Annotated in this window: 47 protein-coding genes, 5 tRNA genes and 2 pseudogenes (1 of these 54 cut by a window edge); 30 read left to right on the top strand and 24 right to left on the bottom strand. The window is 67.8% G+C overall.

The genetic code is table 11. The annotated features are described in order from the left end of the window. Positions 1-786 carry the 3' portion of an SMP-30/gluconolactonase/LRE family protein gene (locus AC07X5_RS25990; RefSeq protein WP_494772480.1) on the top strand. Its footprint begins 96 nt before the window's first position, so only the last 786 of its 882 coding nucleotides appear in the window; its start codon lies off the left edge, out of view; it ends in the stop codon at positions 784-786. Here AC07X5_RS25990 and AC07X5_RS25985 read toward each other — a convergent pair. After that, a complete protein-coding gene (locus AC07X5_RS25985; protein WP_494772479.1) occupies positions 783-1,589 on the bottom strand; it encodes an AraC family transcriptional regulator in 807 nt (268 codons plus the stop codon). The two genes, AC07X5_RS25990 and AC07X5_RS25985, sit on opposite strands and share 4 nt — an antisense overlap. A 120-nt stretch (positions 1,590-1,709) precedes the next feature. On the opposite strand from AC07X5_RS25985, the gene AC07X5_RS25980 reads away from it, so the two are divergent. Further along, entirely contained in the window at positions 1,710-2,579 is an 870-nt protein-coding gene (locus tag AC07X5_RS25980) for an NAD(P)-dependent oxidoreductase (protein ID WP_409959739.1), read from the top strand. Positions 2,580-2,585: 6 nt separating this feature from the next. Here AC07X5_RS25980 and fumC read toward each other — a convergent pair whose 3' ends face one another. Then, positions 2,586-3,971, bottom strand: a complete 1,386-nt coding sequence (fumC, locus tag AC07X5_RS25975) for a class II fumarate hydratase (protein WP_494772478.1) — start codon at positions 3,969-3,971, stop codon at positions 2,586-2,588. Positions 3,972-4,418: 447 nt separating this feature from the next. On the opposite strand from fumC, the gene AC07X5_RS25970 reads away from it, so the two are divergent. Both AC07X5_RS25970 and AC07X5_RS25965 read left to right on the top strand, forming a co-directional pair. Next, positions 4,419-6,572 (top strand): putative bifunctional diguanylate cyclase/phosphodiesterase, encoded by a 2,154-nt coding sequence (locus AC07X5_RS25970; protein WP_494772507.1) that lies wholly within the window; start codon positions 4,419-4,421, stop codon positions 6,570-6,572. Positions 6,573-6,772: 200 nt separating this feature from the next. Continuing rightward, on the top strand, positions 6,773-7,129 hold the full coding sequence (locus AC07X5_RS25965; RefSeq protein ID WP_494772477.1) for a hypothetical protein: 357 nt from the start codon (positions 6,773-6,775) through the stop codon (positions 7,127-7,129). On the opposite strand, the gene AC07X5_RS25960 is transcribed toward AC07X5_RS25965, so the two are convergent. After that, on the bottom strand, positions 7,126-7,338 hold the full coding sequence (locus AC07X5_RS25960) for a hypothetical protein (RefSeq protein ID WP_494772476.1): 213 nt from the start codon (positions 7,336-7,338) through the stop codon (positions 7,126-7,128). The genes AC07X5_RS25965 and AC07X5_RS25960 overlap by 4 nt on opposite strands. A 139-nt stretch (positions 7,339-7,477) precedes the next feature. On the opposite strand from AC07X5_RS25960, the gene AC07X5_RS25955 reads away from it, so the two are divergent. The 3 genes from AC07X5_RS25955 to AC07X5_RS25945 all read left to right on the top strand — a co-directional run bounded on the left by AC07X5_RS25955 (position 7,478) and on the right by AC07X5_RS25945 (position 10,778). After that, positions 7,478-9,031 carry a fumarate hydratase gene (locus tag AC07X5_RS25955; protein WP_494772475.1) on the top strand — a complete coding sequence of 518 codons (1,554 nt, stop codon included), beginning with the start codon at positions 7,478-7,480 and terminating at the stop codon, positions 9,029-9,031. Positions 9,032-9,232: 201 nt separating this feature from the next. After that, positions 9,233-10,114 carry a glutamate racemase gene (murI, locus tag AC07X5_RS25950; RefSeq protein WP_494772474.1) on the top strand — a complete coding sequence of 294 codons (882 nt, stop codon included), beginning with the start codon at positions 9,233-9,235 and terminating at the stop codon, positions 10,112-10,114. A 1-nt stretch (position 10,115) separates the two neighbouring features. Further along, complete coding sequence (locus AC07X5_RS25945) at positions 10,116-10,778, top strand: energy transducer TonB family protein (protein ID WP_494772473.1); 663 nt, start codon at positions 10,116-10,118, stop codon at positions 10,776-10,778. A 9-nt stretch (positions 10,779-10,787) separates the two neighbouring features. Here AC07X5_RS25945 and AC07X5_RS25940 read toward each other — a convergent pair. The 3 genes and pseudogenes from AC07X5_RS25940 to AC07X5_RS25930 all read right to left on the bottom strand — a co-directional run. Further along, positions 10,788-11,018, bottom strand: a pseudogene (locus tag AC07X5_RS25940) (M48 metallopeptidase family protein); the annotation flags it as partial. Further along, positions 10,958-11,593: a hypothetical protein gene (locus AC07X5_RS25935; RefSeq protein WP_494772472.1), complete on the bottom strand. Its 636-nt coding sequence runs from the start codon at positions 11,591-11,593 to the stop codon at positions 10,958-10,960. The pseudogene AC07X5_RS25940 and the gene AC07X5_RS25935, both read right to left, overlap by 61 nt. 49 nt (positions 11,594-11,642) lie before the next feature. Further along, the gene (locus AC07X5_RS25930; RefSeq protein WP_494772471.1) at positions 11,643-12,281 is read right to left on the bottom strand and encodes a DUF6806 family protein; all 639 of its coding nucleotides are present in this window, start codon (positions 12,279-12,281) and stop codon (positions 11,643-11,645) included. Positions 12,282-12,704: 423 nt separating this feature from the next. Between AC07X5_RS25930 and AC07X5_RS25925 the strand changes: the two genes are divergently transcribed. Then, positions 12,705-14,045, top strand: coding sequence for a methyl-accepting chemotaxis protein (locus tag AC07X5_RS25925; protein ID WP_494772470.1), 1,341 nt, complete (start codon positions 12,705-12,707; stop codon positions 14,043-14,045). A gap of 189 nt (positions 14,046-14,234) precedes the next feature. Here the strand turns inward: AC07X5_RS25925 and AC07X5_RS25920 are convergent, their stop codons facing one another. Further along, positions 14,235-15,749 carry a tripartite tricarboxylate transporter permease gene (locus AC07X5_RS25920; RefSeq protein ID WP_494772469.1) on the bottom strand — a complete coding sequence of 505 codons (1,515 nt, stop codon included), beginning with the start codon at positions 15,747-15,749 and terminating at the stop codon, positions 14,235-14,237. Between the two features lie 12 nt (positions 15,750-15,761). Beyond that, positions 15,762-15,967 (bottom strand): annotated as a pseudogene (locus AC07X5_RS25915) (tripartite tricarboxylate transporter TctB family protein); the annotation flags it as partial. Positions 15,968-16,017: 50 nt separating this feature from the next. On the opposite strand from AC07X5_RS25915, the gene AC07X5_RS25910 reads away from it, so the two are divergent. After that, the gene (locus AC07X5_RS25910) at positions 16,018-16,575 is read left to right on the top strand and encodes a sensor histidine kinase (RefSeq protein WP_494772468.1); all 558 of its coding nucleotides are present in this window, start codon (positions 16,018-16,020) and stop codon (positions 16,573-16,575) included. Between the two features lie 149 nt (positions 16,576-16,724). Here the strand turns inward: AC07X5_RS25910 and AC07X5_RS25905 are convergent. The 5 genes from AC07X5_RS25905 to AC07X5_RS25885 all read right to left on the bottom strand — a co-directional run bounded on the left by AC07X5_RS25905 (position 16,725) and on the right by AC07X5_RS25885 (position 18,793). After that, a tRNA-Leu gene (locus AC07X5_RS25905) sits at positions 16,725-16,817 on the bottom strand. 87 nt (positions 16,818-16,904) lie between these two features. After that, positions 16,905-16,980 (bottom strand) — tRNA-Gly (locus AC07X5_RS25900). Positions 16,981-17,333: 353 nt separating this feature from the next. Continuing rightward, positions 17,334-17,852, bottom strand: coding sequence for a DUF1697 domain-containing protein (locus AC07X5_RS25895; protein WP_494772467.1), 519 nt, complete (start codon positions 17,850-17,852; stop codon positions 17,334-17,336). A 125-nt stretch (positions 17,853-17,977) separates the two neighbouring features. After that, positions 17,978-18,051, bottom strand: a tRNA-Cys gene (locus tag AC07X5_RS25890). A gap of 49 nt (positions 18,052-18,100) precedes the next feature. Then, positions 18,101-18,793 carry an aspartate/glutamate racemase family protein gene (locus tag AC07X5_RS25885; protein WP_494772466.1) on the bottom strand — a complete coding sequence of 231 codons (693 nt, stop codon included), beginning with the start codon at positions 18,791-18,793 and terminating at the stop codon, positions 18,101-18,103. Between the two features lie 24 nt (positions 18,794-18,817). Here AC07X5_RS25885 and AC07X5_RS25880 point away from each other — a divergent pair, with 24 nt between their 5' ends. From AC07X5_RS25880 to AC07X5_RS25870, 3 genes are all read left to right on the top strand, one after another. Continuing rightward, positions 18,818-19,648 carry a helix-turn-helix domain-containing protein gene (locus tag AC07X5_RS25880; protein WP_494772465.1) on the top strand — a complete coding sequence of 277 codons (831 nt, stop codon included), beginning with the start codon at positions 18,818-18,820 and terminating at the stop codon, positions 19,646-19,648. A 123-nt stretch (positions 19,649-19,771) separates the two neighbouring features. Then, a complete protein-coding gene (locus tag AC07X5_RS25875) occupies positions 19,772-20,776 on the top strand; it encodes a Bug family tripartite tricarboxylate transporter substrate binding protein (RefSeq protein WP_494772464.1) in 1,005 nt (334 codons plus the stop codon). Between the two features lie 3 nt (positions 20,777-20,779). Further along, positions 20,780-21,520 carry an aldolase gene (locus tag AC07X5_RS25870; RefSeq protein WP_494772463.1) on the top strand — a complete coding sequence of 247 codons (741 nt, stop codon included), beginning with the start codon at positions 20,780-20,782 and terminating at the stop codon, positions 21,518-21,520. Here AC07X5_RS25870 and AC07X5_RS25865 read toward each other — a convergent pair. Beyond that, the gene (locus AC07X5_RS25865) at positions 21,484-22,383 is read right to left on the bottom strand and encodes a LysR family transcriptional regulator (RefSeq protein WP_494772462.1); all 900 of its coding nucleotides are present in this window, start codon (positions 22,381-22,383) and stop codon (positions 21,484-21,486) included. The two genes, AC07X5_RS25870 and AC07X5_RS25865, sit on opposite strands and share 37 nt — an antisense overlap. Positions 22,384-22,468: 85 nt before the next feature. Here AC07X5_RS25865 and AC07X5_RS25860 point away from each other — a divergent pair, with 85 nt between their 5' ends. The 4 genes from AC07X5_RS25860 (at position 22,469) to AC07X5_RS25845 (ending at position 24,901) form a co-directional block, all read left to right on the top strand. Next, positions 22,469-23,086 (top strand): hypothetical protein, encoded by a 618-nt coding sequence (locus AC07X5_RS25860; RefSeq protein WP_494772461.1) that lies wholly within the window; start codon positions 22,469-22,471, stop codon positions 23,084-23,086. Between the two features lie 20 nt (positions 23,087-23,106). Further along, positions 23,107-23,523, top strand: a complete 417-nt coding sequence (locus AC07X5_RS25855) for a hypothetical protein (protein WP_494772460.1) — start codon at positions 23,107-23,109, stop codon at positions 23,521-23,523. A 215-nt stretch (positions 23,524-23,738) separates the two neighbouring features. Then, complete coding sequence (locus AC07X5_RS25850) at positions 23,739-24,194, top strand: hypothetical protein (protein WP_494772459.1); 456 nt, start codon at positions 23,739-23,741, stop codon at positions 24,192-24,194. Positions 24,195-24,241: 47 nt separating this feature from the next. Beyond that, positions 24,242-24,901, top strand: coding sequence for a hypothetical protein (locus AC07X5_RS25845; RefSeq protein ID WP_494772458.1), 660 nt, complete (start codon positions 24,242-24,244; stop codon positions 24,899-24,901). A 207-nt stretch (positions 24,902-25,108) separates the two neighbouring features. Here AC07X5_RS25845 and AC07X5_RS25840 read toward each other — a convergent pair. From AC07X5_RS25840 to AC07X5_RS25805, 8 genes are all read right to left on the bottom strand, one after another. After that, positions 25,109-25,184 (bottom strand) — tRNA-Gly (locus AC07X5_RS25840). Between the two features lie 147 nt (positions 25,185-25,331). Continuing rightward, positions 25,332-27,758 (bottom strand): endopeptidase La, encoded by a 2,427-nt coding sequence (gene lon / locus AC07X5_RS25835; protein ID WP_494772457.1) that lies wholly within the window; start codon positions 27,756-27,758, stop codon positions 25,332-25,334. Positions 27,759-27,902: 144 nt separating this feature from the next. Further along, entirely contained in the window at positions 27,903-29,168 is a 1,266-nt protein-coding gene (gene clpX / locus AC07X5_RS25830) for an ATP-dependent Clp protease ATP-binding subunit ClpX (protein WP_494772456.1), read from the bottom strand. A 203-nt stretch (positions 29,169-29,371) separates the two neighbouring features. Continuing rightward, complete coding sequence (clpP, locus tag AC07X5_RS25825; RefSeq protein ID WP_007855689.1) at positions 29,372-29,980, bottom strand: ATP-dependent Clp endopeptidase proteolytic subunit ClpP; 609 nt, start codon at positions 29,978-29,980, stop codon at positions 29,372-29,374. Between the two features lie 121 nt (positions 29,981-30,101). Next, complete coding sequence (gene tig / locus AC07X5_RS25820) at positions 30,102-31,412, bottom strand: trigger factor (RefSeq protein WP_409956738.1); 1,311 nt, start codon at positions 31,410-31,412, stop codon at positions 30,102-30,104. Positions 31,413-31,487: 75 nt separating this feature from the next. Beyond that, positions 31,488-31,574, bottom strand: a tRNA-Leu gene (locus AC07X5_RS25815). 179 nt (positions 31,575-31,753) lie between these two features. Then, entirely contained in the window at positions 31,754-34,936 is a 3,183-nt protein-coding gene (locus AC07X5_RS25810) for an efflux RND transporter permease subunit (RefSeq protein WP_409956736.1), read from the bottom strand. Between the two features lie 9 nt (positions 34,937-34,945). Then, positions 34,946-36,151 (bottom strand): efflux RND transporter periplasmic adaptor subunit, encoded by a 1,206-nt coding sequence (locus AC07X5_RS25805; RefSeq protein WP_494772455.1) that lies wholly within the window; start codon positions 36,149-36,151, stop codon positions 34,946-34,948. A gap of 161 nt (positions 36,152-36,312) precedes the next feature. On the opposite strand from AC07X5_RS25805, the gene hpnC reads away from it, so the two are divergent. Beyond that, positions 36,313-37,224 (top strand): squalene synthase HpnC, encoded by a 912-nt coding sequence (gene hpnC, locus AC07X5_RS25800; RefSeq protein WP_494772454.1) that lies wholly within the window; start codon positions 36,313-36,315, stop codon positions 37,222-37,224. Between the two features lie 41 nt (positions 37,225-37,265). Further along, positions 37,266-37,976, top strand: coding sequence for a hypothetical protein (locus tag AC07X5_RS25795; protein ID WP_494772453.1), 711 nt, complete (start codon positions 37,266-37,268; stop codon positions 37,974-37,976). Here the strand turns inward: AC07X5_RS25795 and AC07X5_RS25790 are convergent. Continuing rightward, positions 37,962-38,912 (bottom strand): LysR substrate-binding domain-containing protein, encoded by a 951-nt coding sequence (locus AC07X5_RS25790; protein WP_494772452.1) that lies wholly within the window; start codon positions 38,910-38,912, stop codon positions 37,962-37,964. The genes AC07X5_RS25795 and AC07X5_RS25790 overlap by 15 nt on opposite strands. 231 nt (positions 38,913-39,143) lie before the next feature. Here AC07X5_RS25790 and AC07X5_RS25785 point away from each other — a divergent pair, with 231 nt between their 5' ends. The 5 genes from AC07X5_RS25785 to AC07X5_RS25765 all read left to right on the top strand — a co-directional run bounded on the left by AC07X5_RS25785 (position 39,144) and on the right by AC07X5_RS25765 (position 43,871). Next, positions 39,144-40,340, top strand: coding sequence for an MFS transporter (locus tag AC07X5_RS25785; protein ID WP_494772451.1), 1,197 nt, complete (start codon positions 39,144-39,146; stop codon positions 40,338-40,340). Between the two features lie 39 nt (positions 40,341-40,379). Beyond that, positions 40,380-40,853, top strand: coding sequence for a RidA family protein (locus tag AC07X5_RS25780; RefSeq protein ID WP_494772450.1), 474 nt, complete (start codon positions 40,380-40,382; stop codon positions 40,851-40,853). A 307-nt stretch (positions 40,854-41,160) separates the two neighbouring features. After that, on the top strand, positions 41,161-42,561 hold the full coding sequence (locus AC07X5_RS25775; RefSeq protein WP_494772449.1) for an L-serine ammonia-lyase: 1,401 nt from the start codon (positions 41,161-41,163) through the stop codon (positions 42,559-42,561). A gap of 73 nt (positions 42,562-42,634) precedes the next feature. Further along, a complete protein-coding gene (locus AC07X5_RS25770) occupies positions 42,635-43,216 on the top strand; it encodes a hypothetical protein (protein ID WP_494772448.1) in 582 nt (193 codons plus the stop codon). Between the two features lie 223 nt (positions 43,217-43,439). Continuing rightward, positions 43,440-43,871: a hypothetical protein gene (locus AC07X5_RS25765; protein WP_494772447.1), complete on the top strand. Its 432-nt coding sequence runs from the start codon at positions 43,440-43,442 to the stop codon at positions 43,869-43,871. 36 nt (positions 43,872-43,907) lie between these two features. Here the strand turns inward: AC07X5_RS25765 and AC07X5_RS25760 are convergent, their stop codons facing one another. Then, positions 43,908-47,555: an AAA domain-containing protein gene (locus AC07X5_RS25760; RefSeq protein ID WP_494772446.1), complete on the bottom strand. Its 3,648-nt coding sequence runs from the start codon at positions 47,553-47,555 to the stop codon at positions 43,908-43,910. A 708-nt stretch (positions 47,556-48,263) separates the two neighbouring features. Here AC07X5_RS25760 and AC07X5_RS25755 point away from each other — a divergent pair. The 7 genes from AC07X5_RS25755 to AC07X5_RS25725 all read left to right on the top strand — a co-directional run bounded on the left by AC07X5_RS25755 (position 48,264) and on the right by AC07X5_RS25725 (position 55,657). Further along, positions 48,264-49,160: an amino acid ABC transporter substrate-binding protein gene (locus AC07X5_RS25755; protein ID WP_494772445.1), complete on the top strand. Its 897-nt coding sequence runs from the start codon at positions 48,264-48,266 to the stop codon at positions 49,158-49,160. 185 nt (positions 49,161-49,345) lie between these two features. Beyond that, the gene (locus AC07X5_RS25750) at positions 49,346-50,656 is read left to right on the top strand and encodes an HD-GYP domain-containing protein (protein ID WP_494772444.1); all 1,311 of its coding nucleotides are present in this window, start codon (positions 49,346-49,348) and stop codon (positions 50,654-50,656) included. A gap of 139 nt (positions 50,657-50,795) precedes the next feature. Further along, positions 50,796-51,635: a presqualene diphosphate synthase HpnD gene (hpnD, locus tag AC07X5_RS25745; protein ID WP_494772443.1), complete on the top strand. Its 840-nt coding sequence runs from the start codon at positions 50,796-50,798 to the stop codon at positions 51,633-51,635. A gap of 23 nt (positions 51,636-51,658) precedes the next feature. Then, positions 51,659-52,480 carry a hypothetical protein gene (locus AC07X5_RS25740; protein ID WP_494772442.1) on the top strand — a complete coding sequence of 274 codons (822 nt, stop codon included), beginning with the start codon at positions 51,659-51,661 and terminating at the stop codon, positions 52,478-52,480. Next, the gene (gene hpnE / locus AC07X5_RS25735) at positions 52,477-53,784 is read left to right on the top strand and encodes a hydroxysqualene dehydroxylase HpnE (protein WP_494772441.1); all 1,308 of its coding nucleotides are present in this window, start codon (positions 52,477-52,479) and stop codon (positions 53,782-53,784) included. Before AC07X5_RS25740 ends, hpnE begins: the two co-directional genes overlap by 4 nt. 146 nt (positions 53,785-53,930) lie before the next feature. Beyond that, entirely contained in the window at positions 53,931-54,953 is a 1,023-nt protein-coding gene (locus AC07X5_RS25730; protein WP_494772440.1) for a Bug family tripartite tricarboxylate transporter substrate binding protein, read from the top strand. A gap of 38 nt (positions 54,954-54,991) precedes the next feature. Beyond that, entirely contained in the window at positions 54,992-55,657 is a 666-nt protein-coding gene (locus AC07X5_RS25725; RefSeq protein ID WP_494772439.1) for a response regulator, read from the top strand. The last annotated feature ends 123 nt before the right edge of the window (positions 55,658-55,780 follow it).

Genomic DNA, 55,780 nt, shown 5'->3' with positions numbered 1-55,780 from the left:
GCCCCCGAATGGCACGCTGGCGAGCAGGCGCTGTACTGGATCGACGTGCGCGCCCAGTTGCTGCTGCGGCTGGATCCGGCCCTGCAACAGCTCACGCGCTGGCACCTGCCGCAGGTGGTGGGCGCCATGGCCCTGTGGGGCGGGCATCGCGTGCGCCTGGCCCTGCAAAACAGCGTCGTCGAACTGGATCTGCGCATGGGCGCGCTGCGCACCGTGTGCTCTTTGGCCGCGCACGAGCCGCACGGCAACCGGCTCAACGATGGCAAGCGTTCCCCCAGCGGCGCCTGGTTTGTCATCGGATCGATGGACGACCGGGCGGACAAGCAGGCCACCGGCGGCCTGTACTGCGTGAGCGACAGCGGTCTGGTGCGCCAGCTCCATGCAGGCCTGATGGTGGCCAACGGCATCGCCTGGAGCCCCGACGGCGGCACGCTGTACTTCTCGGACAGCTTTCGCGGCACGGTCTGGCAGGCCGCCTGGAACGAGGCCGAAGGCACGATGGGCGAGCCCCGCCCCTTCGCGGACCTGGGCGAGGCCGAGGGCAGGCCCGACGGTGCGCAGGTCGATGCAGCTGGGTGCTACTGGTCGGCAGGCGTGTCGGCAGGCGTGCTCAATATCCTGTCGCCCCTGGGTGAGCGACAGCGCCGCATCGCCCTGCCCTGCCGCGCGCCCACCATGTGCGCCTTTGGCGTGGCCAGCGACCTCTGGGTGACCAGCCTGGTGAGGCCGGGATGGGAACCCACGGCACACGACGGGGCGCTGCTGCGCCTGCAGGCTCCCTGCTAGGTTGAACGCAGCGCGCTCGGCGCCACCCCCAGCACGCGCCGCATGGACCGCGCCATGTGGCTCTGGTGCGCAAAGCCGGCCGCCAGGGCCACTTCGCTGGCTGGCAGCCGCCCCTGGCGCAGCAGGGCGCTGGCGCGCTCCACCCGGCGCTGCACCACGTACTCGTGCACCGGCACGCCCAGCGAGCGCTTGAACAAGGTCTTGAAGTGCGACACGCTGCTGTGCGCCACGCCGGCCAGCACGGTCAACGACAGGTCCTCGTCCAGCCGGTTCTCGATGTAGTCCACCACCCGGCGCAGTTGCGCCGCCGACAGGCTGCGCGGTGCCTTGCGCGCCAGCGTGTAGCGGCCCAGCAGGTGCACGGCCAGCGCAGTGCCCAGGCTTTCGGCATAGAGCCGGCCGTTGGGGAAGCCGGCCTGGCGCTCCGCATCCAGCGCCCAGGCGATGTGGGCCAGGTGCGCATCCTGGAACTGGTGGCGCGGGGCCAGGGCGGCGCGGCCGGCCGGCAAGCCGGCCTCCTGCGCCGTGCGTTCGAGCAATGCCGGGGCAAAGCGCAACACCACCGAGCGGCCCGGCCCGTCCTCGTGCCAGCGGTCCGCCTGCCCGGCGGCAACGATGTCCACATCGCCGCGCGTGTAGACAAAACGCTGCGAGCCGCACAGGCCCCGCACCGGATCGCCCGAATGCACGCGGATGCGCAGGTCCGCCAGGGGCTTGAGTTCGACCACACCGCCTGGCGTCTCCACCAGGTCCACCTGCAGGCCGGCGCGGCCGGGTACCACGGCCAAAGCTGATTCGTCCATCCGTGCTCTCCAAACAGCCGTTCGTGCGCGACCGGCCAAGCGATTCTGCAGATTATTGGCATGCCGCCGCGAAGGCACTTGTCGCCCGCGGTTTGGCGCTACTCCATGAAAGGGATTTGCATGAAAACGACCGTGATCGGGATGGGAACCATGGGCAGAAAACTGGCCGCACTGCTGCTGCAGGCAGACCACCGGGTCAGCGTATGGAACCGCTCGCCGGCCCACGCCGCCGAGGTGGTGGCCCTGGGGGCCACCCCGCACCAGGACGTGGCCCAGGCCATCGCCGCCAGCGAGGTGATCGTGGTCTGCGTGAAGGACTACGAGGCCGCCAACGCCATCCTGCTGTCGCCGGGCGTAGGCGGGGCGTTGACGGGCCGCACGGTGGTGCACCTGACCACCGGCAGCCCCCAGGAGGCGCTGGACATGGACGCCTGGGTGCGCAGCCACGGCGGCCTGTACCTGGACGGCGCCATCCAGGCCGCACCGGAGCAGATGGGCCTGCCGACGACGCCGGTGTTCGTCTCGGGTGCCCAGCAGGCCTTCGACAACGCGCTGGCCGTGCTGCAGGTCTTCGGCGGCGGCGTCACGTTCCTGGGCGAGCGCCCCTCGCTCGCCTCGGCGATGGATTTCGCCACGCTGTCGTATGTCTACGGCGCGACCATCGGGTTCTTCCACGGTGCGCGCATCGCCGAGACGGAGGGCCTGGACGTGGAGCACTACGGCGTGCTCGTGAACCAGATCGCACCCTCGTTCGGTGCCTTCCTGCAGCACGAGGGCCAGGTGATCCACAGCGGCGACTTCGCCATCACGCAAAGCCCGCTGCGCATCTCCATCGATGCCACGCGCCGCATCGCACAGCATGCGCGCGACGCCGGCATCCACGCCGCCGTGCCGGAGCTGGCAGAAACGCTGTTCCGCCAGGCCGGGGAAGCGGGTTACGCCGACGAGGAAGCGGCGGCCGTGGTCAAGGTGATGCGTGCCAACAGATGACCACGCTCAGCGGCCCACCATGTTGCCCGGCACCACCCACTGGTCGAACTGCTCGCCCGTAACGTGGCCCGAGGCCACGGCGGCCTCGCGCAGGCTGGTGCCTTCCTTGTGCGCCTTCTTGGCGATGAAAGCCGCCTTGTCGTAGCCGATGTGGGTGTTGAGCGCCGTCACCAACATCAGCGAGCGGTCCACCAGCTCGATGATGCGCTCGCGGTTGGGCTCGATGCCCACGGCGCACTGGTCGTTGAAGCTCACCATGCCGTCGGCCAGCAGGCGCACGCTCTGCAGGAAGTTGTGCGCCACCATGGGGCGGAACACGTTGAGCTCGAAGTTGCCCGAGGCGCCGCCGAAGTTGATGGCCACGTCGTTGCCGAACACCTGGGCGGCCAGCATGGTCACGGCCTCGCTCTGCGTGGGGTTGACCTTGCCGGGCATGATGGACGAACCGGGCTCGTTCTCGGGGATGCTCAGCTCGCCGATGCCGCTGCGCGGGCCGCTGGCCAGCCAGCGCACGTCGTTGGCGATCTTCATCATGCTGGCGGCCAGGGTCTTCAATGCGCCGTGGGCGTGCACCAGGCCGTCCACCGAAGCCAGGGCCTCGAACTTGTTGGGCGCGGTGACGAAGGGCAGGCCCGTGAGGCGCGCCAGTTCGGCCGCGGCCTGCTCGGCATAGCCCTTGGGCGCATTCAGGCCCGTGCCCACGGCGGTACCGCCCAGCGCCAGCTCGTACAGGTGGGGCAGCGCGGCGCGCACATGGCGCTCGCCATGGTCGAGCTGGGCCACATAGCCCGAGAACTCCTGGCCCAGCGTGAGCGGGGTGGCGTCCTGCAAATGGGTGCGGCCGATCTTGACGATGCCGTCGAAATCCTTGGCCTTTTGCGCCAGCGTGGCGCGCAGCTTGGCAATGGCCGGCAGCAGCTTGTGCGTGAGCGCCTCCACGGCGGCCACATGCATGGCCGTTGGGAACACGTCGTTGCTCGACTGGCTGCGGTTCACGTCGTCGTTGGGGTGCACCAGGCGGCCTTCGCCGCGCTCGCCGCCCAGGATCTCGCTGGCGCGGTTGGCCAGCACCTCGTTGACGTTCATGTTGGTCTGCGTGCCCGAGCCCGTCTGCCACACCACCAGCGGGAACTCGCCGGGGTGCTTGCCGGCAATGACTTCATCGGCGGCAGCCACGATGGCCTCGGTCTTCTTCGCGTCCTGAAGGCCCAGGGCCTGGTTCACGACAGCCGAGGCGCGCTTGACCTGGGCCAGCGCCTTAATGATCTCGCGCGGCTGCTGCTCGCCCGAGATGTCGAAGTTCTGCAGCGAGCGCTGCGTCTGCGCGCCCCACAGCTTGTCGGCCGGCACCTCGATGGGGCCAAAGGTGTCGCGTTCGGTACGGGAGGTCATGGGAAACGGTTCTCCAAGGTAAGGCAGGCGTGGCGCGCGGGCGTGCCACGAACGGGTCGAATCGGTGCGCCAGCGCGGGCCATGGGCAGGCAGGCAGAGGGCGCCCCCGGGAGCATAAGACAAAAACAAACAATTCTCATTTACCCGCCCCCAAAGCGCCGCCAGCGCCGTGGGGAAAGCGCTTCGTTCAGCGCGCCGACTCCCCTGCCCTCAGTGTTCAGCCAAAGCTTTCCTAGAGCCAGCACTCCAGCAGCAGTTGCAACAAATTGGTACACTTTGGCCTCGAAAATTCGGCCCACTGCCGTTTTCTCCTCTTGAGCGCAGGCTGCGCCGCGCTACGCCCCAGTGCGTATCCAATCCGTGTACCCAGATGCACGCGCCCCCTTGACGGAGCGCCTGCGCAGGCGCAACCTGCCCATCCATACCGAGATCCATTCCTCCATGTCCATGAGCGCGTTCATGCCCTTCAGCTACAACCTGTTCGTGGTGGCCGCGTCCTTTGGCATTGCGATGCTGGCCTCGTACGTCACGCTGGACCTGGCGCGGCGCGTGCGCGCCGCCCAGCGCAGCGTAGGCCTGGCGTGGTGGCTGGCGGGCTCCATCGTGATGGGCACAGGCATCTGGTCCATGCACTTCCTGGGCATGCAGGCATTCAAGCTGCCCATTGCCATCGGTTTCGACAGCCTGCTGACCCTGCTGTCCTGGCTGGCGGCGGTGGGTGCATCGGGCGTGGCCCTGGGCCTGGCCAGCCGCGAGAACTTCGGCACGGCCCATCTCGCCCTGGGCGCGCTGGTGATGGGCGCCGCCATCAGCGGCATGCACTACATCGGCATGGCAGCGATGGAGATGGCGCCCGGCATCGTCTGGGATTACCGCGTCGTGGTGCTGTCAGTACTGATCGCGGTGCTGGCCTCGGCATCGGCGCTGCTCATCTTCAAGCTGCTGCGCCGTGTGCGGCCCGGCCAGCGCCTGGTGTACCAGTTGGCCGCGTCCTTCGTGATGGCCGTTGCCATCTGCGGCATGCACTACACCGGCATGGCGGCCGCGCGCTTTGCCGTGGGCTCCGTGTGCCTGAGTGCGGGCGAGCTGGGCGGCCCGGGCCTCACGGCCATGGTGCTCATGGCCACGGGCCTCCTGCTGGTGAGCACGCTGTTCACTTCCATCCTAGATGCGCGGCTGCAGACCACAGCCGAACTGCTGACCCAGTCGCTCAAGGAAAGCAACAGCCGCCTGCAGGCCGCCAACGACGAGCTGCAGCAGCGCGCCTTTGCCGACGCGCTCACCGGCCTGCCCAACCGCCTGCTGTTCGAAGACCGGCTGATCCACGCCCTGCTGCGCCTGGACCGCACCAACCACCTGCGCGTGGAAGACCGGCTGGCCGTGCTGTTCGTCGACCTCGACGGCTTCAAGCCCATCAACGATTCCTTCGGCCACGCCGCGGGCGACGTGATACTGCGCGGCGCGGCCGACCGCCTGCGCCAGCAGGCACGCGAGAGCGACACCGTGGCCCGCGTCGGCGGCGACGAGTTCCTGATCCTGCTGGAAGACGTGAGCGACGTGGCTGCCTGCGTCACCATGGCCAACCGGGTGCTGGAGTCGCTGTCCCAGCCCTTCGAAGTGGCGGGCAAGAAGGTGCAGATCGCCTGCTCCATCGGCATCGTGGTGCACCCCGACCACGGCGAGCGCACCAAGCTCGTGGCCAATGCCGACGCGGCCATGTACGCCGCCAAGCGCGCCGGCGGCGGCTGCTACGCGCTGTTCGAGCCCCACATGGGCTCGGACGCCTCCGAACAGCTGGAGCTGCAGAACGACCTGCGCCAGGCCATCGACCGGGGCGAACTGGCGCTGCACTACCAGCCCAAGATCGACGGCACGCGCGGCCAGATCAGCGGGGTGGAAGCCCTGCTGCGCTGGAACCATCCCAGGCACGGCATGGTCAGCCCCATGGTGTTCATCGCGCTGGCCGAGCGCTTCGGCCTGATCAACAAGCTGGGCAACTGGGTCATCAACGAGGCCTGCCGCCAGACCGCCGAGTGGGGCCGCAACGGCATGCGCATGCGCGTGGCGATCAACCTCTCGGTGCACCAGCTGCGCGAAAGCGGCCTGGCCGAGCGCATCGGCCATGCGCTGCAGTTCCACGGGCTGGACGCCTCGCAGCTTCTGTGCGAGATCACTGAGTCCGTGGCCATGGAGGACATCAAGGCCACGCAGCGCACCTTCGACGGGCTCGCGCGCATCGGCGTGTTCCTGTCCATCGACGACTTCGGCACCGGCTACTCCAGCCTGAACTACCTGCGCCAGCTGCCCGCGCAGCAGCTCAAGATCGACCGCAGTTTCGTGAACGACCTGGAAATCAGCGAGGACGCGCGCGCCGTGGTGAGCGCCGTGGTGAGCCTGGCGCACGCACTGGGCCTTCGCGTGGTGGCCGAAGGGGTGGAAACCGAGGGCCAGCGCGACATCCTGCTGGCCATGGAGTGCGACGAACTGCAAGGCTTCTTCTTTGCCCGCCCCATGCCGGCGGATTCGCTGTTCGCCTGGTCGCAGGGCGAAAAACCGGAGGGCGCCGTGGACTTCACGCCCTCTGTCATCGGTAGTTTGTAAGCCCACGCCCCCGCTGCGGCGGGGCGGCACTGGCACGGGGGCACGGACCCGGGCCGCCGCGTGACCAGCCATGTCAATCGTCGGCAAGTTCTTACACCGTGCAGCGCCCGGGGCGCGCACCATGGCACCACAGTGGCCGCACCGCCATTGCCGTGCCGACTCACGTTGACCGGTGCGCACCAGCCAGATCGGAGACTTCCATGGCCACCAGCAGCCTGCTCGGCATCGACGCCGACAACCTTCCGCCCATCCACAGCGCCACCGGCAACGACAGCATGGGCCCCAGCGATGCCTCCGACTCGGGCAGCGACAGCGCGGGCGTGTACAGCGCCGACCCGGAGATGGACACCGACCGCTATGGCACCGGCGAGCGCGCCAGCGTGGAGCCCGGCCTGCACCGCGAGTCGCGCGACATCCTGCCCGACCACATGGAATCCCTCGCGTCCGACAACGACACGGACGGCGACCTGCCCGCAGATCCCCTGGTGGACGTGGATGCGGACATGTACCCCGAAGAAGACAGCGAAGAGCCCGGGGTCGAGGACGAGCCCGCCTAAGCCAGCAAAGCCTCGCGCACCGCGTCGAAGCTGCGCTGGTCGGGCGCACACACCAGCCCGCCGGTCGTGTGGGACGGCAGGTACCCGCTGCCATCGAAGTGGCCGGAAAACCCACCCGCCTCTCGGTGTAGCAGCCAGCCGGCCGCGTGGTTCCAGGACAGGAGGCGGTTGTAGATCACTTCGTGCTTCTGGATTGCAGTTTTTTGCAAAGCGTAGTCTTGCCGAGAAGGCCTTACCAGCGCGCCAGCACGCTGTAAGCACCCCAGTGGGATAATTGCGCCCGGCGCCGTCCCAGGCGGCAGCCAGCGTGCACAGACGCGCACCCGTTCCGCCCACGACAGAAACACGATGACCACCACGATCAAGTACGACGATCTCGTCGAGTCCGTTGCTGCTGCGCTGCAGTACATCTCCTACTACCACCCGACCGACTACATCGCCCACCTGGCGCGCGCCTACGAGCGCGAGCAGAGCGCTGCGGCCAAGGACGCGATCGCCCAGATCCTGACCAACAGCAAGATGAGCGCTACCGGCCAGCGCCCCATCTGCCAGGACACCGGCATCGTCAACGTGTTCCTCAAGGTAGGGATGGACATCCGCTGGGAAAACTTCCCCGGCGGCCTGGAAGACGCCATCAACGAAGGCGTGCGCCGTGGCTACAACCACCCCGACAACACCCTGCGCGCCAGCGTGGTGGCCGACCCGCAGTTCGAGCGCAAGAACACCAAGGACAACACGCCCGCGGTGATCTTCGCCCAGATCGTGCCCGGCAACACGCTGGACATCACCGTGGCGGCCAAGGGCGGCGGCAGCGAGAACAAGAGCAAGATGATCATGCTCAACCCCGGCGACAACGTCGTCGACTGGGTGCTCAAGACCGTGCCCACCATGGGCGCCGGCTGGTGCCCGCCGGGCATGCTGGGCATCGGCATCGGCGGCACGGCCGAGAAGGCGGTGCTGCTGGCCAAGGAAAGCCTGATGGACGACCTGAACATGTACGAGCTGCAGGCCAAGTCCTCGCGCGGCGAGAAGCTCGACAAGGTCGAGGAAATGCGCCTGGAACTGTACGAGAAGGTCAACGCCCTCGGTATCGGCGCCCAGGGCCTGGGCGGCCTGACCACGGTGCTGGACGTCAAGATCAAGATGTACCCCACGCACGCGGCCAGCAAGCCCGTGGCCATGATCCCCAACTGCGCGGCCACGCGCCACGCCCACTTCGTGATGGACGGCTCGGGCCCGGTGTACATCACCCCGCCCTCGCTGGACCTGTGGCCCAACGTGAACTGGGCGCCCGACTACAACAAGAGCAAGAAGGTCAACCTGGACACCCTGACCAAGGAAGAAGTGGCCAGCTGGAAGCCCGGTGACACCCTGTTGCTCAACGGCAAGATGCTGACCGGGCGCGACGCGGCGCACAAGCGCATCAAGGACATGCTGGCCAAGGGCGAGAAGCTGCCCGTGGACTTCACCAACCGCGTGATCTACTACGTGGGCCCGGTGGACCCGGTGCGCGACGAGGCCGTGGGCCCGGCCGGCCCGACCACCGCCACGCGCATGGACGGTTTTACCGAGATGATGCTGGCCGAGACCGGGCTGATCGCCATGATCGGCAAGTCCGAGCGCGGGCCGGTGGCCATAGAGGCGATCAAGAAGCACCAGAGCGCCTACCTGATGGCCGTGGGTGGCGCCGCCTACTTGGTGAGCAAGGCCATCAAGAAGGCACGGGTGCTGGGCTTCGAAGACCTGGGCATGGAAGCCATCTACGAATTCGAGGTGGTGGACATGCCGGTGACGGTGGCGGTGGATGCCGGCGGCACCAGTGCCCACATCACCGGGCCGGCCGAGTGGCAAAAGCGCATCGCCACGGGCGAGTTCCGCGGCATCGAGGTAGCGGCGGCCTGAAACGCAGACACTCCCGGCTGAGCCACGGTCCCCCGGCAGCGCACAAGGCGCGGCCGGGGGGGTTTTCTGGGCCGTCCGCGCCCCCGAGCGAGTCCAGCAGCGGTCACGGGTTTTCGCGCCGCCATCCGTGCACCAAGGGCCCGGCAGCGTTACAGTGCGGGGCATCGATCGCATGCCTGCTCCGCCCTATTCTTTTCTCCCATGACCTCCCCGAATTCCCAGCCCATTGGCGTGTTTGACAGCGGCGTGGGCGGCCTCAGTGTGCTGCGGGCGCTGCGCGCCGAGCTGCCGCACGAGCGTTTTGTCTACCTAGCCGACAGCGCACATGCGCCCTATGGCGAGCGCGGCGATGCCTATGTGGGCGCACGCACCCACGCCATCACGCGCCACCTGCTGGAGCAGCACGGCATCAAGGCACTCGTGGTGGCCTGCAACACGGCCACGGCGGCGGCCATCCACGAGGTGCGCAGCCGCTACCCGGCTTTGCCCCTGGTGGGGCTGGAGCCAGCCATCAAGCCTGCCCTGGCCGCCACCCGCACCGGGCGCGTGGGCGTGATCGGCACACGTGGCACGCTCACCAGCGCCAAGTTCGGCAAGCTGCTGGCCAGCCTGCAGGGCCAGGCCGAGTTCGTGGTGCAGCCTTGCGATGGCCTGGCCCATGCCATCGAGCGCAGCGTGGACAAGCCGGTGCCCGCCAGCCCCGAAGGCACCGAGACCTGGCAGCTGTGCGAGCGCTACACCGGCGCCATGGGTGCCTTCGGCACCGCTGCAGGACAGATGGACACCCTGGTACTGGGCTGCACGCACTACATCTTTGCCGAGCGCGACCTGCGCACGCTGGTGGGGCCCGGGGTGCGCTTCATCGAGACCGGCGAGCCCGTGGCGCGCCAGACGCGGCGCCTGCTCGAAGGCGCTGGCCTGATGGCCGCACCGCAGGCACAGGCACCCGGGGTGCAGCTGTTCACCACCGGCGGCCTGCCCCAGCTGCAGGCCGCCGCGCAGCGCTGGCTGGACCTGCCCGCCAGCGGCTGCCAGGCGGTGGCGATCCCCTCGCCTGCCACCGAGCACAGCGCTGCGGCCTAGCATGCGGATTCGACAGAAGCTCGTGGCCCTGGTCTCGGTGCTGGCTGCAGCCTGCGCCGCAGCACAGACCGCAGCCCCTGCTGCCGTGCCCCCTCCTGCTGCTGCAGCCGCAGACCAGGCCCAGCAGCTCGCGGACCTGGAAAAGACACAGCGCGAAATGCTCCAGGACCTCAAGCGCCAGTTGGCGGAGATGCCGGAGACCGTGCGCAAGCAGCGGCTGCGCGCCCGCATCGCGGACATCGAAGGCCGCGCCAACCTGCCCCGGGACCTGTACATCTCGCCCGGTGCGAAGATGAGCGCGCCCATGAAGACCTACTACGCGCGCATGAAACAGCGCATGGAAGACTGCGGCACGCGCCATTTTCCGAGCAAGGACGGCAAGCGGCTGTACGGCCAGGGCGTGGTCGGCGTCACCCTGGCCAACGACGGCGCGGTGATCCAGGCCGACGTGCTGCAGTCGTCGCAAGACCGGGTGGTGGACGAGCACATGCTCAAGGTGGTGCGGGCTTCTGCCCCCTTCGGCACGCCGCCCGCCAGGCCCATGGCCGATGGCTCGCCGCGCTACCGCCGCCTGGTCGTGATCACCGGCTTCGACTTCAACCGCGACAGCGACAAGCCGATGCCCGAGCCCGTGCCGGCCTCGGAGCGTTGCAAATGGGAGTGAGGGAGCCGGTCAGGCCGACTCCCCGCCCCAGAGCCGCTCGCCCGAGTGCTCCACATGCGTGAGGTACAGGCGCAGGTCGAACTCGTACTGGTGGTACTGCGGCTCCATGTGCTGGCACAGCTGGTAGAAGGCCTTGCCATGGTCTTTCTCGCGCAGGTGCGCGAGTTCGTGCACGACGATCATGCGCAGAAACTCGTCGGGCCCCTGCTTGAACATCGCCGCAATGCGGATCTCGTGCTGAGGGCCTGTTCACACCAATTTCTGGGTCGCGAAGCCCCTTGCCGGCGTGTCAATCTAGGCGCGTGACGCAGTGTGTGCCTTTGCACACGCAAGGAGCGCAACGACGAGTGGCGCGCCGGCAAGGGCCTTCCCTTCGGGTTGCCCGGCCTTGGGGCCGTCTGCGGCGTTGCCCGCGCTTGCAAGGTGCCTACCTTGCTGCGCACGAGCGCCTTGCATCCAGCCCCCAGGCCGGGCAACGCGATCCCCGAAATTGGTGTGAACAGGCCCTTCGCCAGGCGGTTGCCCTGCACGCGTGAAACGGTGGTGTGCAGGCCCAGGGCATGCCGCACCACATGGATCTTGTTGTCGAACAGCACCTTGTTGATGGTGCCCGCATTGCGCAGGTGGCGGGCCTTCAGCTCCTGCGCATAGTCGTACAGCGCCTTGTCGCTGCGCACGGCATGGGCAGCGGGGTACTTGCGCAACAATACCGCCCCCAGGCGGCCCTGGGCAAGCAGATCGCGCGCCTGCTGCTGCAACGGCGCGGGGTAGGACTGCAGGTAGGGCAGCGGTACCGTAGTGGCGGCTGCCGTCATGCGCCACGCCCCTGCTGCCCGCGCAGGGGGCTGCAGCAGACCATCGAGATCAGTGCAGGTGCCGCGGACGGCGGCCACCGCCGCCATGGCCGCCGCCGCCGGCACCACCGCTGCCGCCGCGCGGGGGCTTGCCGATTTCGAGCGAGTTCACCAGGGCATCGAAACGCTGGCTGAACAGCTTGTCGATCTCGGCCACCACGCCGCCGAGTTCGGCACCGTCGAAGTGGCGCTCCATCATGTTCACCACGTCCTGCACCAGCAGGTCGCGCTGCACCTGCATGATGGCGGCGGGCGTGGGGCCCACGAAGAGCATCAGGAAATCGTCGCGCGACTCGGCGCCCTCGCCGCCCTCGTCCTCCTCGTCAAAGTCCGCATCGTAGAACGTGACTTCGATGGCCGCACCCAGTTCGGACAGCTCGTTGAGGCTCATGCACATCTCGTCGAGCGATTGGCGAAAGTCCTCGTCGCCGCGCACCGTCCAGCACATCTGCAGCAGGTGCTCCTGGGCATCGAACTTGATGCCGGGCTCTTCCTCATAGGCACTGGCGGCACCATCGGCCAGCGAGCGCGCGCCCGCGTACTTCCACAAGGGCTTCAAGGCCTCCTGGATCTGCTCGAAGCTGGCATCGGCGCGCAGCTGGACCTGTCCGTGGACGTGGATTTCGAAGGGTGCGTTGTAACTTGACATGACTGAATCGTAATAGTGCCCGCAGCCGGGGTCGGCAAGCCTCATGCCTGCTGGCTTGCCCTGGAATGGGAAGATGGAGCCTTGTCGGCGCTGGTTCAGCCTTTCAGCCCCACGATAGCGCTATTTTCTCATGGCGCCAAGGCCATTTGGATGGCGTCGCGCAGAAGCCATTGTGCAGAGCCCGGCGCACCGGCCATGAGGCGCAAGCTGTGCACCATCGACAGGGCATGCCCATCCGATCAAACGCACCTGACGGTGTCAGGGCTTGCAGGCCCCTGGGCCGGTGAGCGCAGCAGCGCTTTGTGCCCGCCAAAAAAGCGCGACGACAGACATAGGCGTGCAGCCAGACGGCGCAATGGACTACAAGGGCAATACGCCTGCGCCAATACCCTACGACCTCCAGAATTGCAACCAGGTGTTTCCATGAGAAAGTCCATTCCCTCAGGGTTCTTGCGAACCGTCTTTGGCAGCCGCATGATGCGCCGCCAGCTCCGCGCCTTGTATGGGAATCAGGCAGTCATCGAATTCACTCCCGAAGGCGTGATACTGACTGCGAACGACAATTTCCTGGATGCGATGGGCTACGCATTGAAAGACATTGCCGGCCAGCCCCACCGGATTTTTGTGGATCCCCAGGAAGCGCAATCCGCAGAGTATTCGGAGTTCTGGAAGAAGCTCAAGCGGGGCGAGGCTTTCATCGGCCGCTGCAGGCGCCTGCGTGGCGATGGCCGCGACATTTGGCTGCAGGCCAACTACAGCCCCGTCGTACGCGAGGACGGTACGGTCGTCAAGGTCGTGAAGTACGCGATGGACATCACCGCACAGGCTCTGGCAGATGCTGAAGCACAAAGCCAGTTGATGGCAATCAACCGTGCGCAGGCCGTCATCGAGTTCGGACTGGACGGCACCATCATGCGAGCCAACCGCAACTTTCTCGACGCCATGGGGTATCGGGACGAGCGCGAGATCGTGGGGCGGCACCATCGCATGTTCGTACCACCCGAACAGCGCAATACGTCTGACTACCAGGCCTTCTGGCACCGCCTTGGTTCTGGCAATGTCCATTCCGGTCAATTCCAGCGGGTGGGCAAGAACGGGCAATCGGTATGGATCGAAGCGAGCTACAACCCGGTCATGGATGGCACGGGGCGGCCGTTCAAGGTCGTCAAGTACGCGACCGACATCACGGCGCGCTTCGAAGCCACCCACACCTTGCAGATCGCGTTCGAACAGCTCAATGCACTGGTGTCCGAAAGCGCAAGCAAAGCCAACGAAGCGCACCAGCAAACCCAGAAAATGCTGCAGGTGGCCCACGCTGGCACCAGCGCCACCGCCGATGCAGTGGAAACCATGGGTGCCATACGCAGCGACTCGCAGCGCATTGCAGAGATCGTCGGCTTGATCGACGGCATCGCATTCCAGACCAATCTGCTGGCACTCAACGCGGCTGTGGAAGCCGCTCGTGCCGGCGACCAGGGCAGAGGCTTCGCCGTGGTGGCCAACGAGGTCCGAAGCCTGGCCCAGAGAAGCGCTGGCGCGGCCCAGGAGATCAAGACCTTGATTGCGGCATCGACCCAGCGGGTGCGCGATGGCGACGCCCACGTGCAGGCCACGGGCAGCATCATGGACGTCATTCAGGCATCGGCCACGCACGCATCCAACGCCATGGGGGACATCGTGCAAGCAGCCCACGCGCAAAGCAAGCGGATGGGCGCAGTGCACCATGCGATGGAATTGCTGGAAACAGCGGTTTCTCGCCACTGATACGGAATTGCCTTCAAACGCCAGCCATGCCTGGGTCGCGTTGCCGTGCCAGGGCAATTTCTGCAGCTCCCGCCTGGTTTTCCGTTTGAATGCGATTCCGCATGAGAAAACTGAATACGAAGCTACCGAACACCCTCATCCACAAGACCCGAAAAAGCCAGCGCTGGACTCAACAGTCGCAGCTTTAAGCTAGGTCGCCGCTGGCTCTGCCTGCAGAACCTTGGCACCACTGCCGCGCTGCCGGAAGAAGGCCACCGTCTGCCACAGGATGAACACGGCGATCAGGCCGAGCAGCGTGCCGCTGATGGGGCGGTTCACGAACACCTCGAAACTGCCGCGCGATAGCAGCATGGAGCGGCGGAAGTTCTCCTCCAGCATGGGGCCCAGGATGAAGCCCAGCATCAGCGGCGAGGGGTCCATCTCCAGCCGCATGAACAGGTAGCCCAGGGCGCCGAAGGCACAGGTGATGAACACGTCGTCCAGGTTGTTGTTGATGCTGTAGGTGCCGATGCAGCAGAAGAACAGGATGGCCGGGAAGAGCACGTTGTACGGGATCTTGAACACCGACAGCCAGTAGCGCACCAGCGGCACGTTCAGGACAAGCAGGAAGCAGTTGCCGATCCACATGCTGGCCACTAGGCCCCAGAAGAGCTCGGGGTGGCCGGCGATCATGTTGGGACCGGGCTGGATGCCCTTGATGATGAAGGCCGCCATCATCAGCGCCATGACGGCGTTTTCGGGGATGCCGATGCTCATCAGCGGGATGAAGCTGGTGCGCGCGGCGGCCTCGTCGGCCGCGGCCTGGCCGGCCACGCCTTCGATGCAGCCGCTGCCGATCTCGTGCTTGTACTTGCTGACCTTCTTGTCCAGGGCATAGGCCGCGAACTGGGCGATGACCGGGCCGCCGCCGGGCAGGATGTCCAGGATGGAGCCGACCACGCTGCCGCGCAGGGCGCTGGGGATGATGCGCTTGAACTCGGGCCAGGTGGGGATGAGCTTGATCTTGCCATTGAAGGGCGAGCGCTCTTCACGCGAGTCGAGGTTCTTGGCGATCTCGGCAATGCCGAAGCAGCCCAGTGCAATGCTCACGATACCCACACCGTCGGCCAGAAACGGCATGTCGAAGGTGAAGCGCGCCAGGCCGCTGTTGACGTCGGTACCCACCGAGCCCAGCAGCACCCCCACCATGCACATGGCCAGGCCGTTGAGCAGGCTGCCAGTGGTGACGAAGCTCACGCACACGAAGCCGACCAGCATCAGCGCGCAGTAGTCCGCGGGGCCGAACAGGAAGGCCACCTCGCCCAGGCTGGGCGCGAGGAAGGCCAGCACCACGATGGCCACGGTGCCGCCGATGAAGCTGGAGACCCCCGCGGTGAACAGGGCAAGCCCCGTCTTTCCCTTCAAGGTCATCCGGTAGCCGTCGATACACGCCACGATGGAACTGGCATGCGGGATCTTCATGGTGATGGCGCTCACGCTGTCGCCGTACTGCGCCCTGTAGTAGATGCCGGCCAGCATGATCAATGCACCGGTGGTGTCGATGGAATAGGTCAGCGGCAGCAGCAGGCTGATGGTGGCCAGCGGGCCCAGGCCCGGCAGCAGGCCCACCAGGGTGCCCACGGTGCAGCCCAGGGCGCAGAACATCAGGTTCTGCAAGGTCAGTGCGTGGCCGAAGCCGAACGCGAGGTTGTGGAGAACGTCCATGGCGGCCTCGTATCAGTACAGCGGCAGGCTGACGCCCAGCAGCTTCTGGAACATGAAGGCGATGCACAGCAGCACCGCGGCGATCTTGAGGTTGCGCACGCCGAGTAGGACGTGCCCGCAAAACCCGCGCAGAACACCAGGAAGACGATGCCCGCGATCATGTTCACGAAGTCCGACAGGGCCGCGAAGCCGCACAGGCTGGCGAGGATGATGGCGATGCCTGCAGGACCGCAGCGGCCAGGGCGCCGCAACCCCGCGCCTGGACCTCATGCCGCGCGAGGTGGACCTGCTGCGCTTCGACCAGAGCGAGACCGTGTGGTTTGCGGTGTACGGGCACGACGGCCGCCTCATCGCCGGCGACCACGACACCCTGGTGCGCGACGTGCTGCTGCGCTTTTTGCCGCGCGCAGACGCCATGGGCGTGGACCTGGGGGCCGAAGGCCTGGAGCACACCGTGGAGGTACGCGGCAACGCCGCACTCCTCGAAGGCATCTTGAACAACCTGCTGGACAACGCACTGCGCTACGGGCGCGGCCACCCACCGCGCATCACCGTCGCGCTGCAGGTGCGTGGCGAGCACGCCGTGCTGAGCGTGGCCGACAACGGCCCCGGGGTGAATGGCGCACTGGCGGAGCGCCTGCGGCAGCGCTGGGCGCAAGGCGAGGCAGGCGTGCACCTGGGCCAGGGCGCCGGGCTGGGCCTGTCCATGGTGGCGCGCTATGCGCAGCTGATGGGCGGGCGGCTCGCCCTGGACCCGGTACATCCAGTCCCTGGCCTGGTCGCCAGCATCTGGTTGCCGGCGTCTGCGCCCACCGAGAGCCCCTGAGTTCTCAGCATCTGTTTCGCAAGGCAGGCCCTGGTGCACCGCCATCGCCCACCCGCACAACGCCCAAAGACAGGGAAAAAATGAATTGGGAAAATGTTTCCAGGCTTGCGAAACGTCAGCTATTCAATTGATAGCTGAAGATCGTTAGCTGGTGCCCCGAGCCGGGGTCGAACCGGCACGCCCCTTTTCAGGAATGCGGCGGATTTTAAGTCCGCAGTGTCTACCAATTTCACCATCGGGGCGCCGCTGGACATGCAGGGCCATGCCCGTGGCGTGGCCTGCGTTCAGCGTAAACGAAAAAGGGAAGCCGAAGCTTCCCTTTTGAATACTGGAGCGGGAAAAGAGTCTCGAACTCTCGACCTCAACCTTGGCAAGGTTGCGCTCTACCAACTGAGCTATTCCCGCATTTTGCTGCGCTACCGTCGTTACCGTCAGTCTGCATCAGCAAGACTCAAATTATAGCGCCATTTTTGGGGCTTGCAAACTGTGACGCAAAAATTTTGCTCCAAGCGCGAGACCCGCTGCCCGGCATGCGTGCAGCACGCGGAAAAAAGCCCGTATGGAGGCGGGCTTGAACTCGTGGTGCGTACGAGGGAGGAAGCCGCTGGTGCTGCGGCACTTGCATGCTACTACGGAACCGACTCCCGTGGGGCCCCTGCACCAGTACCCCACCACGCTGGAGCCTGCAGCCGGATCGGACCGGCGCAAGTCGCCCGTGCAGGCCGGGGCAGGCCGCCTGACACCGTCCTGAAATCACGCTAAGAAGAGGCCGCGCACTTTCGAACGGTTTCCAGCGTTCTCGTCGTGATGGCCTTGCCGAATTTTTTCTCCAGCAGGGCCCCGAGCGCGACGCCCTTCTCGTCCGGCACGTAGGCTGAAAACACTTCCGTGCGCTCCAGCTTGAAGATGGAGGCTTGCGCCTGCTCCAGGGGCAGCACTACCTCGCCTTCATGGGGCCTTCGAAGAAAGGTGATGACGGGCTTCGCGTTGGCGGGAAACTTGAAATCCGCGAACGGCTCCCGCTCGACAAGCCGCTGAAGGAAGGAAGACGGTCGGACGATGGTTTGGAAAACCCTTCCCAGGTGTTCCTCCATGGCCGCTTCTGCGGCACTTTCCAGGATGGGAACGATCTCGGGTTTGGCCGAAAACGCCACGTTGCCGCTGGACAGAAGCGTCTTCACATCGAAAAAGCCGGCAGCCTCGAAACAGCGCTTGAGTTCCGGCATCTTGCAGTTCATGGGGCTGACGCCCCGCAGAAAAGCGACATAGCGTTCCACAGTCACTCCGGAGTGGTTTGGCAAAAGTCTACTGCCGTCCGGGCGGAGCTCCCTGTCCAGGCACCGAAAGCAAAAAAGCCTGCTATCGGTTCAATAGCAGGCTTTCAATACTGGCAAGAGAAATCTGGAGGCGCGAACCAGAGTCGAACTGGTCTAACCGGATTTGCAATCCGGGGCATAACCGCTTTGCTATCGCGCCGTGAGCCTCAGATTCTAACCGAATTTGCAAACAGGTTTGCCAGCGGCCTTCACGCCAGCGCAAAGTCGACCGCCGCCTTGGCATGCAGGGCCGTGGTATCCAGCAGCGGCAGGTGGCTATGGGCCTGCTGCACCAGGAGTGATATCTCGGTGCAGCCCAGCACGATGGCCTCGCAACCCTGGGCTTGCAGAGCGGCGATGGCCTTCAGGTAGAAGGCGCGCGAGCTCTCGCGCGCGATGCCTTGGCACAGCTCCTCGTAGATGACGCGGTGCACTTCGGCACGCGTGGGCGCGTCGGGCGTGGCAACCGTGAGGCCGTAGTCCTGCACCAGCGTGTCCTTGAGGAACGCCTGCTCCATGGTGAAGGCCGTGGCCAGCAAGCCCAGTTTGCGCAGGCCGCGCGCGCGTGCAGCCTCGCCCACGGGCGCGGCAATGTGCAGAAAAGGCAGCGGCGTGGCCGCGGCAATGGTGCCGGCCAGCTTGTGCATGGTGTTGGTGCACAGCACGATGGCGTCGGCCCCGGCGGCGTGCAGGCGGCGCGCGCTCTCGGCCAGCGACTCGCCCGCGTCGTCCCAGCGGCCTTCGTGCTGGGCCTGGGCGATGGGCCCGAAATCCACGCTGTGCAGGAGCACCTGCGCCGAGCGCAGCGGGCCCAGGCGCGCGCGCACCTCCTGGTTCATGAGGCGGTAGTACTCGGCGGTGGACTCCCAGCTCATGCCACCGATCAGGCCAATGGTCTTCACGACACTCTCCTTTGCAAAAGTGCCATGATCCGCAGCGTGCACTCCATCGTCTATCACGGAATTTCAGCCGCACAGGCCGGTGCCCCCAGCCTCACCGTGGAACTGCTCGCGCGTGCGCCCTACAGTGCCCGCGACAACCCGCACCGTGCCTCGCTGGGCATGGCGCTGGAGCGGCAAAGAGGCGTGCACGCCATCGGCACGGACCGGCGCACGGACTTCGACACCTGGATGGGCACCCTGTCGTACACCCCGCCAGGACTGGACGTGTTCTCGGAGTCGGCCACAGGCGGCGAGTACCTCGTGATCCGCTGGGAGGCGGCCCCTGCCGATGGCATGGACAGGGCACCCACGCGCCCGCAGCGCACCGCCCCACCCGCCCTGCTGCGCCAGGCCCTGGCCCTGCGCGGCCTGCTGGTGCGCCAGGCACCGCCCGCAGCGCTGGAGCCCCTGGTGCAGAGCCTGCTGGCCGGACTCGACACCGTGCAATCGGCCCCCGCCATGCCCTGCGCCCTGGCCGAGCTGCGGCCACCGTACGCCCGCGTGCTCGAACGCATCGACGACGAGATCGGCCACCCCGACGAAGATCTCTCGCTCGCCGCCATGGGCGGCTGGCTGCAGCTCACGCCGCTGGCCTTTCTGCGCCACTTCAAGCAGCTCACCGGCATGACGCCCCACGCCTACGTCAACGAGCGCCGGCTGCAGCGCGCCCGCCACCTGCTGGATGCGGCGCCACAGGGCACGCTGGCCGATGTGGCGGCAGCCGCGCGCTACGCCAGCCAGTCGCACATGGGCACCGCCTTTCGCAAGGCATTCGGCACCACACCCACCACCTACCGCAGCCGCACCCGCCGCTGACCGGCGCGAGCCATAACTCCCCGTCATGGCGGAGTTGCCCCCGTGCCCCTGCCTCGATCCAAAGGCCGTACCTAGACTGCATGGACCGCTTCGGCGGCCCCACTCCCCACCCGAGGTACACCGATGAAATCCCGCTTCCGCCCCCTTGCCGTGCTGGTGCTGGCCAGCCTGATGGGCACCGCCCTGCCCGCTTTCGCGCAGCCAGCGCCCACCGCCGCAGACCGCTACCCCAGCCGCCCCGTGCGCATCGTCATCGGCCAGGCCCCAGGCGGCGCGGTGGACACCATTGCACGCCTGGCAGCAGAGCGGCTGGCCACCCGCCTGGGCCAGCCGGTGGTGGTGGACAACCGGCCTGGCGCGGGCGGCATGCTGGCGGCCGAGACCATTGCCCGCGCCGCGCCGGACGGCTACAGCATCGGCCTGCTCGACGTCGGCGCTCTGGCCGTGAACCCGGTGCTGCAGCCCAAAGTGTCCTATGACGTGGCCAAGGACTTCCGCTACATCGGCACAGTGGCCAAGATCCCGCTGGTGATGGTGGCCCAGCCCGGCATCGCGGCCGCAGCACGGCCGGCCGAACTGATCGCCTACGCCAAGGCCCACCCGGCCAAGCTGACCTATGGCTCGGCCGGTGTGGGCAGCCCGCCGCACCTGGCCTTCGAGACCTTCAAGGCACGCTCGGGCGTGTTCGTCACGCACATCCCCTACCGCGGCGGCGCGCCAGCGCTGGCCGATGTGGTGGCCGGCCATGTGGACCTGACCTTCATCGACACCAACCTGGCCAGCCAGTACCAGAAGACCGGCAAGGTGAAGGCGATTGCCATGGCCATGCTGGAGCGCAGCCCGCTGATGCCGGACGTACCCACCTTCCACGAGTCCGGACTCAAGGGCTTCGAATTCGCCCCCTGGGTGGGCGTGGTGGCCCCGGCCGCCATGCCGGCCGATGCCGCAGCGCGCCTGGCCAGCGCGCTGGAATCCGTCGTCACCAGCACCGAGTTCGCCGCACGCATGCAGGCCCTGGGCTTTTCCCCCTTTGCCACCACCCCAGCGGACTTCAGCGCACTGATGCGCACGGAGCTGCAATCCAACCGCGCCCTCATCAAGGAGCGCGGCATCACGCTGGAGAACTGAGCCATGCAAGAAAAAACCCTGCACCTGGATCCCGTTGCGGGCAGCGGCATGCGCGATGCCCACCCGCGCAACACCTTCGTGGACGCCTGCCACATCCTGGCCCACCAGGGCCACGCCTGCGGCCTGGCCGGCCAGGTGACCGTGCGCGATGGCGATTCGTCGCGCATGTTCACCCTGGCCCTGGGCACCGGGCTGGAAGAGGCAGGCGAATCCTCCACCCTGCTCATCGACGAGCACCTGGCCACCCTGGAGGGCCGCGGCAAGGCCAACCCTGGCGTGCGCTTCCACAGCTGGATCTACCGCCACCACCCCGGCGTGCGCGCCATCGTGCACACGCACCCGCCAGCCCTGTCGGCCCTGTCGATGCTGGGCATCCCCATGCCCGTGGCGCACATGGACGCTGCCGTGTTCCACGAGGACTGCGGCTACCTGGCGCACTGGCCGGGCGTGCCCACGGGCGACGACGAGGGTGCGCTGATCTCGGGCGCGCTGGCGGGCCGGCGCTCGGCCCTGCTGGTCAACCACGGCATCGTCTGCACCGGGGCCACGCTGCAGGAGGCCGTCTACCTCAACGTGTTTGCCGAGCGCAATGCCCGCATGTGCCTGGATGCCCTGGCCATCGGCCCGCTGCAGCCCGTGGAGCCCGCGGCCGCGCAGGAGGCGCACGACTTCCTGCTCCAGAGCGCCATCGTCAACGGCACCTTCGACTACTGGGCACGCCAGGCGGCACGCGCCGCCAACTGAACGATGGCCTGCAGGGCCGCCGCCAGCGCCTGCGGCGGCCTGGGGCCGGCGCGGTGGATCACCACCACCTGCCGGCCCAGATCGGCATCGGCAATGGCAAACCGGGCCAGGCCGCGCGGGGCCACGGCCAGCTCGGGCAGCGCGCTGGGCAGGATGACCAGGCCCACGCCGGCCGCCGCCAGGTCCAGCGAGGCGCTGACCGAACTGCATTCGGCGGCGATGGCCAGCGGTCCGGGCAGCTCGCGGTCGATCACGCGCCGCAGCGCATAGGGCCGGGGCGGCACGATCAGCGGGCGCCGTGCCAGCTCCGCCACCGTCAGCGGCACGGCCTGCGCCCCCTGCGGCAGCAGGCCATAGGCACACATCTCCTCGTGGTACAGGCGCTGCACCTGCACCGCATCGGTGTTCACCGCCAGGTCGTACACCATGCCCAGGTCCGCCTGCCCGCGCACCACCTGGTCCACCACATCTGGAGAGCTGGCCGTGTCCAGCCGCACGACCAGGCCCGGATGGGCCTGACGCAGCGCCGCGACCACGGGCGGCAGCAGGTAGGCTGCCAGGGTGTTGACGCTGGCGATGCGCACATAGCGCACCGCGTCGGCGGCAGAGCGTGCCGTGTCCAGCGCCGCGTCGAGCAGCGCGAACTGCTCGGCCACGCTTTGCGCCAGGCGCTGGCCCGCAGGGGTGAGCGCCATGCCGCGCCCATGGCGCGTGAACAAGGCGCATTCGAGAAAGGATTCGAGCGCGCTGATCTGCTTGCTCACCGCCGGCTGGGTGAGGCCGAGCTTGTCCGCAGCCTTCTGCAGCGAGCCGCCCTGGGCCACCAGCAAAAACGTGCGCAGCAGGCGGTCCTTGTCGTGCATCGCAGCGATTCTATGCAGCCATCGGCGAATCTGCAGGCCCCTAGAATGACCCTGCCCGTCCCCAGCCTCACCACCCACCATCGCCATGCGCCATGCATCCGCCACCCAGCAGACCTGTCACCCCACGCGCCCCGGCACCTGGCGCTTGCTTGCGCCCCTGGTGCTGGCCATGGGCCTGGGTGCCTGCATGACGGCCCACGGCGCAAGCACGCCACCCGAACGCCCACCGGCCGGCACCGAGGTGGACGAGACCCGCAGCGTGGCCCAGCGCCCACGGGCACCGGCGTCCTGCCTGTCGGTGCAGTTGAACGGCGTCACCGTGCTGCTGGACCGCGATGCCCTGGCGCGCCAGGCCGCGGCCAAGCCCACGCAGTGGAAGACCGAGGCCGAGCGCATGGCACTGATCGAAGGGCGCCGCGCCGCCGCCCTGCTGGAGGCCGCAGGCACCGCCCGGGATACCCCCCATGGCTGCATCCAGGTCACGCAGGCGCTGGACGGGGAAGACCAGTCGGTGCTGCTGGCCCACCTGGAGCGCGGGCAGGCCACGGTGCTGGCGCCCGGCGCAGCCAAGGAGGCGGTGGCCGCCGTCTCCATCCGCTACCTGGGCACGCGCTGCGGTCCCACCTGCGGGCGCGGGCACATCATGGTGTCCGTGCCGGGGCAGCCACGGCCCTTTCTGGTGGCGGACTGGTGGGTGTCCTGACCCGGCAACGCCCTCGCGCCATGGCAGTGCTGGCCTTGGCCGTGCCCACCCTGGGGGGTGCGCTCTGGTGGCTGGCGCACCAGCCACACACACCGTCAGGCGCCATCGCCGAAGCCCAGGCCTTCGTGCGCGACGTGGAGCAAGGCCGCTTCGCCGCTGCCCATGCGCGCACGGCACGCAACGCGGCCACCGGCACCACGCTGGAGCAGTTCCAGGCCCATGCGGCCCACCAGCTGTGCCCGCCCGCACAGGTGGGCTACACCCTGCCCTTCCAGTCCCATGGCAACCGCCTGCGGCGCTGGCTCGCCGGGCGCGAGGTGGACGAGCCCCAGGTCACCGTGGAGTTCCAGGGCAGCCCCTGCCTGTTCGGCATCACCCTGCGGCAAGCAGAACCGGGCCAGTGGCGCATCGTGCGCTTTGCCAGCCACGCGGGTTGACGCAAAGCCCTTTCACCGTGCCCTGTGATCACACAAGGCCGCTATGCTTGGAGCCCCAAATCCACGCCGATCCAGAGGCCCGCGTGCTCCTTCCATCCCGTTCCTGCGCTCCACTGCTGTGCTGCTTCGCCCTGCTGCTGTGCAGCACGGGGGTTCAGGCACAGGGCACCACCCGCACTACCGCCGCCGGCCCGGCCGTTCCCTGCAGCAAGCACATGAGCCCTTCCACCTGGCAACTCCTGCCCCGCCAAGGCATCTCCTGCGGCGCCCTGAAGATCGATTTCGGCCAGCCGCGTGCGGCCTTGCGTGCGGCCATGGCCGCCGCCGGCTTCGTGCCTCCCAAGCCCGACCGCTACCAGGATGAGGACGACTTCCAGAGCGCCGACAAGTCCACCTTCATCCGCGTGCGCTACGACGCCGGCGACAAGGTGCAGGACATCGAGTTCCTGGGCGGCATGCTGGCCTACCAGGGTGCACCGCTGCACGGCGGCACCACCTTCGCCGACGTGAAGAAGCGCTTCAAGGCGGCCAAGCTGCAACTGCGCGACACCCAATGGCTGGGCGATGGCCAGGACTGCCCCGAGCTGGGCATCAACATCGCCACGCGCGAGGACGTGGGCGGCGATGGCGACGGCATCGAGTGGGTGATCCTGAGCAGCACCTTCAAATAGAAATGCGCCAGCGGCCTGCCCGATCAGCGGTTTCAAAGGCTCCCACCATGCCCGCAAGCCCCCACGCGCCAAGGCGCCGCACCATGGTCCTGCACGGCGCCCTGTTTCTGCCGCTCTTCTGGGCAGCATCGCCGCAACCCGCCGCCGCACAGGACTGCCTGCGCCTCATCTGCGCGCAGGGCAGTGAGCATTGCACCATCAAGCCCGCCCGGCTGACGGCCCGGATGCCCTCAGGCTTCGCAGTCACGTCGGTGCGCGGCAACACCCTCATCGCCACCCTGGGTGATGCGGCCACCGCCAATTGCCCCGTGGCGGAACGACTGCCCAAGGGGGTCTCCCTGGACCATGCCAGCCTCTACGGGTCCGTGGAAATCTCAGGGCAACTCCTGGCGACTGGCACCCTGAGGTTTGAGCCCAACGACGGCGGGGAACTGGAGTTCAGGCCTGGGATGGAGGCCTTCAAAGGCACCGGTCCCTTCTTTCGGGCCAACTTCCGGCGCATCAAGCTGGACTCGGCGCAGCCTGCCAACAACGTGGTCCCACCGCGCACGCTGGCTGGCGCCGATTGCTGGCAGGCCCAGGCCACGGCACAGCTATCGGACTTCTCGGTGCTGGTCGGCGACAGCTCTGCGGCAGGGACCTATTCGCGCCGGGCACGCATTACCGCCATCCACGGTTTCGCTCGCTGCACGTGGGGTGGCCCTTGAGCATCTGCCCACCAAGGGATCCGCATCTGTTGACCCCAATTGAGGGGCATTGCGCATTTGGCGCGAACAGGACGTTGGCGAACCTGCCTGCAGGCTTGGCACACGCAGAAAGCAGACAAGCTCAGCCAGGTCCGTAAAACAAAAAAGGATCCCGAAGGATCCTTTTTGTTTGCCTGCTGCACGCCATGGCGTGCAGCCTGCGATGTATGGAGCGGGAAAAGAGTCTCGAACTCTCGACCTCAACCTTGGCAAGGTTGCGCTCTACCAACTGAGCTATTCCCGCATTTACCGAAGCCTTACATTGTACATCGTTTAGTACGTTGTGTGCTGCGATGGAATGAATTGTAGCGCACTTTTTGGGGGTCTCTGGAAAATCCCTGAAAAATTTGCGATTCCTTCATTCCACCGACTTCTTTCTTTCCCTGTCCCGTCAGTGCTTGAGGCCGTCCGCCGCCGGAGCACCCGCCTTCTCAGGGGCCGGCGCCACCGATGCGGCCACCTCTTCGTCCGTCAGCGGCACGGGCCGGCTGGCCAGGGCCACTTCCAGCACCTTGTCGATCCAGCGCACGGGCACGATCTCCAGGCCGCTCTTCACGTTGTCCGGAATCTCGGCCAGGTCCTTGACGTTCTCCTCGGGGATCAGCACGGTCTTGATGCCGCCGCGCAGGGCCGCCAGCAGCTTTTCCTTGAGGCCACCGATGGCGGTAACTTCGCCGCGCAGCGTGATCTCTCCGGTCATGGCCACGTCGGAGCGCACCGGGATGCCCGTGAGCGCGGAGACGAAGGCCGTGGTCATGGCCGCGCCCGCGCTCGGGCCGTCCTTGGGCGTGGCGCCGTCGGGCACGTGGATGTGGATGTCGCGCTTCTCGAAGGCCTCGTCCTTGATGCCCAGGATGCGCGAGCGGCTGCGCACCACGGTGCGGGCGGCCTCGACCGATTCCTTCATCACGTCGCCCAGCGAGCCGGTGCGCGTGATCACGCCCTTGCCGGGCATGGCGGCGGCTTCGATGGTGAGCAGATCGCCGCCCACCTCGGTCCAGGCCAGGCCGACCACCTGGCCCACCTGGTTCTGCGCCTCGGCGCGGCCATAGGTGTACTTGCGCACGCCCAAAAAGTCCGGCAGGTTGTCGGCGGTGACGATGACCTTGGGCTCGAGCTTCTTGAGCTGCAGGCCCTTGACCACCTTGCGGCAGATCTTGGACAGCTCGCGCTCCAGCGAGCGCACGCCGGCTTCCCGCGTGTAGTAGCGCACCATGTCGCGCACGGCGGGCTCGGTGATCTCCAGCTCTTCGTCCTTCACGCCATTGTTCTTGAGCTGCTTGGGCAGCAGGTACTTCATGGCGATGCTGGTCTTCTCGTCCTCGGTGTAACCCGACAGGCGGATCACTTCCATGCGGTCGAGCAGCGCCGGCGGAATGTTCATCGAGTTCGAGGTCGCGACGAACATCACGTCGGACAGGTCGAAGTCCACCTCGACGTAGTGGTCGCCGAAGGTGTGGTTCTGCTCGGGGTCCAGCACCTCCAGCAGCGCGCTCGACGGGTCGCCACGGAAGTCGGTGCCCAGCTTGTCGATCTCGTCCAGCAGGAACAGCGGGTTGCGCGTGCCCACCTTCGAGAGGCTCTGCAGCACCTTGCCCGGCAATGCGCCGATGTAGGTGCGGCGGTGCCCGCGGATCTCGGCCTCGTCACGCATGCCGCCCAGGGCCATGCGCACGTACTTGCGGCCGGTGGCCTTGGCGATGGACTGGCCCAGCGAGGTCTTGCCCACACCCGGTGGCCCCACCAGGCACAGGATGGGGGCCTTGACCTTGTCCACGCGCTGCTGCACCGCGAGGTACTCGAGGATGCGGTCCTTGACCTTGTCCAGGCCGTAGTGGTCTTCGTTGAGCACGCCCTCGGCGTTCACCAGGTCGTGCTTGATCTTGGTCTTCTTGCTCCAGGGCAGGCCCGTGAGCACGTCGATGTAGTTGCGCACCACGGTGGCCTCGGCCGACATGGGCGACATGAGCTTGAGCTTCTTGAACTCGGCATCGGCCTTCTTGCGCGCCTCGGCGGGCATCTTGGCGGCCTTGATCTTCTTCTCGATCTCTTCCATGTCCGCGCCGTCTTCGCCTTCGCCCAGTTCCTTCTGGATGGCCTTGACCTGCTCGTTGAGGTAGAAGTCGCGCTGGTTCTTCTCCATCTGGCGCTTCACGCGGCCGCGGATCTTCTTGTCGACGTTGAGGATGTCGACCTCGCGGTCGAGCTGCTCGAACAGGTTTTCGAGGCGCGCCTTCACGTCCGACAGGTCGAGCACGATCTGCTTGTTCTCGAGCTTGAGCGGCAGGTGCGCGGCAATCGTGTCGGCCAGGCGGCCCGGGTCGTCGATGCTGGAGATGCTGGTCAGGATCTCGGGCGGGATCTTCTTGTTGAGTTTGACGTACTGGTCGAACTGCTGCATCACCGCACGGCGCAGGGCCTCGATCTCGCTGGGCTTGCTGGCCTCGGCGGCGGGCTCGACCGGCGTCACGGTGGCGGTGAAGTGCGTCTCCGCATCCTCGATGGACGCCACCAGCGCGCGCTGCTGGCCCTCGACCAGCACCTTCACGGTGCCGTCGGGCAGCTTGAGCATCTGCAGGATGGTCGAGACGCAGCCGACGTCGAACATGTCGGCCACCGAGGGCTCGTCCTTGGCGGCGGCCTTCTGGGCCACCAGCATGATGCGGCGGTCGGCCTCCATGGCCAGCTCCAGCGCCTTGATGCTCTTGGGGCGGCCCACGAAGAGCGGTATCACCATGTGGGGGAACACCACCACGTCACGCAAGGGCAACAGCGGCAGGTCGATGGGGGTGGCTGGCAGGGGGGTATGTCCGGACATGGAAATCCTCAGTTAACTCTGTGGCATATGGTCCACATGTGGGGATTTTCAACCCCCGTGCCCAGCCGTGCTGGCACAAGGGTTGAATGGCGGCGTAGCCAGGCGCGGTGCATGCAAGGCACTTGCATGCACCGCGGGGACATGTCAGGCCTTTTTGGCTGCTTCCCGGTACACGAGAAGCGGCGGCTTGCTCTCTTCGATAGTGGACTCGTCCACCACGACTTTCTCGACATTGCTCTGGTTGGGCAGGTCGAACATGGTGCCGATCAGCGATTGCTCCAGAATGGAGCGCAGGCCGCGCGCACCGGTCTTGCGCGCCAGCGCCTTGCGGGCGATGGCCTTGAGCGCGGCGGGGCGGATCTCCAGGTCCACGCCTTCCATGGCCAGGAGCTTGCTGTACTGCTTGACCAGGGCGTTCTTGGGCTCGGTCAGGATCTGCACCAGCGCATCTTCGCTCAGCTCGGCCAGCGCGGTCACCACAGGCATGCGGCCCACCAGCTCGGGGATGATGCCGAACTTGATCAAGTCCTCGGGCTCGATCTCGGTGAACACCTCGGTCAGCGAACGCTGCTTCTTGCTCTTGACTGATGCGCCAAAGCCGATGCCCGAGGCCTCGGTGCGGTTTTCGATCACCTTCTCCAGGCCCGCGAACGCGCCGCCGCAGATGAACAGGATGTTGGTCGTGTCGATCTGCAGGAAATCCTGATTCGGGTGCTTGCGCCCGCCCTGGGGCGGCACGCTGGCCATGGTGCCTTCGATCAGTTTCAGCAGCGCTTGCTGCACGCCCTCGCCCGACACGTCGCGGGTGATGGAGGGGTTGTCCGACTTGCGCGAGATCTTGTCGATCTCGTCGATGTAGACAATGCCGCGCTGGGCCCGCTCGACCTCGTAGTTGCAGCTTTGCAAGAGCTTCTGGACGATGTTCTCCACGTCCTCGCCCACGTAGCCGGCCTCGGTCAGCGTGGTGGCATCGGCCATCACGAAGGGCACGTCCAGCATGCGTGCCAGGGTCTGCGCCAGGAGCGTCTTGCCCGAGCCCGTGGGCCCGATCAAGAGGATATTGCTCTTGGACAGCTCGACGTCGTCCTTGTGCGCCTTGTCCTTGTGGCGCAGGCGCTTGTAGTGGTTGTACACCGCCACGGCCAGCGTGCGCTTGGCCACGTCCTGGCCGATGACATAGTTGTCCAGGTTGGACTTGATCTCCAGGGGCGTGGGCAGATCGCTCTTGGCGTCCTTGGTCAGGTCGCCTGCGGGCAGCTCGTCACGGATGATTTCGTTGCACAGGTCAATGCACTCGTCGCAGATAAAGACGGACGGTCCGGCGATCAGCTTCTTCACTTCGTGCTGGCTTTTGCCGCAGAAAGAGCAGTAGAGGGTTTTCTCGCTGGAGGAGCCTTTTTTCTCGGCCATGGGGGCAATGCCTTGTTACTGAAAGTTGTCGGGAGATGATAACCAAATAAAAAGCGGCGTTCTCTCCCGGGAAAACTGCCCTGCCCGCCAGCGGGCAATGCCCGGTGGCTGCAGGAAATCCCGAACTTACCCCCAGCGCCACGCCAGGGCAAGTGTCCGGAACCGGTTCTCAGGGAAACGAACGCCGCCGACTGCCGCCCGGATCAGGGGCGCTGGGCGATCACCTGGTCCACCAGGCCGTACTCCTTGGCCTCGTCGGCCGTGAGGAAGTAGTCGCGCTCGGTGTCGTTCTTGACCTTTTCGAGCGGCTGGCCCGTGCGCTCGGCCAGGATGCGGTTCATCTGGTCCTTGGTGCGCAGGATGTCGCGGGCGTGGATCTCGATGTCGGTCGCCTGGCCGCGTGCGCCGCCCAGCACCTGGTGGATCATGATCTTGGAGTTGGGCAGCGAGAAACGCTTGCCCTTGGCGCCAGCCGCCAGCAGGAAGGCGCCCATGCTGGCCGCAAAGCCCACGCACATGGTGGACACATCGGGCTTGATGAATTGCATGGTGTCGTAGATGGCCATGCCGGCCGTCACGCTGCCGCCAGGCGAGTTGATGTAGAACGAGATGTCCTTGTCGGGGTTCTCGCTCTCCAGGAAGAGCAGCTGCGCCACCACCAGGTTGGCGGTCTGGTCGTTGACCTCGCCCACCAGGAAGATGATGCGCTCCTTGAGCAGGCGCGAATAGATGTCGTAGGAGCGCTCACCGCGTCCGGACTGCTCGATGACCATGGGGACCATGCCCAGGGCTTGTGTATCCAGTGAACTCATTTTTTCTCCAGTCAGGGGCGTACTGTACCCAGAAATGAATTGGGGCTTGTGCGTCAAAGCACAAGCCCCTTGTATCAGACCGATGCCGAACCACCCGCAGGGGACGGTTCACGCACGAATCTTATTGTTGGCCCATGAGTTCATCGAAGGACACGGCCTTGTCGACCACCTTGGCCTTGCCCAGCACGTAGTCCGTCACGTTGTTCTCGATGACAACGGCTTCCACTTCGGCCAGGCGTTGGCGGTCGCCGAAGTACCAGCGCACCACGTCTTCGGGCTTCTCGTAGCTGGCGGCCAGCTCGTCGATGTGGGCCTTGAGCTGCTCGGGCTTGGCCTGCAGTTCGTTGGCACGCACCAGCTCGGCCACCACCAGGCCCAGGCGCACGCGGCGCTCGGCTTGCGGACGGAACACGTCGTCAGGGATCTCGGCCTTGTCGGCGTCCTTCAGGCCGCGCTGCTTGAGGTCGGCACGGGCGCCTTCCAGCAGGCGGGCGATTTCGGCCTGCACGCTGGCGTTGGGCAGGTCCAGCTCGGCCTTGGCGACCAGGGCGTCCATCACGGCTTGCTTGTTGCGGGCCAGCAGGCGGAACTTGACTTCGCGCTCCAGGTTCTTCTTGATGTCGGCGCGCAGGCCTTCCACCGAGCCGTCGGCGATGCCCAGCGACTTGGCCAGGGCGTCGTTCACTTCGGGCAGGTTGGCGGCTTCGATCTTCTTGACGGTGACCAGGAAGTCGGCCGTCTTGCCGGCCACGTCCTTGCCGTGGTAGTCGGCAGGGAAGGCCAGCGGGAAAGTCTTGGACTCGCCGGTCTTCATGCCGCGCACGGCTTCTTCGAATTCCTTGAGCATCTGGCCTTCGCCGACCAGGAACTGGAAGTCCTCGGCCTTGCCGCCGTCGAAGGGTTCGCCGTCGATCTTGCCTTCGAAGTCCACGGACACGCGGTCACCGTCTTCGGCAGCGGCGCCCTGGGCGCGCTGGGCGAAGGTGCGGCGCTGCTTGCGCAGGATGTCGATGGTCTTGTCGATGGCCGAATCGGTCACCTCGGCCGACAGCTTCTCGACTTCGGCGTCCGACAGGTCGCCGATCTTGACTTCGGGGAACACTTCGAAGATGGCGTCGAAGGTAACCTGGCCTTCGGGAGCGCCTTCCTTCTCGGTGATGCGGGGCTGGCCGGCCACGCGCAGCTTGGCTTCGTTGGCGGCCACGGCAAAGGCTTCACCCACCTTGTCGTTGAGCACTTCGTACTGCACGGAATAGCCGTAGCGCTGGGCGACCACGTTCATGGGCACCTTGCCGGGACGGAAGCCGTCCATCTTCACGGTGCGCGCCAGGCGCTTCAGACGCGTGTCGACTTCGGTCTGGATCACGGTCAGGGGCACGCTCAGCGTGATCTTGCGCTCGAGCTTCTCAAGGGTTTCAACAGTAACGGACATGGCTATTCCTCTAAGACTCTAAGAATGTGATCGTGCTCGCTGCAGCGCAGTATTCCGCAAGGTTTCACATGGTTTTGGTGCGCGGGGGGGGACTCGAACCCCCACACCATTGCTGGCGTCAGGACCTAAACCTGGTGCGTCTACCAATTTCGCCACCCGCGCGGTTCAACAACAAACAGACAGGCGGCAGGGATGCCCGCCGCCTGTGTGAAATCGGTCAACCTTTGATTTTAACCTGTAAAGCAGGGTGCTCCAATTTCCGCAGGCCCATGGCGTGCTGGTATCTACCCTGCCCAGGCATCCCCCCTGCCATGGGCAGGGGGATTGCCGGGGCCTTGGCTTCAGGCTGTGGTCAGGCGCTCGTCCTCGGGCCGCTTCACCCGGAACCAGGCCGCGTACATCGCCGGCAGGGCCAGCAGCGTGAGCACCGTGGCCACGATCAGGCCGCCCATGATGGCCACGGCCATCGGCCCCCAGAACACGCTGCGCGACAGCGGGATCATGGCCAGCACGGCAGCAGCCGCCGTCAGCACGATGGGGCGCAGCCGGCGCACGGCCGATTCCACGATGGCATCCCAGGCCGGGATGCCCTTGGCGCGGTCCTGCTCGATCTGGTCGATCAGGATCACCGAGTTGCGCTGGATCATGCCCATCAGCGCAATCACGCCGAGCAGCGCCACGAAGCCGAAGGGGCGGTTGAGCAGAATCAGCGCGCCCGCCACGCCGGCCAGGCCCAGCGGCCCGGTCAGGAAGACCAGCATCGCGCGGCTGAAGCTGTGCAGTTGCAGCATCAGCAGCGTGAAGGTGATGAACAGCATGATCGGGATGCCGGCCGCGATGGAAGCCGAGCCCTTGGAGCTTTCCTCCACGGCGCCTGCCACCTCGATGCGGTAGGCACCCTGGCCGGCTTCGCGCCACTTGGCCTCAATGGCGCGCAGGCCCGGCAGCAGTTGCGCGGTGACGGTGGCGCCCTGCAGGCCTTCGGTCACGTCGCCCTGCACGGTGATGGCGTAGTCGCGGTTCTCGCGCCACATCACGCCCGGCTCCCAGGTGAACACGGGCTTGGCGATCTGCGTGAGCGGGATCGACTTGCCCGATGCCGTGGGCAGGTAGGCGTTGGCGATGTCGGTGATGGCGTTGCGCTCATCCAGCGGCTGGCGCAGCATGATGTCGATGAGCTTGTCGCCCTCGCGGAACTGGCCCACGGTGGTGCCCGACAGGATGGTCTTGCTCGCTTGGGCGATGGACTGGCTGGTCACGCCCAGGGCGCGCGCCTTGGCCTGGTCCACTTCCAGGCGCAGCACCTTGACCGACTCGTTCCAGTTGTCGTTCACGCCGCGCATCTGCGCGTTCTCGCGCAGCGCGGCCTTGACCTCGTCGGCATGGGCGCGCAACGCCAGCGGATCAGGGCCGACCACGCGGAACTGCACCGGGTAGGGCACGGGCGGCCCGTTGGGCAGCAGCTTGACGCGGCCGCGCACTTCGGGAAACTCCTGCGCCAGGATGGTGGGCAGCTTGATGCGCAGGCTCTCGCGCAGCTTCAGGTCCTGCGGCACCACGATGAACTGCGACACGTTGCTCTGCGGGAACACCTGGTCCAGCGGCAGGTAAAAGCGCGGCACGCCCGAACCCACCCAGGTGCTCACGGTGGTCACACCCGGCTCGGCCAGCAGGCGCGCTTCCACGCGCTTGGTCACCTCTTCGTTGCCCACGAAGGAGGTACCTTCGGGGAACCACACGTCCACGATGATCTCGGGGCGGCTCGAATCGGGGAAGAACTGCTGCTGCACCTTGCCCATGCCGAAGATGCCCAGGGCAAACGTGCCCACGGTCAATGCGATGGTGATCCAGCGGTGGCGCACGCACCAGGTCACCAGGTGGCGGAAGGCGTTGTAGAACGGGCTGTCGAACACCTCGTGCCCGCCGGCCTCCACGCCATGGTGCTCCTGGGCATGGGCCACGTGGGCCGGCACCTTGAGCAGCAGGGTCCCCAGGTAGGGCACGAAGTAGACCGAGACGATCCAGCTGAGCACCAGCGCGATCACCGTCACCGCAAAGATGGCGAAGGTGTACTCGCCCGTGGTCGACTTGGCGATGCCGATGGGAAGAAAGCCCACCGCCGTGATCAGCGTGCCCGTGAGCATGGGCATGGCCGTGAGCTCGTAGGCGAAGGTGGCGGCGCGCACCTTGTCATAGCCCTCTTCGAGCTTGAGCACCATCATCTCCACGGCGATGATGGCGTCGTCCACCAGCAAGCCCAGGGCGATGATCAGTGAGCCCAGCGAGATCTTGTGCAGCCCGATGTTCCAGTACCACATGCCCAGGAAGGTCACGGCCAGCACCATCGGAATGGTGATGCCCACCACCAGGCCGGGGCGCGGGTCGATGTACCAGCGCTTCCACAGCGGGTTCTTGCCGGGCCGCTTGTGAAAGCCCAGGGCGATGAAGCTCACCGCCAGCACGATGACCACGGCCTCGATCAGCACCTTCACGAACTCGTTGACCGAGGTGGACACGGCCTTGGGCTGGTCCTGCACGTTCACCAGCTTCACGCCCGCAGGCAGCAAGGTGCCGATGCGGTCGGTGGCGGCATGCAGCGCCTTGCCCAGGGCGATGATGTCGCCGCCCTTGGTCATGGAAACGCCCAGGGCGATCACTTCCTTGCCCTGGTGGCGTACCTTCACGGCGACCGGGTCCACATAGCCGCGCTTGATCTCGGCGATGTCGCCCAGGCGCAGCTGCGCGCCCGAGGGGCCGCGGATCGGCATGGCCGCGAGGTCTTCCACCGCATTGAACTGGCCGGCCACGCGCACCTGCACCTGGTCCAGCGGCGTCTGCACGGCGCCCGCGCCTTCCACGGCGTTCTGCTGGCCCAGCTGGGCCAGCACCTGGTTCATGTCCAGGCCCAGCTGCGACAGGCGCTTTTGCGAGATTTCGATGAAGAGCTTTTCGTCCTGCACCCCGAACAGCTCGACCTTGGCCACATCGGGCACGCGCAGCAGCTGCTGGCGCGCGTCGTCGGCAAAGGTCTTGAGTTCGGCGTAGCTGAAGCCTTCGGATTCGAGCGCGTAGATCACGCCGTACACGTCGCCGAAGTCGTCGTTGAAGAACGGCCCCTGGATGCCCGCGGGCAGGGTGTAGCGCATGTCGCCGATCTTCTTGCGCACGGTGTACCAGACGTTGGCCACCTCGCTGGCCTTGGACGAGTCCTTGATCTGGAAGATGATCTGCGACTCGCCGGGCTTGGAGTAGCTGCGGATCTTGTCGGCGTAGGGTACCTCCTGCAAGGTGCGCTCGAGCTTGTCGGTGACCTGCTCGGCCACCTGCTGCGCCGTGGCGCCGGGCCAGTAGGTGCGCACCACCATGGCGCGGAAGGTGAAAGGCGGGTCTTCGTCCTGCCCCAGCTGGAAATAGGCGGCAAAGCCCAGCAGCATCAGCACCACCATCAGGTAGCGCGTGAGCGCGGGGTGGTCGAGCGCCCACTTGGAGAGGTTGAACCCCTCTTTCGGTTGCATCTGGCTCATGGCGGGCCCTTACTTGGAAGCGGGGGCCGCAGCCACGGGCGAGGCTGCTGGTGCCACCGGCAGCGCCACATTGCCAGCCGCCGTCTGCGCCTTGGCGGCCGGGGCCACGCTGTTCTTGGGCTGGTACACCGTGACCTTCTGCCCGGGCGAGAGCACATGCACGCCGGTGGACACCACCTGCATGCCCGGGGTCAGGCCACCGGCCACCACGGCCTCGTTGCCGTCGGCCGTGGCGATCTGCACCACCTGCGATTTCACCGTGCTGCTGGCCGCGTCGTACACCCACACCGCCGTGGCCTGGCCTTCCTGGCGCAGCGCGCTGGTGGGCAGCTTGATGGCCACCACACCGGCATGGCCCAGCACCTTGGGCTGGGCATACACCGTGGCGCCCAGCGCCGGAGCGTCCTTGCCCTCGATGGCCACCTTGACCTGGAAGGTGCGCGTGGCCGCATCGGCACTGGCCGCCACCTCGCGCACCTTGCCGGCCATCTCGGGGCCGCCCGACCAGCCGCGCACGGCCACGTCGGAACCCACGGCGATCTGCGCCACCTTGTCCTCGGGCACGGCAAACACCACGTCGCGCGGGCCGTCCTGCGCAATGCGCACCACCGGCGTGCCGGCCGCAACGACCTGGCCCGGCTCGGCTTCGATGCCCGTGACCACGCCCGACACATCGGCCACCAGGCGCGTGTAGGTGGCCTGGTTGCCCTGCGACGACAGCTGGGCGCGCGCCTGGTCCAGCGTGGCCTGCGCGGCCTTCAGCGTCGCGTCGCGGCGCTCCAGCTCGGCGCCGCTGATGAAGTTCTGGTCCTTGAGCGTCTGGTAGCGCTTGTAGTCCGCCGCAGCCAGGTCGCGCTGCGTGGTGGCCGAGGCCAGTTGCGCGCGGGCCGAGTCGGCGGCCAGCTGGTAGTCGCGCGGATCGAGCTGGGCCAGCACGTCACCGGCCTTCACGCGCTGGCCCAATTCAGCCTGGCGCTGCACGATCTTGCCCGCCACGCGAAAGCCCAGGCGCGATTCCACGCGGGCACGCACCTCGCCCGCATACTCCACCTGCGACTGCAGGGCACCCACGCCCACCGTCATCAGCTTGACGGAGCGCACCGGCTCCTCGGGCGGGGCCGGCTGGGAGCAGGCGGCCAGCACCAGGGCCGAGGCCGCCAGCAACAAGAATCTGGAGGGCCGGTGGATGGGCCGCGAGGCGGAGGGTGTGCGCATGGAAAATCCGGTGAATGAAAAAGCCGACACGGAAAACAGCCAGCGCACGCCCCGCAGCCTGCAAGCTGCGTCAGGGTAAACACTGGCACCAACAAGTTACTGACTGACTGGTTAGTAATCTATGGGAAACGCCCCCGCCTTGTCAAGCGACAATCACCGCCGTGAACCCTAACCCGCCCACCCCGCCCGCCAGCGCCGCGACACCGCTCTCCCCCGCCCTGCAGGGCGCGCCCGCCGTGGCTTCGCCGGTCACGCACTACGAAAACTTCCCGGTTGCCTCGCTGCTGTGCCCGCCGCACCTGCGCCCGGTGATCGCCGCCATCTACGCGTTTGCGCGCACGGCCGACGACATCGCCGACGAGGGCGATGCCCTGCCTGCCCAGCGCCTGGCCGACCTGGCCGCGTTCGACGCCGACCTCACCGCCATTGCCGAAGGCCGCCCCCCCTCGCCCCGCTGGGCCGACGTGTTCCTGCCACTGCAGGCCGTGCTGGTAAGCCACCGCCTGCCCGTGCCGCTGCTGGCCGACCTGCTGAGCGCCTTCGCCCAGGACGTGGAAAAGACCCGCGATGCCGAGGGCTATGCCGACCGCACCGAGCTGCTGGACTACTGCCGCCGCTCGGCCAACCCCGTGGGCCGGCTGCTGCTGCACCTGTACGGCGTGAACGGCGACCAGGCCCTGGCGCAGAGCGACGACATCTGCACCGCCCTGCAGCTGGCCAACTTCTGGCAGGACCTGAGCGTGGACATCCCGCGCGGGCGCCACTACCTGCCGCGCGAGGACTGCGCCGCGCATGGCGCCTGCCAGACCGAGCTGCTGGAACTGCGCAGCACGCCGGAAAACGCCCGCCTCATCCTGGAGCTGGCGGCCTGGGCCCGCGCCAGCATGCTGCGCGGCGCCCCGCTGGTGCACCGCCTGCCCGGCCGCGCCGGCTGGGAGCTGCGCATGGTGGTGCAGGGCGGCCTGCGCATCCTGGACAAGGTGCAGGCCCTGAAGGGCGCCAGCCTGCACACCCGCCCCAAGCTCAACCCCTGGGACTGGTGCGTGATGCTGGGGCGGGCGCTGGTGATGTAGCAGCCGCGCCAAGCACTGGCATGAAGGGGAGGAAGCAAACTTTGTCGTACCGGCATTTCTTCAAGGCCCTCCAGTGGGGGCTGATCCTCTTTTGCCTGGGCTTTGCCATCGTGGGCGGCGTGGTGGCCGAGCGCCTGCTGGAGTTGCTGCACTGCCAGCCGCATGCCAACCCCGCGCTGCGCAGTTGCGCCTGGCTGTCCAATGCGCTGGGCATGCGCCTCACCCCGTTCCTCACGGCCGGGGGCGTGACCGACTACCCCTTTGTGCTGCTGCACAACTTCTGGGCGCTGATCGCACTGTGGGTGCTGGCCCTCGTGGGCCTGCGCCGGGCCGCGCGCAACGCCGCCACGGCGCCGGTGGCGGTACCGAGCCGCAGCCAGGCCGCCGCCCCCGGCGTGGCCGGTGCCGGCCTGGCCCGCTGGGCAGCGCGCACCCTCTTCTGGGCACTGCTGCTCGGGCTCATTGGCTTTTGCATCGCCCTAGGCATGCCCATCCTGGGCACCCAGGTGGCCCGGGAGGTTCTGGGCACACTGGGCTGTTCGCCGGGTACCTTCGATCCCTTCTCATCGCCCTGCATGTCGGCCCCGGGCTTCTGGACGCACCGGCTGGCGCTCTACGTCATTCCGCTCGCGGGCCCGCTCATGGCACCGGTTTGGCTGGTGATGGCGTTCTGGGATGTGCTGATCACATGGATGCTGCTCACGGCGGCGGCGTACTTCGTGCAACGCCGGCTGGCACTACGCATCGCCTAGCCACGCGCAGAACGCGAGCGAAACCGCGTCCTGCGCAGCGCGCGGCGACAGCATCCAGTAGTACTGCTTGTCGCCTGAAAGCAGTTGCGGAAAGGGCATGGCCAGCAGCCCGCTGGCCAGCGCCTCGCCCAGAAAGCGCGGGTTGCCCAGCGCCACGCCCAGGCCCTGGATGGCGGCCTGCACGCTCAGGTGGGCATGGTCGAACACCAGGTCGCCGGCGGGCTGGATGCCCTGCGTGCCCGTCTCCCGCAGCCACTGCTGCCAGACCAGCGGGGTCGAGCGGCTGTGCAGCAGCGTGTGCCGTGCCAGATCGCGTGGCGCCTGGATGGCCTTGGCGCCCACCAGCAGCGCGGGGCTGCACACAGGGGTCAACACATCGGGAAGAAACGCACCCGCACTGATGTTGCGCCAGGGCGTGCGCTGCTGCAGCGCCGCCAGCTCGCCATCGGCAAAGCAGCGGATCGAGACGTCATAGTCCGCCGGCTCGAAGTCGAGGTGGCCCACGGTAGTGACGAGCTGCACGTCCAGCCCCGGCATCTGCGCGCAGAAGGCCGCCAGGCGCGGAATCAGCCACTGCGTGGCAAAGGTGGAGGTGGCGTTCACCGCCAGCGTGTTGCGCCGCATGGGCCGCTTTATGCCGGCCGTGGACCGGGCCATCAGGTCCAGCGCGCCGGTCAACCCCGGCAGGTAGGCCGCCCCCGCCGGCGTGAGCGCCAGGCCCCGCCCCTGGCGCTGCACCAGGGCCACGCCCAGCCATTCCTCCAACGCCTTGATCTGGTGGCTGACGGCGCTTTGCGTCACGCTGAGTTCCTGCGCGGCCTGTGTGACGCTGAGCAGTCGGCCCGCCGCCTCGAAGGCGCGCAGCATGTTCAGCGGCGGCAGGCGGCGCGGCGCACCCGGAATGGCGGGACCATTTTTGGCATGAGCTGATTTCATGGGTGTGCAAATTATTGTCCATAGTCGTCTGCACCGCCGCTGAGTAGCATCGGGCCCATGCAAGGACACAACTGGTTAGATTTGCTCATTGTGGGCCGGGCTGGCGAGATGCCTGGGCCGCACCCTGACAGACCATCCCCTGAGCAAAGCCCTCCCACCTGCCGAGGACATGTCCATCCTGCCATGACGCAGCCATCGGGCGGCGCCACACTGACCCCCTCCCGGACCTCCATGACTGCCTCCAGCGCCACCCCGACCTCTGCCGCCGCCCCCGCACGACCGGCAATGCCCGCCACGGCCACCAGCCGCGCCGCGGCGCATGGCACACGCGTGGCCTTCTTCATCAGCGGCTTTGCCATGGCCGCCTGGGCGCCGCTGGTGCCATTCACCAAGGCACGCCTGGCCATCGACGAGGCCACGCTGGGCATGCTTCTGCTGTGCATGGGCGCGGGCTCCATCGTCTCCATGCCGCTGGCCGGTGCCTTCAGCGCGCGCTGGGGCTGCCGCCGTGTGCTGGCGGCCTCGGCCCTGCTGGTGTGCGTGGCCTTGCCGCTGCTGGCGCTGGCACCTTCGGTGCCGTGGCTGGGGGTGGCGCTGCTCCTCTTCGGCGCAGGCATCGGCGGCCTGGGCTGCGCGGGCAACATCCAGGCGGTTCTGGTGGAGCGGGCCCACGGCCGGCCCATGATGTCGGGATTTCACGGCCTGTTCAGCCTGGGTGGCGTCGCGGGGGCCGGCAGCATGATCGCGCTGCTGAGCGTACTGAACGCCTCGCTGTGGCAGGCCACCAGCGCCGTGGCCGCCGTGGTGCTGGCCCTGCTGGTGCTGGCCGGGCCGCATTTCCTGGCCCAGGGCGGTGCGCAGAACGGCCCTGCGTTTGTTCGCCCCACAGGCGTGGTGATATTCATCGGCACCCTGTGCTTCATCCTCTTCCTGACCGAAGGCGCCATGCTGGACTGGAGCGCCGTGTTCCTCACCCAGGTGCAAGGCCTGCCCGCCGAGCGCGCGGGCCTGGGCTATGCCGCCTTCGCCACGGCCATGACCGTGGGCCGCCTCACGGGCGACCGCTGGGTGCAACGCATCGGCCCGCAGCGCGCGGTGCTCGCGGGCGCCCTGCTGGCCGCCGCCGGCCTGGCGCTGGCCACGCTGGCTCCCACCTGGCCGCTGGCCCTGCCCGGCTTTGCGCTGGTGGGCCTGGGCTGCTCGAACATCGTGCCGGTGCTGTTCTCCCTCGCAGGCCGGCAGCACGCCATGCCCGAGAGCCTGGCCGTCCCTGCCATCGCCACCATGGGCTACGCCGGCGTGCTCATGGGGCCGGCGCTGATCGGCTTCGTGGCCCACGGCACCAGCCTGGTAGTGGCCATGCTGGTGCTGGTGGCCTTGCTGGTGGCTGTGGCGGCCAGTGCCCGCCGGCTGGGCCACCTCGATTGACTTGACGGAACAACGCACCCGCGCAGGAGTCACAGGACCATGGCCACCGATTGCAGCACCGCCACGCCCGCCGCCGGCCCGGCCGCAGCGCTGCCGCGCGTGGCGGCCCGCTTGCGCGTGGGCGTGCGGCACGCGGCCACGTCGCTGTGCCTGCGCATCGCCTGCCTGAACGCCGCGGCCACCGGGGCGCCCTCACCCTCTGCGGACGTAGAGCAGGGCATGGCCCAGGTGCTGGCCGCTGCCGACCGCCTGCTTCGCGAAGCCGGCAGCCACAAGCACCGCATCACCTCGTGCGAGCTGTTCGTGCGCGACCCCGCCCACACGGCGGAGGCCAGGCGCATGCTGTGCGGCTGGATGGCCGGCGGCCTCGTGCGCCAGCAGGTGGCGCCACCGGCCGTGCATGCGCACTCGCTCGCAAGGCCGCAGCCCTTTGCGGCCGGCCCGGCGGCTGCGACACCCCAGGTGGAGATGGCACTGGTGGTGGCGCACCGGGCGGACGCCGGCGCAGTGTAAGAAACATTCATGGGCGGCAAGCACGCCCAGCGACACCACTTTGAGCGCTGCCATGGCGGCCGCAGAGCGGCACGGAAAATCATTCAGACGCTATTGAAGCGATAGCAAATGGACACCGGTGCCGGCGTCCCGCTCAGGGATAACGCTTGTGCCGCCGCCATGCCGGGCGGTTAGCCTCGCATCCACCCCAGTGCCAAGAGCGCTGCGGGTGCGAAAGGACGCAAGTCAGCGATGGTGCAACCGCGCCATCGCTGTTGTCTGCGGATCCATCGAATTCACCGGCCACCCCCACCGCGAGCCCCCTTCCATGTCCGTCAGCGTTTTCGACCTCTTCAAGATCGGCATCGGCCCTTCCAGCTCACACACCGTGGGGCCCATGATCGCAGCGCGGCAGTTCGCCTGCCACCTGCAGGCCACGGTGGGCCTGGCGGCGGTGCACAGCGTGGTGGTGGAGCTGTTCGGCTCACTCTCGGCCACGGGCGTGGGCCATGGCACCGACACTGCGGTGCTGCTGGGCCTGGCCGGGCACGAGCCCGAGCACATCGACCCCGACCAGATAGCGCCCACCATCGCCCACATCCGCGCCAGCCGCAGCCTGGCCCTGCTGGGCGAGCACAGCGTGCCCTTCGTGGAAAAGGAGCACCTGCTGTTCCGCCGCCGCAGCCTGCCCCTGCACCCCAACGGCATGGCCTTCCATGCGCTGGATGCCAACGGCGTGAAGATTGCCGAGCGCGAGTACTACTCGATGGGCGGCGGCTTCGTGACCGATGCGGCCGGCGAGCGCGTGCTGAACTCGGCTGCGGCATCGGGGCCCGGCGCCGCCGGGCATGGCAACGGCCTGCCCTACCCCTTCAGCACCGGGGCCGACCTGCTGGCCCAGTGCCAGGCCACGGGCATGGCGGTGAGCCAGATCATGGTGGCCAACGAACTGCACTGGCGCAGCGCCGCCGAGCTGCGCCGCCAGTTGCTGGCCATCTGGCACACCATGGTCGGTGCCGTGCAGCGCGGCTGCGCGGCCACAGGCACCCTGCCCGGCCCCATGCACGTGCGCCGCCGCGCGGCCGAGCTGCACAAAAGCCTGAACACCCAGTCCGAGGCCGCCCGGCACGACCCCTTGTCGATGATGGACTGGGTGAACCTGTACGCCATGGCCGTCAACGAGGAGAACGCCGCCGGTGGCCGCGTGGTGACCGCCCCCACCAACGGCGCGGCCGGCGTGATCCCGGCCGTGCTGCAGTACTACGTGAACTTCCTGCCCGGCGCGGATGAGGAGGGCATCGCCACCTTTTTGCTCACCGCCGGCGCCATTGGCATCATCTACAAGAAGAACGCCTCGCTGTCGGGCGCCGAGGTGGGTTGCCAGGGCGAGGTGGGCGTGGCCTGCTCCATGGCCGCAGGCGCCCTGGCCGCCGTGATGGGCGGCAGCCCCGAGCAGATCGAGAACGCCGCCGAGATCGGCATGGAGCACAACCTCGGGATGACCTGCGACCCCGTGGGCGGCCTGGTGCAGATCCCCTGCATCGAGCGCAACGCCATGGGTGCCATCAAGGCCATCAACGCCGCGCGCATGGCCCTGCGCGGCGACGGCCAGCACGTGGTCTCGCTCGACAAGGTGATCAAGACCATGATGCAGACCGGCGCAGACATGAAGGTCAAGTACAAGGAAACCTCGCGCGGCGGTCTGGCGGTGAACGTCGTCGAGTGCTGAAGCCCGGTGGCCGCCCCCTACTCCGGTAGGGTTCTCATGGACCGGGCAGGCCCACAGAATCGGGCTTTTTGCCATGACCACACTGCTGCCTGCCACTTCACCCACCGCCTTTGCAACCTGCCTCTCGCTGATCGCCGTCACCGCCGCACTGGCCGGCTGCGGCGGCGGCAGTGACGACCCACCCCTGCAGGACGTGGCCCTGCTCGCGGGCGACTGGCAGTCCCAGGGCTGCACGGTGATCAGCAGCCAGCTGAGCCAACGCGGCCTCTTGCGCCTGGTGCGCCAGGACGCCACGCGGTTCACCCAATCCTATGGTACGGTGAACCATGCCAACGGCGACTGCACGGGCAACGGCACGGTACAGCTCCTCCCGCCGGAGACGGCCACCCCTCTCGTGGTGCGGAGCACGGCCTCCACCGGCTCCCTTGCCGTCTTCTGGGCGCACTGGACGCAGGATTCGGCCGCCAGCACTCCCTATGGCCGCTGGGCGCTCCAGGGAGATGTCATGTGCCCCGTGTTCTACGCTGTCGTGTTGGGCATCTTCCCCCCACCACCGCCGCCAGAGCCGCACACCTCCTACGACCTGGAAATCGCCACACGTCAGACCAACGAGATGCTGCAGCGCAGGGCCTGTTACACGCGCCTGCCCGCATAGGACGCCGCTCGGCGAGCCCGCGCGCTCAACCCGCCGCGACATGCGCGGCATGGACGTGCGGGCACGGGGCATTGATGTGCGGGGAGACGCAGGTGGCGCTCATGGGCGCAGGGGTAGCGGCAGCTTCCGCCGAGGACAGGCGGCCGACACGTCTTCGGCCGTCATAAGATGGCAACACCACTGCGCAGTGTGATTCTCCCGTTCCATCATCCCAAGGAGCCCCATGTCCAACAGCCAGTTCGCCTTCATCCAACGCCAGTCCGTTCCCGACCGCGCCACGCTGCAGGCCTCGCTGGACCGGCTCGGCTTCGACCTGCAACTGAACCCGGACTTCACGCCCTTCGACGACTCGGGCTTTCTGCCGTTCACGCTCCACGGTGCAGAAGGCCCGGGGTTCGAGATCCACTACAGCGAAGCGCAGGATGTGGTGGGTGACGACGAGGGCTTTGCCGCCATGGCCGGTGGCCGCGACTACTGCATCACCATGACCTGGGGTGGCCGCATGAAGGACCTGGCCTGCGTGATGATGGTCAGCTGCGCACTGGCCCAGGACTTCGGCGCGGTGGTGTCGTACGAGGGCGAGGAGCCCCAGCCACTGGACGAAATGCTGCACACCGTGCAGGTGGCGCTCAAGGAAGCGGCCAAGGAAAAGTAAGCAGTCGGTCCCGCTGCGGACCAGCCGCTCTTCTACTTACGTGAACGTCCGCTTGGGCACCTGCCGGGCCAGCTCCGCAAAATGGCCCACGCTGCCCCAGGCCGTGCGCGAGCCCACCACGTACAGCCGCGACTTGGCGCGCGAGGCCATGACGTTGAGGATGTTGGGCACACCGCCGGCCCACTGCCGGGCACCCTTCTCGCCGGCCATGGGCGCGCCCAGCACGGCGATCACGACCTCGGCCTCCTTGCCCTGGAAGGTGTGGATGGTGCCCACGCGTTCGTCGAGCCATTTGCGCGCATCGACCCCGAAAAGCTCGAACAGCTGGGGCTCGGCGCGCAGCAGCAGGCGCATTTCCTGCGCCACCACGCGGAACGGGCAGATCACGTAGATGTCCGGGTTCTGCACGCCGGCGCGGGCCAGCTTGCGCAGCATGCGCATGACCACCTGGCCTTCTTCGGCGCTCCACTTGGGCGCGCTGGCGGTGGAGCTGGTGTCGGGGTCGAACCAGGCCGACGGGCCCAGCACGTCGGCGACGTCGCCCACGCTGTCCGGCCCCATGGCCGGCACCATGCGGTTGTCGTAGGCGATGGCGTTGGACACGCCGAACATCGGCTCCTGGAAGCGGCGGCGCACAAGCAGCGGCAGGCCCACCAGGCGTTCGCCATCGGGCGTGCTGAAGCGGGCCTTGACGGCGCTGGCGCTGTCGGCCAGGGTCTGCACCGAGGCCTGCGGGGCGCACCAGAGCGCCCGGTCCACACGGTGCTGCAGAGCGATCTGGCTCACCAGGTTGTCGGGGATGGTGACCACGGGCGGGATCTGCAGCGTGTCGCCCACGATGACGGCGCGCCGCGCGCGCAGCAGCGCACCCACGGCCGCCTGGGGCGTGGCCTGCCCGGCCTCGTCCACCAGCAGCCAGCCGAACGATGCCGGCGGCAGGTCGCCCAGCATGCGGTGCACGGAGGCAAAGGTGGTGGACACCACCGGCACCACCAGGAACAGGCTGGACCACAGGTCCGGCAGCAGCTGGCGGCGGGCCGTGTCGTGGAAGGTGCCCGACTGCAGGGCCGCCATCAGCACGCCCAGGTTGTGCTCCATCTTGTGCGCGGCCACGGTGACAAAGGCCTTTTGTACCTCGAGCGCGGCGACGAACAGTTTCTCGCGCTCCTTGTGGATCTGGTCGTTGAGCCAGGGCATGGCCAGGTTCCAGGCCTCGTGGCCGCGGTCGAAGAAGGATTCGTCGACGAACCGGTCACCGATGCGCGTGTAGGCCTCCTTGAGCATGGCGCCCAGGTTCTCGGCTTCGCGCTGCGCGGTTTCGAGCTGGGCGTTGATGGCGCCCAGTTCCTCGGCAAAGCCCTTTTGCCGCTGCGCCGCGGTTTCCAGCGTGGCCTGGGCCTGCGCTTCGGCCCGCACCGCGTCGCGGTGCACGCCCTCGCGCGCAGACGCCTCGGACATCCAGCGCCGGAAGGTCTCCGACACGAACACCCGCGCCGAAACGCCCGGGCGGGTGGCCTGCAGGGCCTGCAGCTCGCGCTCGGCTGCCACGACGGCCGCGCGGGCCTTGCTGGAGCCATCGATCGCCAGGGCGTAGGCGGACGATGCCGCGCTCAGCGACCGGGCAGTGGCCGCGTGCCTGCCGTGCAGCTGGTTGATGTCGTCGCGCAGGCGGGTCAGCCGCGGCTCCAGCGTGCGCGCCTCTTCCAGCCGGGCCAGGATGGCTTCGACCGAGCGCTTGAGGTCGATGAATGACTTGCGCACCCGCTTCCACTGCTGCAGGGCCGCCTCGCCGCTCAGCGGCCGCTCGGCCGCGACGATGCGGGGCGCCACCATCCGCGGCGGCTGGCCTTCGCCGGCCGGCTCCTCGCGCGATACGTCCAGCCCGCGCGCCGCCTTGAGGTAGGTGCACAGGCCGAAGTCCTCGTGCAGCCAGAAGCGCTGGCGGAAATCCCGGCGGTTGCGGCTGTTGCCGAGGGCGGCAGCCATCAGCCCCCAGGGCTGGTCGGCGGGGTCGGAGGGGAAGTTCCGCTCCTCGCCGTACATCAGGGCCTGGGCAATGGAGGCAAAGTAGCGCGGGCCGGGGTCGATGCTGCGGCCCGAGGGCAGTTCGCGGCTGACGTTCTCGACCGCCTTGTTGTTGCTCGATGCGACCAGCACCTCGAAGCCCTTGAGCCGCGGGTCCAGCCCGTGCAGGTGCAGGAACTCGCCGTCGCCCACCTGAAAGCGCTGGCCGGTCGGGATGAAGGCCTTGTTCGGGTCGTCGAACTCGACCAGCCGGGCCGCGCGGCTCTCCACGCAGTGGGCCACCAGGTCGCGCAACAGGGTCATCTTGCCCGTGCCTGGCGGGCCGTTCACGGCCAGAATGCCCTGCCGGTCGCCCGCGAACTCGGCACGCGCCGCATTCACGGCCGCCTGCTGCAGCGTCACCACCGGGTGGCTGCCCCGGCTGGGCCAGCGCGCCGGCGGGAAGCGAGCGGGCGCGATCAGCTCCGCGATGGCCGCGGTGTCGCTGAGCAGATCGCGCGCGGGCGCCGGCTTCAGCACCGACAGGTAGCGCTGCAGGGTTTCGGGCACCGCGCCGGCCGCATCCACCATGGCGCAGGCCTTGGCCAGGTCGTCGAGGTAGAACGAATTGATGGGCGGCGAATCCGGCGCCCCCTCCAGCTTGGGGTGGCGGTACAGCCGCGCCACGAAGCTCGGTGGCAGCACATGGTCGGGGCGCAGGCCCAGTGTGCTGCACAGCCAGGCATGGCAATCGTTGATCGCCTTCCAGTCCAGCGGCAGGGGGCGGCCTTCGCCGTCCACCCGGGCCAGGCGCCGGTGCAGCTGCTCGCGCAGGATTCTTTCGGCCTCGGGCCAGCGCGCGAGGCTGCCGGCCTTGCCGCGCAGCACCGCAGGCACGCCCCATGCAAAGCTGGAGATGGACACGGCCTCGGGGCCGGCGGGCAGGCCGTCCTGGTCCACGATGGCCATGGCGATCGGTGCCCGGTGCCTTTGGTAGGTGCGCGCCTCCTCGTCCTTGCCGAACGAGGACAGCAGGTCGTTCATGCACATTTCCATGCTGACCTCGCCGAAAACGACCAGGTAGAACAGCCGGAACGGCGGCTTGTAGGACTGCTCGCCGCGCTGCCATGGCAAGGGTTCGCCATCGGCCTTGGCCAGGGACGCACGGTCGCCACCGACCAGCGTTGCCGGGTCGGTATAGGCCAGCGGCGCCAGCACCTCCAGCGACAGCCAGGTGGACAGGATGGCGTGGGCCGAGTCCTGCGCGGCATGGGCCGCGGGCGCGGGTGCCGACTCCAGCGCCGCCAGCGCGTCCCGGGCCTCGGTGTCGCCGATGGCGCCTGCCATCGCGGGCACCGGTGCCGGCATGGAAGCGGAGGCCGCCACGCCCCCCAGCCCGGCGCGCGCACCCGCCGGCCGCGGCGCGGCGACAGGGAGCGCAAGGGAAAACAGTGCCCGGTCCACGGTGTGCGCCTGTGGGCTCAGTGGGGGCGCAGGCAGGCCGCTGCCGGCCCGCGCACAGCCCGGCCCGTCCAGCCCTGCATGGGCTGGCGCACGATGTTCCTGTTCTGCGGTGATGGCATTGGCGGCCTCCCTCGTACCCTGAGTGTCTTGGTGCGGCGTCGGCAGACCGGCGTTGCCCTCCCCGGCATCGGGTCGGTTGGCGTGGGGGGTGGGCATGGCGGTCAAAGAATGCGCGCAGCCGAGCATGTTACATGCGACAGCCCGCCGTTCCCAGTGTTGTGCGCCCACAGATGCATGCGGCTGGTGCCGCCACACCACAAAAAGCCCGGCCTGCGGCACCTTGCCCAGAGGGCATGGACCACGGAATGGTCCAGCGGCGGAGAGCCAGGCACCCTATGGCCCGGCGTTGCGCCATGCTGCCACCGATGCCGACCTGGTCGCGTGCGGGCCGACCGCTACCGCACACGGCGGCGCAGCCGCTGCGGCAGGCGCCAAATGGCCCCCGACGAAGGTACCGGCCGCGCCCAGGGCCACGATCAACTGCACGTCGATCAGCGCCCCGTACGCCGCACGCACGGTGTCGCGCCCCCCAAAGCTGCCAAGCCAGGTCGCGCCAGGACGGCAGGCGCAGGTACGGAAGTACCAGGTGGAGACGGCGTCTTGCGCAGGGCAGGCGTTCGGATGGCAAAAAGAGACGGCCCCGGAATGATGCCGATGATCCGCTCGCCATGCCTCAGCAGGGGCTGCACCCGTGGCTGTGGCGGAATGCCGACGCCAAAACGGCAAGAAAGTGGCAAAGCGGCCACGGCCACCTCACAATCCGCGCACGGTTCTGGGCCCACCCACAAGGCACGCTCCAGGGCACCTGCCGTCAGGCACCTTTCCATCGGGTATCCGCCCGGTTCCCTTTCTTTTCTTCCTTCCATGAAATCTGTTTCGATGCTGCGCCATCTGGCGCTGATGGCGGCACTGTTGCTGGCCAACGCCCCCACCTGGGCCGAAGACACGCTGGCGCGCATTGCCAGCTCGGGCGAGCTGCGCCTGGGCCACCGCGAAAAGTCGCTGCCCTTCTCGTACAAGGACGCCACGAGCGGCAAGGTGCAGGGCTACACAGTGGACATCTGCCTGCAGATCTTCGACGAAATCAAGAAAGAACTGAAGCGCCCGGACCTGAAGCTCAAGTACCTGCTGGTCGATGGCAAGAACCGCATCACCGACGTGAAGGACAACGTGGTGGACCTCGAATGCGGCGGCACCGCCAACACCGCGGCACGGCAAAAGGAGATTTCCTTCAGCCACCACATCTTCGTGGCGTCCTCGGCCTTCCTGGTGCGCAAGAACTCGGGCATCAAGACGCTCGACGACCTGCAGAACAAGAAGATCGCCGTGCAGGGCAAGACCACCAACGAGAATCTGCTCAAGGCCAACGAACGCACCTTCAACCGCAAGTTCGAGTACGTGCCGGTCGAGAGCACGCTGGACGCCGTCAACGCGCTGGCCAAGGGCCAGGCCGACGCCGCCTTTGCCGACGACGCGGGCATCTGGATCCCGCTCACGCGCCTGGGCAAGTCCATGGACGACTATGCCTTCCTGGAAAAGCGCCTCTCGGTGGAGCCCTACAGCATCGGCCTGCGCCGCGACGATCCCAAGCTCAAGGAACTGGTGGACCGCGTCACGCGCCGCATGATCCAGGGCGGCGAGATGACGGCGCTGTACAAGAAATGGTTCAGCTCGGACCAGGGCACCTTGCCCATGAGCATCTTCATGAAGGAAGCGCTGCGCCGGCCGAGCGACATCGGGGTCGAGCAGATCGCGTTCTGACGCGCTGAAGACGGGCCGCAGCTGCGCCGAGCGCTGCTGGGGATGGATGAGAAGTCAGCCGCGTGCCGCAGGCCGCTCGTTGACCCCCGTCAAGCCATTGCCTGCTTCCTGACATCTGCCCAAACTCACGTCGGCGAGGGACCATAGTCGTTTTATAGTCGATAGTAATAATTTGTAGCTATTGCATGACGACGACAGACCCTCTCATGGCGGCCGGCATGGACGGGGCCGACAGCCCCCACTACCTGCGCGCCCTGACCGACATGGCCGACGAGCGCACGGTGGTGGCCGGGGCCGCCATCTACACCGACAACGGCATCAAGCTGGTGGAAAAGGGCGCGCGCATCGACAGCCGCCTGTACGACCGCCTGGTGCAGCACAAGCTGCGCGAGCCCATCGACAGCCACCTGTCGGTGGAGAACCCGGTGAACGTGGAAGCCCTGGTGGCCACCGGGCAGGACCTGGCCGGCCAGGACGTGCTGTGCAGCCTCCTGGGTGAGGCCATCGGTTCCGCGGCACAGCTGCTGTCGCCGCTGCGCGCCATCGCTCTGCCCATGCCCGTCGCCTGCAAGCTCACCGTGATGCGCGAGAAGCGCCCGGCCCTGTACCTGCACAGCGTGCGCATGATGATGGTGTCGGTGTTCCTGGGCCTCAAGACCGCCGAACGCGATCTGGGCGCACTGGCCGCCGCGGCCCTGCTGCACGACCTGGGCGTGCTGCACATGGACCCGGCCTGGAACGACCCCGAATTCAAGGTGGTGGGTGTGCAGCGCAAGCACCTGGTGGCCCACCCCATCACCTCCATGCTGATGGTGCGCGACAGCAAGGCCTACCCCCAGGCGGTGGCCGACGCCGTGCTGGAACACCACGAGCGCATGGACGGCACCGGCTACCCGCGCGGCCTCGCGGGCGCGGGCATCTCGTCCATGGGCCGCATCCTGATGCTGGCCGAGGTCGTGGCCGCCTTTTTCGAGAAATACGAGGACATGCCCGCGCAGCGCCTGTCGCTGGTGTTGCGGCTCAACCACCGCAAGTTTCCCCCCGCCCTGGTGGTGCATATCCTGCCCCTGCTGCAGGAAGAGGTGGCGCGCGAATCGGCCCTGATGCCGCTGGGCAACGACGCCCCGCGCCAGGCCGGGCTGCTGGCCGACGCCTTCATGAAATGGGACGAGCTCAAGAGCACCCTGCCCCCGGCGGCTCTCAAGACCATGCCCTCCGCCAGCGCCTTCGCCTTCACCGATGCACGGCTGATGGCGCTGCAAAAGGCCCTGGTCGAAGCCGGCTCCCACCCCCAGCACCAGGCCGACCTGATGGCCCAGTTGCAGGGCGATGCCGTGGGCCTGGCCGAGGTGGCGCTGGTGGGGCGCGAGGCGATCTTCCAGCTACAAAGCGTGCTCAATGCCTGCCACCGCCGCTGGCCCGACCTCGCCCAGCGGGCCACGCCGGGTGACGCGGCCGTGTCGGACTGGTGTGACTGGGCCGTTGGAAGGCTGTAAACAGGCTGGCTGGCTCTTTTGTGCTGCGCCACATCAAAAAGCATAGCGGCCCGTCCTTTGTGACAGGCGGCTGACTGCCCCCACGCCCAAATCCCGCCCGCCACCGGGCAGTCGCCCGGACATGGGACAATCAGCCTCCATGACACCGCAGCAGTACGTACAACAAAAAGCCGTCGCCTCAGGAAGCAGCTTCTACTACGCCTTCCTGTTTCTGCCGGCACCGCGCCGTGCGGCCATCACGGCCTTCTATGCGTTCTGCCGGGAAGTGGACGACGTGGTCGACGAGGTGAGCGACCCGGGCGTGGCCCGCACCAAGCTGGCCTGGTGGCAGGCCGAGGTGGCCAAGGCCTACGCCGGCCAGCCCAGCCACCCCGTGATGCAGGCGCTGATGCCGCTGGCGGCCGACTACGGCATCGAGCAGCGCCACTTGCAGGCCGTGATCGACGGCTGCCAGATGGACCTGGAGCAGACGCGCTACCTGGATTTCGCAGGCCTCACCCAGTACTGCCACCTGGTGGCGGGCATCGTGGGCGAGGTCACGGCGCGCATCTTCGGCCAGACCGACGAGCGCACCACGCAGTACGCCCACACCCTGGGCCGCGCCTTCCAGCTGACCAACATCATCCGTGACGTGGGTGAGGACGCGATGATGGGCCGCATCTACCTGCCCGTGTCGGAGCTGCAGCAGTTCGACGTGAAGGCGCACGAGATCTTGAAGCGCCAGTACTCCGACCGCTTCACCGCGCTGATGAAGTTCCAGGCCGAGCGCGCGCACCGCACCTACGACGAGGCCCTGGCCCTGCTGCCCGACTCCGACCGCCGCGCGCAGAAGCCCGGGCTGATGATGGCCAGCATCTACCGCACCCTGCTGCGCGAGATCGAGCGCGACAACTTCCAGGTGCTGCACCAGCGCATCCGCCTGACCCCGCTGCGCAAGTTCTGGCTGGCGTGGAAGGTGCAGGCGCTGGGGCGCATGTAGTCCGCCCCCACGGGAAACCCGCCATGAGCCTTTCTGTGCGCCCTGCGTCCCTCCCGCACCTGGCCGGTGCCGCCTTGCTGGCGCTCGCCCTGGGCGCCGCCGCGCTGCCCCAGCCCGCGCACGCCTTCTGGGGCCTGCTGGGCAAGGCCGCCAGCGGGGCTGGCAAGGCAGCCGGTGGCACGGCTGGCAAGGCGGCAGGGGCTGCAGGCGCAGCCGGCGCTGCTGGGGCCGCTGGCGAGGCGGCCACTGCCGCCGGCACGGCTGGCAAGGCCGCGGGCGCCGCCGCGCTGGCCGATGATGCCGCCCGGACTGCAGGCAAGACGGCCACCGCCGACGCCGCAGGCGGTGCGGCCCACGGTTTCAGCGCCGTCAACGCCGCGCTGCCGCCCGAAGTGGCCATGTACCTGGCCAAGCCCGCCGCCAGCCTGACAGGCAGCGACACGGCGGCCATGATGGGCCTGTACCAGCGCATGGTGGCGCAGGCCGGCAAGACCGGCGACTTCAGCGTGATCGAGCGCATGCCCCAGGTGCACGGCGCCAAAACGCTGCCGCAACCCGCCCCACCCGTGCCGGTACCCGTCAAGGCGGGCGCCACGGCGCAGCCATCGCCGCCAACCAGTACCCCGTTGTCCCCATCGGCCACCGCCGAGATGAGCCTGGCCGGGCTGCGCCTGCTCGCGCATGCCGCATCGGCCGGCCACCGCGCGGCGCAGCATGAATTGCGCGATCGCTGCGCCGACCCCGCCGTGCTGCGCACCGCGCCGGCCGACGTGCAGGCGGCCTGCAAGGCGGCCGCTGCAAGCCCTACGGCCTCCCCCGCCAAGCCCCGGCCTGCGGCCACATGAAGAAGGTCGCGGTCATCGGCGCCGGCTGGGCCGGCATGGCTGCGGCCATCGCACACGCGCAGGCAGGCCACGCCGTCACCGTGCTGGAGGCCGCACGCACCGTGGGCGGCCGCGCGCGCGCCGTGCAGGCCACCCTGCCCGACGGCACGGCGGCCACGCTGGACAACGGCCAGCACATCCTCATCGGCGCCTATACCGAGAGCCTGCGCCTGATGCGCCTGGTGGGCGTGGATGCAGGCACTGCCCTGCTGCGCCTGCCGCTCACCCTGCAGTTCCCCGACGGCTCTGGCCTGGCCCTGCCCGACCTGCCGCCCCCGTTCGACGCCGTGCTGGGCATTGCCCGCGCACGTGGCTGGGGCTGGGGCGACAAGCTGGCCCTGTTGCGCGTGGCCAGCCGCTGGCAGCTGGGCGGCTTTCGCTGTGCACCCACGACCTCCGTCGCGGACCTGTGCGCCGGCCTGCCAGAGCGGCTGGTGGACGAGTTCATCGACCCGCTGTGCGTCTCGGCCCTCAACACCCCCGCCCACGAGGCCAGCGGCCAGGTGTTCCTGCGCGTGCTGCAGGACAGCCTGTTCAGCGGACGGGGCGGCTCGAACCTGCTGCTGCCACGGGTGAACCTGGGCGCCCTGTTCCCCGAGGCGGCAGCCCGCTGGCTGGCCACGCAGCATGGCGGGGCAGTGCATGCCGGGCAGCGCGTGCAGGGTATCGCGCAGCAGGCCGACGGGCGCTGGGAGGTGCAGGGCACGGACTTCGCCGGCCCTTACGAACACATCACCCTGGCCTGCCCACCCTGGGAGGCCAGCCGCCTCATCGCCAGCGCCACGGCCTTGCCCGCGGAGCACGACGCCAGCCGCCAGCAGTGGTGCGCAGCGGCCGATGCGCTGCGCTTCGAGGCCATCACCACCGTGTATGCCCACGGCACGGGCGCACGCCTGGCGCAGCCCATGGTGGCGCTGCGCAACACGGCCGAGCGGCCCGCACAGTTCGTGTTCGACCGGGGGCAGCTCGACGGCCTGCACGGCGTGCTGGCCTTCGTGGTGAGCGCCAGCACCGGCGAGCGCGCGGTGGTCACCGAGCAGGTGCTGCGCCAGGCGGCCGAGCAACTGGGACTGCCCGGCCTGCAGGCCCTGCAGACGGTGGTGGAAAAGCGCGCCACCTTTGCCTGCACGCCCGGCCTCGCACGCCCCGTCATGCAGGTGGCGCCCGGCCTGGTGGCCTGCGGCGACTATGTGGACGGGCCCTACCCCGCCACGCTGGAAGGCGCCGTGCTGTGCGGCACGGCCGCCGCCGCGCTGGCACGCTGAGCACGCCTCGGGTAAACCCCGAGGCTTTCACGCCCCCGAAGGCACAGGATGGGCCCCGACTGACAGCATTCCGAAAGCACGGCCGCGCGACCATCGGCGCAGGCCCCTTTTTTTTCTTTCGAGCCGCTTCTGACGGAGACAAACCCATGCATCCCTTCTTCCACCCCCACGACCCATCTCCCACTCTTGACGCGCGCCGCCGCCAACTGCTGTCCGCCGGGGGCGCCGCCGCCCTCGCGGGCCTGCTGCCCGGCATGGCCCGGGCGCAGGCCGCGTGGCCCGCCAAGTCCATCCGCTTCGTGGTGCCCTTCGCGCCCGGCGGCAGCTCGGAGATCGTGGCACGGTCCACCGCGGCCGAGCTGACCAAGACCCTGGGCCAGAGCGTGTTCGTGGACAACAAGCCCGGGGCGGCGGGCAACATCGCCATGTCCGAAGTGGCGCGCGCGGAAGACCAGCACACCCTGATCCTGGGCCACATCGGCACGCTGGCCGTGAACCCTTACATCTTCGACAAGCTGCCCTACGACCCGAACAAGGACTTCAAGCCCGTGAGCCTGCTGGCCAAGGTGCCCAGCCTGTACGTGGTGCACCCCGACGTGCCGGCCAAGAACCTGCGCGAGTTCATCGCCTACGCCAAATCCAAGCCGGGCAAGCTGAGCTACGGCTCGGCCGGCAATGGCAGCGCGGGGCACCTGGCGTTCGAGTACTTGAAGATGGCGTCCGACATGTTCATGCTGCACGTGCCCTACCGCGGCACCGGCCCGATGTTGACCGACCTGCTCTCGGGCCGGGTCGACGCCTCGGCCGTGGGCGCCGCCGCCATCCTGCCTTTCATCAAGTCGGGCAAGGTGCGCTGCATCGCCACCGGCTCGGCCAAGCGCCTGCCCCAGCTGCCCGATGTGGGCACGGTGGCCGAGCAGGGCTTCCCCGGCTTCGAGATGACGCAGTGGTACGGCATGCTGGCACCGGCCAACCTGGCACCCGCCCACCTGGACAAGCTGGCCGCCGAGACCGCCAAGGCCGTCAAGTCGCAGGGCTCGCTGGAGCGCCTGAATGCCGACGCAGCCGAAGCCATCGGCGACACGCCCGCGCAGTTCGCGCAGTTCATCGCGGCCGAGCAGGCGCGCTGGAAGAAGGTGCTTCTTCGCGCCAAGGTGAAGCCGGATTGAGCCCCTGGGGCACCAGGGCGGGATAGCATCCCACCACCATGCGCATCCTTCTGGCCGAAGACGAACACACCCTGGGCACCTGGCTGAGCCGCGCGCTGGAGCACGCCGGCATCCAGGTGGAATGGGTGACCGACGGCCGCCTGGCCGACCGCGCGCTGCAGCAGCGCGACCACGACGCCCTGGTGCTGGACCTGGGCCTGCCCGGCCTGGACGGCCATGCCGTGCTGCAGCGCCTGCGCGAACGCGACCAGCGCCTGCCCGCCCTGATCCTGACGGCGCGCGACTCGCTCGACGAGCGCGTGCGCTCGCTCAACGCCGGGGCCGACGACTTCCTGGCCAAGCCCTTCGAGCTGGCCAAGCTGGAGGCCCGCCTGCACGCCCTGGTGCGCCGCGCACGCGGCACCGAGCACCCGCGCCTGGCCTGCGGGCCGCTGGTGTACGACGGGGCGCGCAAGCAGTTCGTGCTGCACGGCGAGCCGCTGGCCTTGTCGCCGCGGGAGCAGGCGGTGCTCAGGGTGCTGGTGCAGCGCAGCGGGGAGCCGTTTTCCAAGCAGCAGATTCTGGACCGGGTGTTTTCGGATGAGGAGGATGTGCATCCGGAGGCTGTCGAGGTGTTTGTGCATCGGCTTCGCAAGAGGTTGGATGGGAGTGGGGTGAGGATCACTACGCTGCGCGGGCTGGGGTATGCGTTGGAGCAGGAGTGATGGCTTCGGCTTGTTCTCTGTGGTTACTGCTTGCCTTGGTTGAGGTCGGAGGCCGGGATGTGCGCCCGGCGGCGCACCTTCTTTCTTTTGCGTCGCCAAAAGAAAGAAGGCAAAGAAAAGGCG

The sequence above is a fragment of the Acidovorax sp. GW458-11-26-14-TSB4 genome (assembly GCF_059423865.1).
Note: the sequence above shows the minus strand (reverse complement) of the source record. Positions and strands in the feature narration are given on the sequence as shown.

Bases quoted from the DNA above. Each gene is read 5' to 3' on its own strand.
- AC07X5_RS25985 (WP_494772479.1), bottom strand. From the start codon at position 1,589: ATGGACGAATCAGCTTTGGCCGTGGTACCCGGCCGCGCCGGCCTGCAG.
- AC07X5_RS25980 (WP_409959739.1), top strand. From the start codon at position 1,710: ATGAAAACGACCGTGATCGGGATGGGAACCATGGGCAGAAAACTGGCC.
- fumC (WP_494772478.1), bottom strand. From the start codon at position 3,971: ATGACCTCCCGTACCGAACGCGACACCTTTGGCCCCATCGAGGTGCCG.
- AC07X5_RS25970 (WP_494772507.1), top strand. From the start codon at position 4,419: ATGAGCGCGTTCATGCCCTTCAGCTACAACCTGTTCGTGGTGGCCGCG.
- AC07X5_RS25965 (WP_494772477.1), top strand. From the start codon at position 6,773: ATGGCCACCAGCAGCCTGCTCGGCATCGACGCCGACAACCTTCCGCCC.
- AC07X5_RS25955 (WP_494772475.1), top strand. From the start codon at position 7,478: ATGACCACCACGATCAAGTACGACGATCTCGTCGAGTCCGTTGCTGCT.
- murI (WP_494772474.1), top strand. From the start codon at position 9,233: ATGACCTCCCCGAATTCCCAGCCCATTGGCGTGTTTGACAGCGGCGTG.
- AC07X5_RS25945 (WP_494772473.1), top strand. From the start codon at position 10,116: ATGCGGATTCGACAGAAGCTCGTGGCCCTGGTCTCGGTGCTGGCTGCA.
- AC07X5_RS25935 (WP_494772472.1), bottom strand. From the start codon at position 11,593: ATGACGGCAGCCGCCACTACGGTACCGCTGCCCTACCTGCAGTCCTAC.
- AC07X5_RS25930 (WP_494772471.1), bottom strand. From the start codon at position 12,281: ATGTCAAGTTACAACGCACCCTTCGAAATCCACGTCCACGGACAGGTC.
- AC07X5_RS25925 (WP_494772470.1), top strand. From the start codon at position 12,705: ATGAGAAAGTCCATTCCCTCAGGGTTCTTGCGAACCGTCTTTGGCAGC.
- AC07X5_RS25920 (WP_494772469.1), bottom strand. From the start codon at position 15,749: ATGGACGTTCTCCACAACCTCGCGTTCGGCTTCGGCCACGCACTGACC.
- AC07X5_RS25910 (WP_494772468.1), top strand. From the start codon at position 16,018: ATGCCGCGCGAGGTGGACCTGCTGCGCTTCGACCAGAGCGAGACCGTG.
- AC07X5_RS25880 (WP_494772465.1), top strand. From the start codon at position 18,818: ATGATCCGCAGCGTGCACTCCATCGTCTATCACGGAATTTCAGCCGCA.
- AC07X5_RS25875 (WP_494772464.1), top strand. From the start codon at position 19,772: ATGAAATCCCGCTTCCGCCCCCTTGCCGTGCTGGTGCTGGCCAGCCTG.
- AC07X5_RS25870 (WP_494772463.1), top strand. From the start codon at position 20,780: ATGCAAGAAAAAACCCTGCACCTGGATCCCGTTGCGGGCAGCGGCATG.
- AC07X5_RS25865 (WP_494772462.1), bottom strand. From the start codon at position 22,383: ATGCACGACAAGGACCGCCTGCTGCGCACGTTTTTGCTGGTGGCCCAG.
- AC07X5_RS25860 (WP_494772461.1), top strand. From the start codon at position 22,469: ATGCGCCATGCATCCGCCACCCAGCAGACCTGTCACCCCACGCGCCCC.
- AC07X5_RS25855 (WP_494772460.1), top strand. From the start codon at position 23,107: ATGGCAGTGCTGGCCTTGGCCGTGCCCACCCTGGGGGGTGCGCTCTGG.
- AC07X5_RS25850 (WP_494772459.1), top strand. From the start codon at position 23,739: ATGAGCCCTTCCACCTGGCAACTCCTGCCCCGCCAAGGCATCTCCTGC.
- AC07X5_RS25845 (WP_494772458.1), top strand. From the start codon at position 24,242: ATGCCCGCAAGCCCCCACGCGCCAAGGCGCCGCACCATGGTCCTGCAC.
- lon (WP_494772457.1), bottom strand. From the start codon at position 27,758: ATGTCCGGACATACCCCCCTGCCAGCCACCCCCATCGACCTGCCGCTG.
- clpX (WP_494772456.1), bottom strand. From the start codon at position 29,168: ATGGCCGAGAAAAAAGGCTCCTCCAGCGAGAAAACCCTCTACTGCTCT.
- clpP (WP_007855689.1), bottom strand. From the start codon at position 29,980: ATGAGTTCACTGGATACACAAGCCCTGGGCATGGTCCCCATGGTCATC.
- tig (WP_409956738.1), bottom strand. From the start codon at position 31,412: ATGTCCGTTACTGTTGAAACCCTTGAGAAGCTCGAGCGCAAGATCACG.
- AC07X5_RS25810 (WP_409956736.1), bottom strand. From the start codon at position 34,936: ATGAGCCAGATGCAACCGAAAGAGGGGTTCAACCTCTCCAAGTGGGCG.
- AC07X5_RS25805 (WP_494772455.1), bottom strand. From the start codon at position 36,151: ATGCGCACACCCTCCGCCTCGCGGCCCATCCACCGGCCCTCCAGATTC.
- AC07X5_RS25790 (WP_494772452.1), bottom strand. From the start codon at position 38,912: ATGAAATCAGCTCATGCCAAAAATGGTCCCGCCATTCCGGGTGCGCCG.
- AC07X5_RS25785 (WP_494772451.1), top strand. From the start codon at position 39,144: ATGACTGCCTCCAGCGCCACCCCGACCTCTGCCGCCGCCCCCGCACGA.
- AC07X5_RS25780 (WP_494772450.1), top strand. From the start codon at position 40,380: ATGGCCACCGATTGCAGCACCGCCACGCCCGCCGCCGGCCCGGCCGCA.
- AC07X5_RS25775 (WP_494772449.1), top strand. From the start codon at position 41,161: ATGTCCGTCAGCGTTTTCGACCTCTTCAAGATCGGCATCGGCCCTTCC.
- AC07X5_RS25770 (WP_494772448.1), top strand. From the start codon at position 42,635: ATGACCACACTGCTGCCTGCCACTTCACCCACCGCCTTTGCAACCTGC.
- AC07X5_RS25765 (WP_494772447.1), top strand. From the start codon at position 43,440: ATGTCCAACAGCCAGTTCGCCTTCATCCAACGCCAGTCCGTTCCCGAC.
- AC07X5_RS25760 (WP_494772446.1), bottom strand. From the start codon at position 47,555: ATGCCCACCCCCCACGCCAACCGACCCGATGCCGGGGAGGGCAACGCC.
- AC07X5_RS25755 (WP_494772445.1), top strand. From the start codon at position 48,264: ATGAAATCTGTTTCGATGCTGCGCCATCTGGCGCTGATGGCGGCACTG.
- AC07X5_RS25750 (WP_494772444.1), top strand. From the start codon at position 49,346: ATGACGACGACAGACCCTCTCATGGCGGCCGGCATGGACGGGGCCGAC.
- hpnD (WP_494772443.1), top strand. From the start codon at position 50,796: ATGACACCGCAGCAGTACGTACAACAAAAAGCCGTCGCCTCAGGAAGC.
- AC07X5_RS25740 (WP_494772442.1), top strand. From the start codon at position 51,659: ATGAGCCTTTCTGTGCGCCCTGCGTCCCTCCCGCACCTGGCCGGTGCC.
- hpnE (WP_494772441.1), top strand. From the start codon at position 52,477: ATGAAGAAGGTCGCGGTCATCGGCGCCGGCTGGGCCGGCATGGCTGCG.
- AC07X5_RS25730 (WP_494772440.1), top strand. From the start codon at position 53,931: ATGCATCCCTTCTTCCACCCCCACGACCCATCTCCCACTCTTGACGCG.
- AC07X5_RS25725 (WP_494772439.1), top strand. From the start codon at position 54,992: ATGCGCATCCTTCTGGCCGAAGACGAACACACCCTGGGCACCTGGCTG.